Source organism: Streptomyces sp. DSM 110735 (genome assembly GCF_016482685.1).
Taxonomy (GTDB): Bacteria; Actinomycetota; Actinomycetes; order Streptomycetales; family Streptomycetaceae; genus Streptomyces.
On the sequence record NZ_JACYHF010000008.1, the window covers coordinates 170974 to 227836 of the forward strand.

Consider the following 56863-nt stretch of genomic DNA (forward strand, 5'->3'; position numbering starts at 1 on the left):
CTGACCGGGCTCGCCGCCGAGCTGGGCATCGGGGAGCCCGGGGTGAAGGGCGGCACGGAGGAGAACCCGGAGGACGACCGGGTGGCGCTCGTGCTGGCCACCGTCGGCGAGGCGCTCACCGAGCTGGAGGCGGTGCGGCAGCGGCGGCGGATCGAGGAGGACGCCTTCGACAACGTCTGGCGCGCCCCCTGACCGCCGCCGCACCCGCTCTCTCCGGCGCCTACTCGGCCGGTTCCACGCCCGCGCGCAGCAGTCCGTAGGTGTAGGCGTCCTCCAGTGCCTGCCAGGAGGCGGCGATGACGTTCTCCGCGACGCCTACCGTGGACCACTCCCCCGCGCCGTCGCCCGTGGAGATCAGCACGCGGGTCGTGGAGGAGGTGCCGTGCTTGCCCTCCAGGATGCGGACCTTGTAGTCCACCAGCTCCAGCTTGGCGAGCTGCGGGTAGATCTTCTCCAGCGCCACGCGCAGCGCCCGGTCGAGGGCGTTGACCGGGCCGTTGCCCTCGGCGGTGGCGACGATCCGCTCGCCCTTGGCCCACAGCTTCACGGTCGCCTCGTTGGCGTGGGTGCCGTCGGGGCGGTCCTCCACGATGGCCCGCCAGGACTCCACGTCGAAGTACTTCAGCGGACCGCCCTGGACCTCGGCGCGCAGCAGCAGCTCGAAGGAGGCGTCGGCGGCCTCGTAGGTGTAGCCCGCCAGTTCGCGCTCCTTGACCCGCTCGACCACCCGCCCGACCAGCTCGCGGTCGCCGCCGAGGTCGACGCCCAGCTCGCGTCCCTTCAGCTCGATGGAGGCGCGGCCCGCCATGTCGGAGACCAGCATCCGCATGGTGTTGCCGACCCGCTCGGGGTCGATGTGCTGGTAGAGGTCGGGGTCAACCTTGATCGCGGAGGCGTGCAGCCCTGCCTTGTGGGCGAAGGCGGAGACGCCGACGTAGGGCTGGTGGGTGGAGGGGGTGAGGTTGACGACCTCGGCGATGGCGTGCGAGATGCGGGTGGTCTCGCGCAGCGCGCCGTCGGGCAGCACCTTCTTGCCGTACTTCAGCTCCAGCGCGGCCACGACCGGGAACAGGTTGGCGTTGCCGACGCGCTCGCCGTAGCCGTTCGCCGTGCACTGGACGTGGGTCGCGCCCGCGTCGACGGCGGCGAGGGTGTTGGCGACCGCGCAGCCGGTGTCGTCCTGGGCGTGGATGCCGAGCCGGGCGCCGGTGTCGGCGAGCACGGTGGAGACGACGGCGCCGATCTGCGCCGGGAGCATCCCGCCGTTGGTGTCGCAGAGGACGACCACGTCGGCGCCCGCCTCGGCGGCGGTCCGTACGACGGCCTTGGCGTACTCGGGGTTGGCGCGGTAGCCGTCGAAGAAGTGCTCGCAGTCCACGAAGACCCGGCGCCCCTCGGCGCGCAGGTGGGCGACGGTGTCGCGGATCATCTCCAGGTTCTCGTCGAGCGTGGTGCGCAGGGCGAGTTCGACATGCCGGTCGTGTGCCTTGGCGACCAGCGTGACGACGGGGGCGCCGGACTCCAGCAGCGCTCTGACCTGCGGATCGTCGGCGGCTTTGGCGCCGGGGCGGCGGGTGGCGCCGAAGGCGACGAGCACCGCGTGCTTCAGGCGCAGCTCCTCGCGGGCGCGGGCGAAGAACTCGGTGTCGCGCGGGTTGGCGCCGGGCCAGCCGCCCTCGATGAAGCCCACGCCGAAGTCGTCCAGGTGCCGTGCGATGGCCAGCTTGTCCGCGACGGTGAGGTTGATGCCCTCGCGCTGCGCGCCGTCGCGCAGCGTGGTGTCGAAGACGTGGAAGGAATCGTCGAGCTCGCTGGTTGCGGTCATGGTCTCAAGGCTCCTGTTGTGATGTCGGTCTTACCGGATGACCGGCTCCACCGTTCCCCCCAGTTTCCCTCGCGCTCCGTCACCGGCCGTGGGTGGGCCGAAAACGAAAAAACCTCTCGCGGGTGCGAGAGGTCTGCGCGCGGGTCGAGGACGACGGTGCCACCCGCACGTGGTCGTACGAGATGGTCACTGCGGACCGGCGCGCCTGCTGCCCATAATCATGGAGAGCGAGAACACGGGGGAATTCTGGCACAGAACACCCGCCGTCCCACCGGGTGTCTCAATATGCGGGCGGGGGTGTCCAGAACGGCACATGGGGAAGCGCCCCGGACCCGCGGAGGTCCGGGGCGCTTTCCCCGTCGGCTGTCGCCGGGCGTACGGCTCGCGCTACTTGGCCAGCTCGTGCATCCAGCCGTGCTTGTCCTCGGTGACGCCGCGCTGGAGGTCGAGCAGCGCCTCGCGCAGGCGGAGGGTGACCTCGCCGGGCTCGCCGTCGCCCTGCTTCCACTCGGCGCCTTCGCGCTTGACGGTGCCGACCGGGGTGATCACGGCGGCGGTGCCGCAGGCGAAGACCTCGGTCAGGGTGCCGTTCTCCGTGTCGCGCTGCCACTGGTCGACCGAGATACGGCCCTCCTCCGCCTCGTAGCCGAGGTCGCGGGCGACGGTCAGCAGGGAGTCGCGGGTGACGCCCTCCAGGATGGAGCCGGTCAGGGTGGGGGTGACGATCTTGTTCCCGTAGACGAAGAACAGGTTCATGCCGCCCAGTTCCTCGACCCACTTGTGCTCGACGGCGTCGAGGTAGCAGACCTGGTCGCAGCCCTTGGTGGCGGCTTCGGCCTGCGCGAGCAGGGAGGCGGCGTAGTTGCCGCCGGTCTTGGCGTCGCCCATGCCGCCGGGGACGGCGCGGACGCGGTCCTCGGAGGCCCAGATGGAGACGGGCTTCACGCCGCCCTTGAAGTAGGCGCCGGCCGGGGAGGCGATGACGAGGAACAGGTACTCGTTGGACGGCTTCACACCCAGACCGACCTCGGTGCCGATCATGAAGGGGCGCAGGTAGAGGGACTCCTCGCCGCCGTGCGCGGGCACCCACTCCTTGTCCTGGGAGACCAGTGCGTCGCATGCCTCGACGAAGGTCTCCACGGGCAGCTCGGGCATGCCGAGGCGGTGCGCGGAGCGCTGGAAGCGGCGGGCGTTCTGCTCGGGACGGAAGGTGGCGACCGAGCCGTCGGGGCGGCGGTACGCCTTCAGTCCCTCGAAGATCTCCTGCGCGTAGTGCAGGACGTTGGTGGCCGGGTCGAGCGGGATGGCGGCGTACGGGACGAGCTGGCCGTCGTGCCAGCCGCGGCCCTCGGTCCACCGGATGGTCACCATGTGGTCGGTGAAGTGGCGACCGAAACCGGGGTTGGCCAGGATCGCCTCGCGCTCGGCGGCGGCGAGCGGGTGGGCGGAGGGCTTGAGCTCGATCGTGGGCGTCGTCATGAGCGGGAATCCTTCTCTTCCTGGCGGGTCGGGGCGGCTTCCGGTCTTCCGACCGGACCGGGGTCGCCCCCGGCGAAAACGCAGCACCGGTCGTGGCGGGCCGCGCTCACGCCGCCCGCACCGGCCGGGGGCCGGTGTGAGGACGTCCCGAGCATTCCCTCATACCGCGGCTCCGCGTTCGATTATCGCGCGGAGGCGGGGCCGGAAGGAATCGGGGTGAATACGACCCAGGGGTTGATGGTGGCATCGCACGGGCGCATGGCAAAGGGCCGCCGGGCGCTGGACGCGACCCGGCGGCCCTCGAAGGGCCCGGCGGGTCAGCCGGTTACGCCCGCTACGAGCGCGTCGCCGATCTCGGCGGTGGAGCGGGCGGGAGTGCCCACACGGGCGGTGAGGTCGGCGGCTACCGCCGCGTCCACGCGGTCCGCCTCCGCCTCGTAGCCGAGGTGGCGCAGCAGGAGGGCCACGGAGAGGACCGTGGCGGTGGGGTCCGCCTTGCCCTGTCCGGCGATGTCCGGGGCGGAGCCGTGGACGGGCTCGAACATCGACGGGAACTCCCGGCTCGGGTTGATGTTGCCCGAGGCGGCGACCCCGATGCCGCCGGAGACGGCTGCGGCGAGGTCGGTGATGATGTCGCCGAACAGGTTGTCGGTGACGATCACGTCGAAGCGCTCGGGCTGGGTGACCAGGTAGATGGTCGCCGCGTCGACGTGGATGTACTCGGTGGTGACCGCGGGGAACTCCTCGGCCACCTTGTTGAAGATGTTGGTCCACAGGTGCCCGGCGAATGTCAGCACGTTGTTCTTGTGGACCAGGGTGAGCTTCTTGCGCGGGCGTGCCTGGGCGCGGGCGAAGGCGTCGCGGACGACGCGCTCGACGCCGTAGGCGGTGTTCACGGAGACCTCGGTGGCGACCTCGTGCTCGGTGCCGGTGCGGATGGTGCCGCCGTTGCCCGTGTACGGACCCTCGGTGCCCTCGCGGACCACCACGAAGTCGATCTCCGGCTGCCCGGCGAGCGGGGTCTCGACGCCGGGGAGCAGCTTGGAGGGGCGCAGGTTCACATGGTGGTCGAAGGCGAACCGGAGCTTGAGCAGGAAGCCGCGCTCCAGGACGCCCGACGGCACGCCCGGGTCGCCGATCGCGCCGAGCAGGATGGCGTCGTGCCCCTTGAGGGAGGCGAGGTCGGCGTCGGTGAGGGTCTCCCCGGTGGCGTGGTAGCGCCGGGCGCCGAAGTCGTACTCCGTCGTCTCCAGCTTCACGTCCTCCGGGAGGACGGCGGAGAGGACCTTGAGACCTTCGGCCACGACCTCCTGGCCGATGCCGTCACCCGGGATCACTGCGAGATCGATGCTGCGAGACATGTCGGCACCCTACTCCGGCGTCCCAGGTGATGACACGGACTGTCCGCGATACGGACAGGACGGCGTTTCGTACGGCTCAGTGGCCGGTCTCTCCGCCGTTGTCCCGGCGGTCGAGGGCACGCTGGAGCGCGGCTGCGGCCCGGGCGCGGTCGGTCTCGTTCGTACGGGAGGTGTGGCGGACTCGGCGGCGGACGGTCGTCTCGGCCATGGGAAATCGACTCCTTCGGCAGGCTGGGAGCACGGCAACATGAACGGTGAGACGCCGGAAGGGGCGGAGAGCGGGCACCGCAGGGATTGCCTGCACAAGGCGCGGCTCACGACCGCCATTCGCTGATGAAGCGAGTCGTTCGGCTCATCCCAAGCTAAGGGACCGGCCCGCGCCTGTCTGCACCATTACTCGGACTTCCTACTATCTGAGACGGCGCGTCGCGCCCGAGCAGCCTGACCTGCGCTTTCGCGCGCTTCGCCTCAGCCGAGGACGAACGGCAAGCGCTCGGCCAGGGTGCCGAGTTGGGTTCGCTCCGCCGCCGTCGGGGTGCGGCGGCCCGTGCCGAGGAGGAGGGTGTCGGTGTCGGACATCTCGGTGGGGAAGGGTTCGCCCGTGATGCGGTCCAGGAGGGCGCGGGCGGCGGCGAGGGTCTCGGCGGGCGGGGGTGGGGCGGCCGGGAGGTGGGTGATGAGGTCCAGGTGGTGGAGGGTCCATTCCAGGACGTAGGCCGAGAGGTAGTCGGCGGTCGTGAGGATCTGGTTCTGGGTGGTGATCCAGGTCGCCGGGTCCGCCAGTTCCGCCGCGCGGCCCGCCGCGGAGCCCACGTCGTCCAGGTGGAACTTCAGGAGAGCCGGGTCCTCGTACGCCGCCGCCAGGCGGACGGTCAGGGCGTCGAGGGGGTCGTCGCCCGTGGGCGGGGTGGGGGTGACGGTCCAGTAGGTCGCCGCGTCGTGGGTGGGGGGCGCGTCGGCGGGGGTCACCAGGGTGATCAGGACGTCCTGGGCGTCGACGACCAGATGGCACACCAGGTCGCGGACGAGCCAGCCCGCGCAGCCGGAGGGGCGGGCGAAGTCGGCGTCCGGGAGGGCGGCCACCGTCTCGCGCAGCGCCGTCCAGGAGAGGGAGAAGGGGTCCATGGCGCGGACGCTAACAGGGGCCGGACGGACGACGGGCGGGGTACGGGAACGGCCCGGGAGGTCCCGACTCGTGGTCGGGACCTCCCGGGCCGGTTCGCGGGGAGCGTCAGCCCATGTGCGGGTAGCCGTACTCGGTCGGCGGCACCAGGGTCTCCTTGATGGCGCGGGTCAGCGTCCAGCGCATCAGGTTCTGCGGGGCGCCGGCCTTGTCGTCCGTGCCGGAGGCGCGGCCGCCGCCGAAGGGCTGCTGGCCGACGACGGCGCCGGTGGACTTGTCGTTGATGTAGAAGTTGCCCGCCGCGTAGCGGAGCTTCTCCATCGTGTACGCCGCCGCCGCACGGTCGTTGGCGATGACCGAGCCGGTGAGGGCGTAGTCCGAGACCGACTCCATCTGGGTCAGCATCTCGTCGTACTTCTCGTCGTCGTAGACGTACACGCCGAGGATCGGGCCGAAGTACTCGGTGCGGAAGACCTCGTTCTCCGGGTCGGTGCACTCGATGACGGTCGGGCGGACGAAGTAGCCCACCGAGTCGTCGTAGGAGCCGCCCGCGACGATCGTGCAGGTGGGGTCCTCGGCGGCGCGGTCGATGGCGGCCTTGTTCTTGGCGAAGGAGCGCTCGTCGATGACCGCGCCGATGAAGTTCGACAGGTCGGTGACGTCACCCATGGTGATGCCGTCGATCTCGGCCGCGAACTCCTCCTTGAAACCGGAGTTCCAGATGGAGGCGGGGATGTAGGCGCGGGAGGTGGCCGAGCACTTCTGGCCCTGGTACTCGAAGGCACCGCGGGTCAGCGCGGTCTTGAGCACGGCGCGGTCGGCGGAGGGGTGCGCGACCACGAAGTCCTTGCCGCCGGTCTCGCCGACCAGGCGCGGGTAGGCGCGGTACTTCTCGATGTTGTTGCCGACCGTCTTCCACAGGTACTGGAAGGTCTTGGTCGAGCCGGTGAAGTGGATGCCCGCGAGGTCACGGTGCTCAAGGACGACCTCGGAGACCGCGATGCCGTCGCCGGTGACCAGGTTGATGACGCCCTTGGGCAGCCCGGCCTCCTCAAGGAGCTTCATCAGCAGCACGGCGGCGTGGGTCTGCGTCGGGGACGGCTTCCAGACCACCACGTTGCCCATGAGGGCGGGCGCGGTGGGCAGGTTGGCGGCGATGGCCGAGAAGTTGAACGGCGTGATCGCGTAGACGAAGCCCTCCAGCGGGCGGTGGTCCATGCGGTTCCACACGCCCGGGGAGTTGGCCGGGGGCTGCTCGGCCAGGATCTGGCGGGCGTAGTGCACGTTGAAGCGCCAGAAGTCGACCAGCTCGCAGGGGCTGTCGATCTCGGCCTGCTGGGCGGTCTTGGACTGGCCGAGCATGGTGGAGGCGGCGATGGTCTCGCGCCAGGGTCCGGCCAGCAGCTCGGCGGCGCGCAGGATGATCGCGGCGCGGTCGTCGAAGGACATCGCGCGCCAGGCGGGGGCGGCGGCCAGGGCGGCGTCGACGGCGTCCTGGGCGTCCTCGCGGGTGGCGTTGCGCAGGGTGCCGAGGACGGCCTTGTGGTTGTGCGGCTGGACGACCTGGAACGGCTCGCCGCCGCCCATCCGCTTCTCGCCGCCGATGGTCATCGGCAGGTCCACCGGGTTCTCGGCCAGCTCCTTGAGCTTGGCCTCCAGGCGGGCGCGCTCGGGCGAGCCGGGGGCGTAGCCGTGCACCGGCTCGTTGACGGGGGCGGGGACCTGGGTCACAGCGTCCATGTGATCCGTTACTCCTTGGTGTGAGCGGGTGGTGGGGGGCTCGGCCGAGCGGGGTGGGGGGTTTCAGCCCTTGCTGACCATCGAGCGCAGGAAGAAGCGCAGGTTCGCCGGCTTCTCCGCGAGGCGCCGCATGAAGTAGCCGTACCAGTCGGTGCCGTAGGCGGTGTAGACACGCATCCGGTGGCCCTCGGCGGCGAGCCGCAGGTGCTCCTCGCTCCGGATGCCGTAGAGCATCTGGAACTCGTACTCGTCGAGCTTACGACCGGCGCGGTGGGCGAGTTCCTGCGCGATGGCGATGAGGCGCGGGTCGTGCGACCCGATCATCGGGTAGCCCTCGCCCTCCATGAGGATCCGCAGGACGCGCACGTACGCCTTGTCGATCTCGTGCTTCTGCTGGTAGGCGACCTCGGCGGGCTCCTTGTAGGCGCCCTTGACCAGGCGCACCCGGCTGCCCGCGGCGGCGAGGCGGCGGGCGTCGGCCTCGGTGCGGAAGAGGTACGCCTGGATGACGCAGCCGGTCTGCGGGAAGTCCTTCCGCAGCTCCTCGTGGATGGCGAACATCGAGTCGAGGGTGGTGTGGTCCTCGGCGTCCAGCGTCACCGTCGTGCCAATGGCGGCGGCCGCCTCGACGACGGGGCGGACGTTGGCGAGGGCCAGCTCGTGACCGCCGTCCAGCGCTTGGCCGAACATGGAGAGCTTGACCGACATCTCGACCTTCTCGCCCAGCTCCAGGAGCGCGAGGCGGTCGATCAGCGCGAGGTAGGCGTCGCGGGCGGCGTACGCCTGCTCGGGAGTGGTGATGTCCTCGCCCACGACGTCCATCGTGAGCTGGAGACCCCGGGCGGTCAGATCCTCGATGATCGGGACGATGTCGTCCACGCCCTCGCCGGGGATGAAGCGGTCCACGACCTGCTTGGTCACGGGCGCCGCCGTGACGAGACGGCGCATCCGGTCGCTGCGCGACGCGGCGAGAATCACAGGACCCAGCACGGGGCACCTCCAACAGCACAAGCACCAAGCCGGCCGTCGGCCGACGATTTCGGCAACGGCGCGGAGAACCACCGTGAAACCTAAGGATCTCTTCGATCGTCGGCCATCGACACCTGTCACGCATCCGTTCCCCCGATCTCAGACAGATGTATGAAGGGCTCTCGGATATGCGGCAGAATGCCCGGGTGGCGGCGGATACCGGATCGTTTCACCGAGGCGACTACCAGGAGCTGGTGGACGAGATCTCGGAGCTGCTGGACGCCCCGGCGACCCTGGAGAGCCGGGACTTCGAGCTGATCGCCTTCGGGGCGTACGACAGCGAGGGCGACCTCGATCCCACGGCGCTGGACCCGGTGCGCGCCCGCTCGATCCTGACCCGGCGCTCGACGGCGGCGGTGCGGGCGTGGTTCGAGGGCTTCGGCATCACCCGGGCGACGGCGCCGGTGCGCATCCCGCCCACTCCGGAGGCGGGCGTGTACCGGGGAAGGATCTGCCTTCCGGTACGCCATCGGGGTGTCGTCCTCGGCTATGTCTGGCTGCTGGACTACGACCCGGGTCCGACCGACGCGCAGCTCGCCGCCGCCATGCAGGTGACGGGGCGGATCGGCGCGCTGCTCGCGGACGAGGCGCGGGCGGGGGCGGGGCTCGGGCGGGAGCTGCGGGCGGTGCTGACCGCCGAGGAGGGGTGGCAGCGGGACATGGCGGTGACCGAGCTGCGCACGGCGCTCGGTCCGCGCGCGGACGGCCCGCACACCGTGGTCTGTCTGGCTCCCTGGCCCTCGGCCGACCCCGACGACGCCCCCTCGGTGCGGACGGTCCCGCACGCCACCGCGCTGTGCACGGTGCCGTGGGGCGCCACCGGGCAGAGCCTCGCGGTGCTGGTGCGGCTGCGCAGTACGGACGTGACGGCTCCGGCGCTGACGGCGGCGGCGCGGCTGGCGCAGGAGGCGGAGGGCGCGAAGGGCGGGGGTCGCGCGGGCGGGTCCGGCGTCGGTGTGGGGGCGGGGTCCCGTGTCGGTGTCGGTGTCGGTGAACCCCGGAGCGGGATCGCGGAGCTGGGGGCGGTCTGGCGGGAGGCGTCGGCGGCGGCGCGGGCGGCGCTGGCCGAGCCGCGGTTCGGACCGGTCGCGCAGTGGCGCGGGATCGGGCCGTACCGGCTGCTGACCGCGCTGCCGCCGAGCGTGGTGCAGGACCCGGTGGTACTGCCGCTGCTCTCCCCCGCCCAGCACGAACTGGCCCGCACCGCCGAGGTGTATCTCGACTGCGCGGGCCAGGCGGGGCGGGCGGCGGCCGAGCTGGGCATCCACCGGCAGACGCTGTACTACCGGCTCTCCCGGGTGGAGCGGCTGACCGGGCTCGACCTGGACGACGGCGAGGACCGGCTGCTGCTGCACATGGCGCTGAAGCGGGCGCGGCTGGGCTGAGGTCAGCGCTTGTGTGCTCAGTCCTGTCGAGATCAGCCCTTCCGAGATGAGCCCTGCCGAACTCAGCCCTTCCGGTCTCAGCCCTTTCCGGCGGCCTCGATGACCTGGCGCAACCCCTCGGTGAGCGCGTCCCCGTCCGGGGCGGTCTTCGGGTCGAAGGCCCACTGGCCGATGAGACCGGTCATCAGGGTCAGATAGAAGCGCCCGAGGGTGTCGGCGGTCTCGTCGCCCACCTCCTCCTCCGGGACGCCCATGAGCAGGGCGATCAGACCGCGACCGCCCTCCCGCTGTTCGCGCGCCAGGTACTCGCGCACTTCGGGCAGTTCGATGGTCATGACCTCCATGCCGAGCCGGAAGACCGACCCGGGCTCGCGCATGGTGGTGACGATGTTCGACCACACCCAGCGGAAGCGCTCCAGCGAGCCGGGGGCACCTTCGGGCTCGGCTCCTCCGAAGGCGTCCCCGGCGTCGTCCACCAGCGCCACGTACGCCCGTGCCAGCAAGGCGTCCTTGGAGCCGTAGTGGTAGCCGATGGAGGCCAGGTTGGTGCCGGACTCCTTCACGATGTCGCGCGCCGTGGTCCGGGCGAACCCCTTCGCCAGCAGGCAGCGCTTGGCGCCTTCGAGCAGATCCTCACGGTGTCCCATGCCGGTCAGCGTACCCGGAGCCATACAAGCGTCCTAGACGCATGACTTATACAAGCGTTCTAGACAAGCGTTTAATACGTGCGTACATTTCTCGGCATGGTGAATCCGACGAGCACCACCCCGACTCCCGCCCAGGACACGCCCGTTCGCGCCGGACGCCGCGAATGGACCGCGCTGGGCGTGCTAATGCTGCCGCTGCTGCTGGTCTCGATGGACGTCTCGGTGCTGTACTTCGCGACCCCCGCGATCAGCGCCGACCTCCGTCCGAGCGGCACCCAGCAGCTCTGGATCTTCGACATCTACGGCTTCGTCCTGGCCGGGCTGCTGATGACGATGGGCGCGCTCGGCGACCGCTTCGGCAGCCGTCGGCTGCTGCTCACCGGCGCCGCCGCCTTCGGCGCCGCCTCGGTCCTCGCCGCGTACGCCGACAGCGTGGCGACCCTGATCGCGGCCCGCGCGGTGCTCGGCGTCGGCGGCGCGACCCTGATGCCGTCGACCATGGCGCTGCTGCGCACCATGTTCACCGACCCCGCCGAGCGAGCGAAGGCGATCGGGCTGTGGTCCGGGGTGATGACCGGCGGCATCGCGCTGGGCTCGGTGATGAGCGGGGTCCTGGTCGAGCACTTCTGGTGGGGCTCGGTGTTCCTGGTCAACCTGCCCGCGATGCTTCTGCTGCTGGCGCTCGGTCCGGTCCTGCTCCCCGAGTCACGCAGGACGGTCTCCGGTCGCTTCGACTGGCCGAGCGTGCCGCTGTCCCTGGCCGCCGTCCTGCCCGTGGTCTACGGGCTGAAGGAGATCCCCTCCGAGGGCTGGCACCCGCTGTACGTCGTCTCGGTGACGGTCGGTCTGCTCTTCGCCGCGCTCTTCGTCCACCGCCAGCGCACGGTCGCCGCGCCGCTGGTGCCGCTCACCCTGCTGCGGCGGCGCGGGTTCACCCCGGCGCTGGTGCTGACGCTGGTGTCCGCGTTCGGGATGCTGGGCTCGGCCATCTACACCACGCAGTACATCCAGTCGGTGCTCGGCAAGAGCCCGCTCTCGGCGGCGCTGTGGAGCCTGCTGCCCTCGGTGCTCATCGGGGTGGTGGGTCCGGTGACCGCGGCGCTCGTCGCCCGGGGCGCGGACCGGGGCCGGGTGGTCGCCGCCGGGTTCGCGGTCTCCGCCGCCGGATACGTCCTGCTGGCGCTCACGGGGACCGACTCGCTGTGGCTGGTGCTCGCCGGGGCGGGGGTGCTGGCGTCGGGCGCGGTGATGGTGATGTCGCAGCTCACGGACATGGCGATGGGCACCGCACCGGCGGAGCGGGCGGGCACCGCGTCCTCGCTGCTGGAGACGGCCACGGAACTGGGCGGGGCGCTCGGGATGGCGTTCCTGGGCTCGGTCGGCGCCGCCGTCTACCGGCACCAGATGCCCTCGGACGCGCCCGGTCCGGCCCGCGAGACCCTCGGCGGCGCCCTGGCCACCGCCGCCCAACTGCCCGGCCGTACCGGCGAGGCGCTGCTGACCTCGGCACGCGAGGCGTTCACGCACGGGATGTGCGCGGCGGCGGTCACCGGGGCGGTGGTGCTGGTGCTTGCCGCGGTGGGGGCGGTGGTGAGCCTGCGGAGGCCGGCCACGGAGCGGACCGGCACCGGTCAGCCCGGTGAGGAGCGGCGCGACGCGGACAAGCGTCCCGTGGAGCAGCTCGACCCCCGGTAGCGGGAAACGGCGGAGCGCCGGGCGGAACCGATGATCGGTCCGCCCGGCGCTCCGTCACGTACGCGGAGGGTACGTACTCAGACCAGGTTCACCGACCGGGCGGACGTCGCCCCGATCTCCTCGGCCAGCTCGGTCAGCGTGGCCGGGGAGACCGTGTCGTCCACGGTCAGCACGGCCAGCGCCTCGCCGCCCGCCGCCGCGCGGGCGACCTGCATACCGGCGATGTTGATGCCCGCCTCGCCCAGGACCCGGCCGACGGTGCCGACGACACCGGGACGGTCCTCGTAGCGCAGGACGACCATGTGCTCGGCGAGCGCGAGGTCGACGTCGTACTCCCCGACCGCCACGATCTTCTGGACGTGCTTGGGACCGGCCAGCGTGCCGGAGACCGAGACCTCCTCGCCGCCCGCGAGGGTGCCGCGCACGGTGACCACGTTGCGGTGGTCGGCGGACTCGGAGCTGGTGGTCAGGCGGACCTCGACGCCGCGCTCCTGCGCGAACAGCGGCGCGTTGACGTAGGAGACCGTCTCGTCCACCACGTCCTCGAACACGCCCTTGAGCGCGGACAGCTCCAGGACCTTCACGTCGTGCTGGGTGATCTCGCCGTAGACCTCGACGTCGAGGCGGACCGCGACCTCGCCCGCCAGCGCGGTGAAGATGCGGCCGAGGCGCTCGGCGAGCGGCAGTCCGGGCTTGACGTCCTCGGCGATGACACCGCCCTGGACGTTCACCGCGTCCGGGACCAGCTCACCGGCGAGCGCGAGGCGCACCGAGCGGGCCACCGCGATGCCCGCCTTCTCCTGAGCCTCGTCGGTGGAGGCGCCCAGGTGCGGGGTGCAGACGACCTGGTCCAGCTCGAAGAGCGGGGAGTCGGTGCACGGCTCCTTCGCGTACACGTCGAGACCGGCGCCCGCGACGCGTCCCTCCTTGAGCGCCGCGTACAGCGCCGCCTCGTCCACGATGCCGCCGCGCGCGGCGTTGACGATCCGCACGGTCGGCTTGACCTTGCGCAGCGCCTCGTCGCCGATCAGACCGAGGGTCTCGGGGGTCTTCGGCAGGTGGACGGTGATGAAGTCGGAGACCTCGAGGAGTTCGTCCAGCGAGAGCACCTTGACGCCCATCTGCGCGGCCCGGGCGGGCTGCACGTAGGGGTCGTAGGCGACGACCTTCATGCCGAAGGCGGACATGCGCTGCGCGACCAGGGCGCCGATGCGGCCGAGACCGACGACACCGAGGGTCTTCTCGGCCAGCTCGACGCCGGTGTACTTGCTGCGCTTCCACTCGCCGTTCTTCAGCGCGGTGTTGGCCTGCGGGATGTTGCGCGCGCTGGCCACGAGCAGACCGCAGGCCAGCTCGGCGGCGGTGACGATGTTGGAGGTGGGGGCGTTGACGACCATCACGCCGGCCTTGGTGGCGGCGGAGACGTCGACGTTGTCCAGGCCGACGCCGGCTCGTGCGACGACCTTCAGCTTCTTGGCGACGGCGATCGCCTCGGCGTCGACCTTGGTCGCGGAGCGGACGAGGATCGCGTCCACGTCGGCGATGGCGGGGAGCAGTTCGGCGCGGTCGGCTCCGTTGCAGTGCCGGATCTCGAAGTCCGGTCCGAGTGCGTCGACGGTCGCGGGCGACAGCTCTTCAGCGATGAGTACGACGGGTTTCGAGCTCACGTGAGTCCTCACAAGTCCAATGCGGACGGCCGTCCCGACGGCCGCTGGCGGAGGGGAGCGGCGCCGGGGAATTCCCGGTGCGCTCACGCGTCGTTCGGTGCGTGCTCTCGGTGTGCCGGACGAAGGTCCTCGTAGCGGAGCTACTAGGACCTTTGGCCGGTGCGGCGGGAGTGCGTGCCGGGCGGCGCGGGGGTGTGCCGGAAATTTCTCGGTGTCGCTTAGCCGCGTGGAAGACGCACGACACTGTGGGCCTGACGCGTATGTAGTGCTGCAGTGTAGTGGCGCCACGGGCGCCGGAGTCTGCCTCGGTGGAAGGATCACCCGGACGGGAAGCGCCGCTTTGTACGGTGCCCGCGCGCGGCTCCGCGACCGCGCTCCCCGGTGAGCGGGGAGCGCGGCCGCGGGGCCCGTCGGTCACGCCTCTTCGTCGACCCAGGACATCAGCTTGCGGAGCTGCTTGCCCGTGGTCTCCAGCAGGTGCTCGGAGTCCTGCTTCTTGTACTCGTCGTACTTCTTCAGACCGCCGTGGTACTCGTCCATCCAGTTCTTGGCGAAGGTGCCGTCCTGGATCTCGGCGAGGACCTGCTTCATCTCGGCCTTGGTGGCGTCGGTGACGATGCGCGGGCCGGTGACGTAGTCGCCCCACTCGGCGGTCTCGGAGATGGACCAGCGCATCTTCTCCAGACCGCCCTCGTACATGAGGTCGACGATCAGCTTCAGCTCGTGCAGGCACTCGAAGTAGGCGATCTCCGGCTGGTAGCCCGCCTCGGTCAGGGTCTCGAAGCCCGCCTTGACCAGCGCGGCGGTGCCGCCGCACAGCACGGCCTGCTCGCCGAAGAGGTCGGTCTCGGTCTCCTCGGTGAACGTCGTCTTGATGACGCCGGCGCGGGTGCCGCCGATCGCCTTGGCGTACGACAGGGCCAGCGCGAAGCCGTCGCCGGAGGCGTCCTGCTCGACCGCGACGATGCAGGGGACGCCGCGACCCTCCTCGTACTGACGGCGCACCAGGTGGCCCGGGCCCTTGGGGGCGACCATGCAGACGTCGACGCCCGCCGGGGGCTTGATGAAGCCGAAGCGGATGTTGAAGCCGTGGCCGAAGAACAGCGCGTCGCCGTCCTTCAGGTGCGGGGCGATGGACTCCTCGTAGACCTGTCCCTGGATCGGGTCCGGGACCAGGATCATGATGACGTCGGCCTCTTCGGCGGCCTCGGCCGGGGTGACCACGCGCAGCCCCTGCTCCTCGGCCTTGGCGCGGGACTTGGAGGTCTCGGGCAGACCGACGCGGACGTCGACGCCCGAGTCCCGCAGCGACAGGGCGTGGGCGTGGCCCTGGCTGCCGTAGCCGATGACCGCGACCTTGCGGCCCTGGATGATGGACAGGTCTGCGTCGTCGTCGTAGAACAGCTCGGCCACTGGAACTCTCCTTGATGTGCGGATGTGCGTCCCACCGTATTGCGGCGGGGTGAGGGAAGGTCTGGGGGTCTCGGCATCCGGTCGCCGCGCCGGTGCTGCGGCGACCGGGCCGGGGGTCACGCCGAGCGGTCGAGGGCGCGCAGCGAGCGGTCGGTGATGGAGCGGGCGCCGCGTCCGATGGCGATCGTGCCGGACTGGACCAGCTCCTTGATGCCGAAGGGTTCCAGCATCTTGAGCATGGCGGACAGCTTCTCGCCCGAGCCGGTGGCCTCGATGGTGACGGCTTCCGGGGAGACGTCGACGGTCTTGGCGCGGAAGAGCTGGACGATCTCGACGATCTGGGAGCGGGTCTCGTTGTCGGCGCGGACCTTCACCAGGACGAGTTCGCGCTGGACGGCCTGACCGGGCTCCAGCTCGACGATCTTGAGCACGTTGACGAGCTTGTTGAGCTGCTTGGTCACCTGCTCAAGCGGCAGGTCCTCGACGCCGACCACGATGGTGATGCGGGAGATGTCGGGGTGCTCGGTGACGCCCACCGCGAGCGAGTCGATGTTGAAGCCGCGGCGGGAGAAGAGGGCGGCGATGCGGGCGAGGATGCCCGGGGTGTTCTCCACCAGGACGGAGAGCGTGTGCTTGGACATGGTCGTTTACGTCTCTCTCGCTCAGTCGTCCGCGCCGTCGCCGAAGTCGGGGCGGACGTCACGGGCGGCCATGATCTCGTCGTTGGTGGTGCCGGCGGCGACCATCGGCCACACCATGGCGTCCTCGTGGACGATGAAGTCCACGACCACGGGGCGGTCGGTGATGGCGTTGGCCTCCTCGATGACCTTGTCCAGGTCCTCGGGGCGCTCGCAGCGCAGACCCACGCAGCCCATGGCCTCGGACAGCTTCACGAAGTCCGGCACGCGGGTGCCGCGTGCCTCGGGGTTGACGTCCTCGGGGCCGGAGTGCAGGACGGTGTTGGAGTAGCGCTGGTTGTAGAACAGGGTCTGCCACTGGCGGACCATGCCGAGGGCGCCGTTGTTGATGATGGCGACCTTGATCGGGATGTTGTTCAGCGCGCAGGTGGTCAGTTCCTGGTTGGTCATCTGGAAGCAGCCGTCGCCGTCGATGGCCCAGACCGTGCGCCCGGGCTGTCCGGCCTTGGCGCCCATGGCGGCGGGGACCGCGTAGCCCATCGTCCCGGCGCCGCCGGAGTTGAGCCAGGTCGCGGGCTTGTCGTACTGGATGAAGTGGGCGGCCCACATCTGGTGCTGGCCGACGCCCGCCGCGAAGATCGTGTCGTCGGGGGCCAGTTGGCCGATGCGCTCGATGACGGCCTGCGGGGAGAGCGAGCCGTCCTCGGGGCGGTCGTAGCCGAGCGGGTAGGTCTCGCGCCAGCGGGTCAGATCGCGCCACCAGGCGGTGTAGTCGCCCTGGTTGCCCTCGCTGTGCTCCTTCTGCACCGCCTGCACCAGGTCGGCGAGGACCTCGCGGGCGTCGCCCACGATCGGCACGTCGGCCTCGCGGTTCTTGCCGATCTCCGCCGGGTCGATGTCGGCGTGCACGATCTTGGCGTACGGCGCGAAGCCGTCGAGCTTGCCGGTGACGCGGTCGTCGAAGCGGGCGCCGAGGGCGACGATCAGGTCGGCCTTCTGCAGCGCGGTGACGGCGGTGACCGAACCGTGCATGCCCGGCATGCCCACGTGCAGCGGGTGGCTGTCGGGGAACGCGCCGAGCGCCATCAGGGTGGTGGTGACGGGCGCGCCGGTCAGCTCGGCGAGGACCTTCAGCTCGGCGGTGGCGTGTGCCTTGAGGACGCCGCCGCCGACGTAGAGGACGGGCCGCTTGGCGGTGGTGATCAGCTTGGCTGCCTCGCGGATCTGCTTGGCGTGCGGCTTGGTCACCGGGCGGTAGCCGGGCAGGTCCGTGACCGGCGGCCAGGAGAAGGTCGTCCGCGCCTGCAGGATGTCCTTCGGGATGTCGACGAGCACCGGTCCCGGGCGGCCGGTCGAGGCGATGTGGAACGCCTCCGCGATCACCCGGGGGATGTCCTCGGCCTTGGTGACCAGGAAGCTGTGCTTGGTGATCGGCATGGTGATGCCGACGATGTCCGCCTCCTGGAAGGCGTCCGTGCCGATCGCCTTGGAGACGACCTGGCCGGTGATCGCCACCAGCGGGACCGAGTCCATGTTCGCGTCCGCGATCGGGGTGACCAGGTTGGTGGCGCCGGGTCCCGACGTGGCCATGCAGACGCCGACCTTGCCGGTGGCCTGCGCGTAGCCGGTGGCCGCGTGCCCCGCTCCCTGCTCGTGGCGGACCAGTACATGGCGCACCCGCTTGGAGTCCATCAGCGGGTCGTAGGCGGGGAGGATCGTGCCCCCGGGAATGCCGAACACGGTGTCGACCCCGACCTCCTCCAGCGAGCGCACGAGCGACTGGGCGCCCGTCACGTGCTCGACAGGGGCGACGTGCTGCCCTCCGGATCGGGGCCGCGGCTGCGGATGGTGGGCCCCGGTGGCCTGCTCGGTCATCGGCATTCTCTTCTCGATGCTGAGGGTTTTTGCGAGGTTTGAGCGGAGCTGGAGCGCCGCACGAGGGGCACTCGTGCAACAAAAAACCCCTCGTGCCGGGATGGCAAGCGAGGGGAGCGCGTCGGTGAGGGGCGCTGGGGTTTCCGGATCGTCCTCCGGTCGTCCCAGCTCAGCCGACGCGCTGTCCAAGTACGAGAATTCGGGTGCGCATGGCATTGACCCTCCCTCCGGCGCGCACCGCCTGTCAAGTGGGTGGGACGGCCGTCTCATTATGTGAGCGGAGGGTGGTGGTACCGCCGATCACCGTGGACATGCCTCCGGAGTACACCCCGGCACCCGCACTCGCACCCCCGCTCGCCCCCGCGCCCTTGCCCGCCAGCACCGGCTCGCCCGGGGCGTGCGGCACCGGATAGCGCCCGGCGGCGAGCGCGCGGCGCAGCCGGTACTCGTCCACCGGTCCCGCGAACGCCATGCCCTGGCCGTGCGTGCAGCCCATCGCGCGCAGGGCGACGACCTGCTCGGGCAGGTCGACCCCCTCGGCCACGGACTGGAGCCCGAGGTCGCCCGCGATCTTCAGCAGCCCGCTGGTGATCTTGTGCAGCCGCGCGGACTCCACGACGCCCTCGACCAGCCCGCGGTCGAGCTTGAGGATGTCCACGGGGAGCCTGCGCAGCGCGGTGAAGGCCGCGCAGCCGCCCCCGAAGCCGTCCAGGGCGATCCGCACCCCGAGCCGGCTGAGGGCGGTCAGGCGCCGCTCCAGCTCGTCCAGGGAGAGCCGCGGGTCGGTGTCGGACAGTTCGATCACGAGCGCCCCGGGCGGCAGCCCGTGCCGGGTCAGCAGCGCCTCGATGGTGCCGAGCGGGGGCAGCGAGCGGTCCAGGAGCCGCCGGGCGCTCATCCGGACCGCGACCGGGACGACCAGTCCCCCGGCGGCCCGCTCGGCAGCCTGCTCCACGGCTTCGCGGAGTATCCAGCGCTCCAGCTCGGCCGTCTTGTCGCCGTCGTCCGCGACCCGCAGGAACTCGGCGGGGGTGAACAGCACGCCCTGCGAGGAGCGCCAGCGGGCGTGTGTGGAGACCGACGCGATCCGGCCGTTCTCCAGACAGACCACCGGCTGGTGCAGCAGCGCGAACTCGCCGTCGTGCAGCGCGGCGCGCAGCCGTCCGGCCAGCTCGGCCTTGCGGACCACGTCCTGCTGCATCTGCGGGCGGTACAGCTCGACGCGTCCCTTGCCGCCCGCCTTGGCGCGGTACATCGCGAGGTCCGCGTTGCGCAGCAGCTCGCCCGCGCCGAGACCGGGCTCGGCGAAGGCGACGCCGATGGAGGCGTTGACCCGGACATCGTTGCCGTCGATGGGGTAGGGCTGGGAGAGGGTCATCCTGAGGCGGTCGGCGAGCTCCAGGATGTTCCGCTCCCGGGCGGCGCGGTCGCGGGTGCCGTCGCCGGTGATCAGGGCGGCGAACTCGTCGCCGCCGAGCCGGGAGGCGGTGTCCGACTGGCGCACCGCCTCGTGCAGCCTGCGGGCGGCCTGGACGAGGAGCTGGTCCCCTGCCTGGTGCCCGATGGTGTCGTTGACGGCCTTGAAGCCGTCCAGGTCGATGAAGAGCACGGCGGTGCCGCGCAGGGCGGCGCCCCGGTCGCTCGCCCGGCGCCCGGACAGTGCCTGCTGGACGCGTCTGGTGAACAGGGCCCGGTTGGGCAGGTCGGTGAGCGGGTCGTGCTCGGCGTTGTGCTGCAACTGGGCCTGAAGCCGGACGCGTTCGGTCACGTCGCGGCTGTTGAAGATCAGCCCGCCGTGGTGCCGGTTGACGGTGGACTCGACGTTGAGCCAGCCGCCCGTGCCGGAGCGGAAGCGGCACTCGATGCGGGTGGTGGGTTCGTCCGCGGGGCTGGCGGCGAGGAAGCGGCGCACCTCGTGCAGGACGCAGCCCAGGTCCTCGGGGTGGATCAGCTTGGCCAGTTCGGTGCCGACGAGTTCCTCGGCGGGGCGGCCGTAGACCCCGGCGGCGGCCGGGGAGACGTACCGCAGGATGCCGCTCGGCGCGGCGATCATGATGACGTCGCTGGAGCCCTGCACCAGGGAGCGGAAGTGGTTCTCCTTGTGGGCCAGTTCCTGGGCGAGGGTGATGTTGTCGAGCAGCATGATGCCCTGGCGGACGACGAGGGCGAGGACCACGGCACCGGCCGTGATCAGCACGACGTGGTCGGGCCTGCGGCCGTTGAGCACGTTGTACAGGATGCCGAGCGTGCACACGGCGGCGGCGAGGTACGGCGTCAGCGCGGCGAGCGAGCCGGTGATCGGGCGGCCCGCCGGGTACCTGACCTGTTCGGTGTCGGGTGCGGGCGGGCAGCCGGAGCCCCCGCTGCGCGGGCCGGGGACGCGCTCGCGGGCGGCGCGGGGCGGTCCGTCGTGCGTGTGCTGCTTCGGGGCGGCCCAGGGGGCGTACGCGAGCAGCAGCGAACCGGCGAACCAGCCCGCGTCGAGCAGTTGCCCCGAGCGGTAGTGGCTGTGCAGCAGCGGGGAGGTGAACAGCGCGTCGCACATCACCGTGAGGGCGAGGGCGCCGATCGCGGTGTTCACCGCCGTGCGGTTGCCGGGGCTGCGCCGGAAGTGCAGCGCGAGCACCATGCTGACCAGCGCGATGTCGAGCAGTGGGTACGCCAGCGAGAGCGCGGTGTGCGCGACGCTCGGGCCGTCGAAGCGGGCGGCCTGGGCGAGGGCGAGGCTCCACGACAGGGTGAGCAGCGAGCCGCCGATCAGCCAGGCGTCCAGGGTGAGACAGATCCAGCCCGCCCGGTTGAGGGGGCGTTTGGCGAGGACCAGCAGTCCCACGATGGCGGGCGGCGCGAAGCAGAGGAAGAACAGGTCCGCGTAGCTCGGGCTGGGCACGTCGCGGCCGAGGACGACCTCGTACCATCCCCAGACCGCGTTGCCGAGGGCGGCCATCGCGGAGGAGAGCGCGAAGAGCAGCCAGGCGGGGCGGAAGCGCACCCCGGGGCTGCGGGCGTAGAGGAAGCAGGAGACCGCGGCGGTGCCCGCGGCGGCGGCGAGACCGAAGTCGCCCATGAACAGCGCGACTTGCTTGCTGCCCCAGTCCAGCGCGGCTCCGATGCCGTACGCCCCGCAGATCAGGGCGAGGACGAGCTGCTGGGCCAGGCGGGAGTTCTCGGTGGCGGGGCGCGGGTCCGGCTTCGGGGCCTGGGGCGGCTCCGGCGCGCGCAGCGCCCCGTCGAGCGCGGTGGGTGTGAGCGAGGGAAGCGCGTTCACCGGGGCCTCCCGCTCCGTGCTGCCGGTCCCCGGTCGGCGGGGGGACGGTGGACGGGCCTCCTGCGGGCGCCCGGCCTGTGGTGCGGGCCGGGACTCGCGCCGTGCTGCGAGCCGTGGTGCCTGTGATGGCTCGTGTGATGGCCGCGACCGCGCGCGGTCGTGCGCCAGGGTCGCCGTCGGCGGCTTCGCCGCGTCGGATCGTTCGTCCATAGGCCGTGCATCGCCCGTCGCCCCCCTCACCATTTCCGAAGTGTCCATCCCCGGCGCCGAACGGTCGGCGGCGCTGCCCCTGTCGGGACGATACACCAGTATCGTCACTCAGGGACATAGCTTCTCTACTCTCCGTGACGACCAGCGGCGATGCGGGCACGGACCGCGCCCGAAGGGTCGCGGAGGGTGCCCGGACCGGTCAACCGCCGGTGGTACCGGGGCCGGTGGTGAGGATCACGTTGCGCAGCGGCTCATGGTTCACGAACCGGCTCAATTGGTCCACGAGCAGTCGCTCGGCACGCGGCGGGAACGCGGAACTCATTCCGCCCACGTGCGGACTGATCAGCACACCGGGTGCCCGCCACAACGGGTGCCCCGGCGGCAGCGGTTCGGGATCGGTCACGTCGAGCGCGGCGGTGATCCGCCCGCGCTCCAGCTCCGTGAGCAGGGCGTCGGTGTCGACGACGGGTCCGCGCGCGACGTTGACCAGCAGGGCGCCGTCCTTCATCCGGGCGAGGAAGGCGGCGTCGGCGAGATGCCGGGTCTCCTCGGTCAGCGGCGTGGAGAGGATCACCACGTCGGCCTCGGGGAGCAGCGCGGGCAGTTCGGTGAGCGGGTGCACGAGACCGCGCTCGGTGGTGCGCCGGGAGCGCGCGACGCGCAGCACGCGCGCCGGTTCGAACGGTACGAGCCGGTCCTCGATCGCCTCCCCGATCGCGCCGTAGCCGACGACGAGCACGGTCCGGTCGGCCAGCGACGGCCTCGGCTCGGGCCGCCAGCGCTCCTCGTCCTGGGCCCGCACGAAGCCGGGGACGCCGCGCAGCGTGGCCAGCACGAGGGTGAGCGTCAGTTCGGCGGTGCTGGTCTCGTGCACCCCGCGCGCGTTGCAGAGGTGAACGCCGGGGGCGGTCTCCGAGAGCGCCGGGATCATGTCGTCCACCCCGGCGGTGAGGGTCTGGACCAGCCGCAGCCGGGTCATCTCCTTCAGCGGGCGGTGCTTGATCGCGGCGCTGCGCAGATACGGCACGACGTACACCGCGCAGTCGGCCGGGTCGCCGGGGAACTCCTGCTCGCCGTTCTCGCCCCCGTCCCAGAAGAGATAACGGAACCCGTCGGGGAGTCCGCGGATCTTCTCGGGCGGAATGGGCAGCCAGACGTCGTCGGTCATGTGCGGGAGGCTAATTCACCTCGCCGTGGCGCGGGGCGTTTCGGGTGGTCGCGGGCGGGAGGGCGATTCCTGCGGGGCGGGCGGCAGAGGTTAGGTTGGGGCGCGAGGGGCGAGGGAGGTTCGCGGGCAGGTGGAGCGCAGGACGATCGGCGCGGGGATCCTCGCCGCGGGGGCCGTCGGGCTCGGATGCATGCCGATGAGCTGGGCCTACACCGCCTCGCGGCGGCGGGGCGAGGAGTCGCTCCGTACCGTGCACCGGGCGCTGGACCTGGGCGCGGACTTCCTGGACACCGCGGACATGTACGGCCCGTTCACCAACGAGCTGCTGCTCGGGCGGGTGCTCAAGGAGCGGCGCGCGGACGCCTTCGTGGCGACCAAGGCGGGGCTGCTGGTGGGCGGCGACCGGCACATCGTGGCCAACGGCCGCCCCGGCTACGTGAAGCGCGCCTGCGACGCCTCTTTGCGGCGCCTGCAGACCGATGTGATCGACCTCTACCAGTTGCACCGCGCCGATCCCGAGGTCCCCGTCGAGGAGACCTGGGGCGCGATGTCCGAGCTGGTACGGGCCGGCAAGGTGCGGGCGCTCGGGCTCTGCGCGCTGGACCCACGCGCCACCCGCCGCTCCGGCGCCGGGCCCTACGACGCCACACTGGACCAACTCCGGCGCGTGCAGCAGGTGTTCCCGGTGGCCTCGGTGCAGGCGGAGCTGTCGGTGTGGTCGCAGCGGGCGCTTCGTTCCCTGCTGCCGTGGTGCGAGGCGCGGGGGGTCACCTTCCTCGCGGCGATGCCGCTGGGCAGCGGCTTCCTGACGGGCACCCTGACCCCGGGGCAGGGCTTCGAGCCGGACGACGCCCGCGCCCGTCATCCCCGCTTCACCGCCGACATGATGGCCGCCCACCAGCCGATCGTGGCCGACCTGCGCCGGGTGGCCCGCCGCCACGGTCCCGGCGTCACCCCGGCCCAGGTGGCTCTGGCGTGGGTCCTGTCCCGGGGGTGCCATGTGATCGCCCTGCCCGGTACCAAGCACGCCCACTGGGCGGAGGAGAACGCGGGGGCGGCGGAGCTGCGGCTGACGGCGCAGGACGTGGCGGAGCTTTCGGCGGCGCCGGGCGTGCGGGGGGCGTGGGACTGATCCGCGGGGTCCTGGGGCCGGTCCGGGAGGGAATCCCGTGCTCCGGATGTGGGGCTTCGGGAACGGGAGGGGTGGCCCGGTACGTTTTCGTCCTGGACGGGTAGCTGTTCCACGCCCGGCGCTCCGAGAGGACCTTGATCGTGCGAAGCCGAATCCTGCCGGCGGTGCTGGCGACGACGGCGCTGCTCCTTGTGGCGGGCTGTTCCGGCGACGGTGGCGGGGCGGTCGACGGCGGGCGGAGCACCACGCCCGGCGGAGTGGCCACGGACACCGCGTCCCCGTCCGCTCCCGCCGCCAAGGGCTCGGTGAAGGTGCTGCGGACGGTGGCGGACGGGCTGCACACCCCGTGGGGGCTCGCGCCGCTGCCCGGCGGGGATCTGCTGGTGTCCTCGCGGGACGACGCCACGCTCACCCGGATCGACCCGAAGACGGGGAAGAAGACCGGGCTGGGCCGGATCTCCGGGGTCTCCCCGGACGGCGAGGGCGGTCTGCTGGGCATCGCGCTGTCCCCGGACTTCGCCTCGGACCACATGGTGTACGCCTACTTCACCTCCGCCTCCGACAACCGCATCGTCCGCGTGCGCTACGACGAGAACAAGCCGTCCGGCGAGCAACTGGGCGCCCCGGACACGGTGTTCAAGGGCATCCCCAAGGGCCGCATCCACAACGGCGGCCGCATCGCCTTCGGCCCGGACGGGATGCTCTACGCGGGCACCGGCGAGAGCGGCAGCGGCGACCTCGCCCAGAAGCGCACCTCGCTCGGCGGCAAGATCCTCCGCCTCTCCCCGGAGGGCGACCCGGCACCCGGCAACCCCTTCCCGCACTCCCCCGTGTACTCCTACGGCCACCGCAATGTGCAGGGTCTCGCCTGGGACTCCCAGCAGCGGCTCTTCGCCTCGGAGTTCGGGCAGGACACCTGGGACGAGCTGAACGCGATCGCCCCGGGCGGCAATTACGGCTGGCCCGACGCCGAGGGCAGGTCCGGCGACAAGCGGTTCACCAGCCCGCTCGCCCAGTGGCACACCGACCAGGCGTCCCCCAGCGGCATCGCCTATGCGGACGGCGTGATCTGGATGGCGGGGCTCAGGGGCGAGCGGCTGTGGCGCGTTCCGCTGCGCGGCACCGCCGCCTCCGCGCCGCCCCAGGCGTTCCTCGACGGGACGTACGGCCGCCTGCGCACGGTGGTCCCGGCGGGCGGCGACCGCCTCTGGCTGCTCACCAGCAACACCGACGGACGCGGCGACCCGAAGAAGGGCGACGACCGGCTCCTGGAGCTGCGCGTGAGCTGACGGGCGCTCACCAGGGCGACAGCAGGCACCGCGCGAGCCGCCCGCTACCCCGCCACCAGCCGCTCCTCCCCCGGCGGGAACAGCTCCAGCCGGTGGGCCAGCGCCGCCGCCTCGCCCCGGCTCGCGACCCCCAGCTTCGCGAGGATGTTGGAGACGTGCACGCTCGCCGTCTTCGGGGAGATGAACAGCTCCTCGGCTATCTGCCGGTTGGTGCGCCCGGCCGAGACCAGGCGCAGCACGTCCCGCTCCCGCCCGGTGAGACCGAGGGCGGCGGCGGGGTCCGCGACGGCGAGGGTCTGCTTCGGGACGCGGGCCAGGGTGAGCCGGGCGCGCCGGACGAGCCGGGCGACCGCCTCGGCCAGCGGACGGGCGCCCAGATGGTCGGCGACCGCCGCGCACAGCCGCAGCAGCTCCACCGCCCGGTCCCGCTCGTCCTCCCCGCCCTCCGCGAGCAGCGCCTCGGCCAGTTGGTACCGGACCCGGGCGAGGTCGTAGGGCCGGTCCAGGCACTCGAAGGCGCAGGCCACCGGCGACCAGTCGGCTGCCGTGTCCCGGTCCTCGGCGCGCAGCAGCTCGGCGCGGGTCCACTCCTCGTACGCCCGCCAGAGCGGGACACCGGTCGGCAGGGTGCGCACGGTCTCGCGGAGCAGGGCGAGCTGCGCGGCGCGACCGGGCTCGGCGGCGGCCAGGGTGCGCAGGTCGGCCTCGGCGGTGGCGGCGGCCCGCAGCAGCGGCCAGGCGTCCCGGTGGGCGCCGGTGGGCACCCCGCGCTCCAGTGCCGTCCGCAGTTCGGCGCGGGCGTCCTCGAACCTGCCCTCCGCGGCGGCGACCCCGAGGGCGACCCGGGCGAGGGGCAGCCACTGCTGGGGCATCGGGTCCTGCGTGCCGTAGCGCTCGCGGGCTACGGCCAGGTGCCGGGACGCCTCCGCGCTGTCGCCCCGGGACAGCGCGAACCGGGCGAGGCTCAGCGCGCCGCCGCCCTGCGGCCGGGCACTGGTGCCGGTGCGCAGGGCTCGCTCGGCCGCTTCGGCCGCCTCGGTCCAGCTACCGAGGGCGTAGAGCGTGTCGGCGAGGTTGCCCCACATCCACGCCTGCGGGTCGCGCGGTCCGGAGCGGCGGGCGAACTCGAGTCCCTCGCGCAGCAGGGGTTCGGCCTCCCGCTGGCGCCCGAGGTTCAGCAGGACGGAGGGCAGGTTGATGTAGGCGCGGCGGGCCACCTCGGTCACGCCCTCCGCGAGCGCGTCGGCGCTGACCTGGCGCAGCTCGGCGAGCCCGGCGTCGATACCGCCCGCGTCGATCATGAGGCTGCCGAGGGTGAGCCGGGCGTTCAGCTCGATCTCGCGGGCGCCGACCATGCGCGCGTACTCCACGGCACGTTCGGCGGCGGCGAAGGCGTCCGGACCCGGCCGGTGCAGCATGGACCACCCGGCGACGAGGGTCAGCACCTCGGCGTGCACCTCGGAGGGCGGCAGTCCGCGCACCAGGTCCTGGGCGGTGGCCAGTTCGCGCCAGCCGTCGCCCCGGGCCAGCGCCTGGACCAGACACGAGCGCTGCACCCAGAACCAGGCGGCGCGATAGCGGTCCCCGCTCGAACGCGGTGGAGAGCCCGGGGAAGGGTCGGACTCGTCGTCCAGGAGCCGCAGCGCGCGTTTGCAGATTTTCAGCGCGCGTTCGCGCTCGCCGCCGAAGCTGCCCGCCACCACCGCCTCCGCGAGCAGGTCGACGTAGCGCAGCGGGGCGGCCGGGCGGTCCGCCTCCCCGGGCGGGAGCGCGGCGGCCGGGTAGACGTCCATGCAGTCGAGGGGGCGCAGGGCCGCGCGGGTCTCCTCCGGCGCGGTGTCCCACAGAGCCGTCGCCCGCTCCAGGAGGCGCAGTTGCTCGGTGTAGGCGTGTCTGCGGCGGGCGACCACGGCGGCGTCGAGGACGGCGGGCAGCGCCTTGGCCGGATCCTGGGCGTGGTACCAGTACCCCGCCAGGCGCAGCACCCGGGCGTCGGCGGGGACGAGCCCGGGGTCGGCCTCCAGGGCTTGCGCGTAGCGGCGGTTGAGCCGGGAACGCTCGCCGGGCAGCAGGTCGTCGGCGACGGCTTCGCGGACCAGGGAGTGCCGGAAGCGGTAGCCGTCACCGTCCGGGTCGGGGATGAGGATGTGGGCGCCGACGGCGGCGCGCAGGGCTTCGATGAGGTCGTCCTCGGCGAGCCGGGCGACGGCGGCGATGAGCCGGTGCTCCACCGTGGAGCCGCCTTCGGCGACGATCCGGACGACCCGCTGGGCGCTCTCGGGCAGCGCCTCGACCCGGACGAGGAGCAGGTCGCGCAGCGAACCGGTGAGCCCCGTGCCGCAGCCCTCGCAGTCCGCGACGGCCAGCTCCTCCACGAAGAAGGCGTTGCCGTCGGAGCGTTCGAAGATGGCGTCGACCTGGCGCGGGTCGGGTTCGGTGGCGAGGATGCCGGCGATCTGGCGGCCGACCTCCTCGCGGGTGAAACGGGCGAGTTCGATCCGGCGGACGGTGCGCAGCCGGTCCAGCTCGGCGAGCAGGGGGCGCATCGGGTGACGGCGGTGGATGTCGTCGGAGCGGTAGGTGGCCAGGAGCAGGACGCGGCCGGTGCGCAGGGTGCGGAAGAGGTAGGCGAGGAGATGGCGGGTGGCGGTGTCGGCCCAGTGCAGATCCTCCAGGACCAGCACCACGGTCCGCTCGGCGGAGGTCCGCTCCAGGAGCCGGGCGGTCAGCTCGAACAGCCGGGCGGTGCCCTGCTCGTCGGGCCGGTGTGCTGCCGCGCTCTCGCCCAACTCGGGCAGCAGTCCGGCCAGTTCCGCCTCCTGCCCGCTCGCCGCGTCCGCGAACGGCTCGGGCAGCGCCGCGCGCAGGGTGCGCAGCGCGCCGGAGAAGGGGGCGAACGGCAGCCCGTCCGCGCCGATCTCCACGCAGCCGCCCCGCGCGACGACCGCGCCCCGGGTGACCGCGAGGGCGCCGAACTCCTCGGTGAGGCGGGTCTTGCCGACCCCTGCCTCGCCGCCGAGCAGCAGCGCCTGCGGCTCCCCCTGGGCGGCGCGGGCGAGCGCGTCTTTCAAGGTGTCCAACTCGTCGGCACGGCCGACGAACACGGGACTGACGGACCTGGTTTCCACGTGCCCGAGCATCGCACGGGTCGGGGACGAGACGGCAGGACTTTTCCACAGGGCCGGTGCGATCATCAGCTCACCGGCCCGCCTCTCACGCCGCACGCGAGAACCGATGCCGGTCAGGACCGCCGGAGCCACCCGAGCGGCCCGGACCGCCGGTATGCGACTCCGCCTCCGTGCCGTCCCGCCCCGCCTGCCGGGCACCCGCACCCCGCGCCCCGGCCCGCCGCGCCTCGCGTGCCGTACGCGTCGCCTCGCGGACCAGCCGGGCCTGTTCCGCCTCGCGGCGCAGTTCGGCGGAGCGCAGCCGGTGGTAGTCGTCGTAAGCGAACATGACATCTCCTCCTGGGTTTTCGGGTCGAGCCGCTCGCTTCTCGCGAGGACTCCACCCTCCGCTCCCAGGGGACCGCCCCGCATCGGGCGAGTTCCGCATCTTGCGGGTGCCGCCGCAGCCCCGGACATGCGTAAGGGGGCCTCAGAGAGGTCTCGGAGGACCCTAAGGACACTCCGGGAACTCTCTGAGGCCCCCTGTGAGGAGGCGCCGGGGTCAGCTCGCCGAGGGCAGACCGAGCAGGGCGTCGGAGTACTTCAGCACCGCGAGCAGCAGGCCGATGACGCCGAGCGAGACACCCGCCCAGGCGACCGACTTGATCCAGGGAGCCTGCGGGCGGCCGGGGGCGCCGAAGGCGGGGCGGATCAGGACGACCGCGCCGGTGACCAGCGCGACGATCGCGAACAGACCTGCCCACAGCGCGGTGGCGTGCCAGGAGTCGCCGTAGACCGCCTTGATCTGCTGGGAGACGCTCGCGGTGGACGAGGTCTTGAGCTGGCCGATGAGCTGCGCGCGGGCCGAGGCCAGCGTGCCGATCCAGCCGCCGTTGAGCGAGACCAGACCGAGCGCGGCGGAGACCACGGCGGCGGCGCCCTGACCGACCCCGGACTTCTCACGGGGAGCGGCGGTCTCGTCGTCCTCGGCGAGGATCTCGTCGTGCTCCTCGTGCTCCTCGGCCGACGGCTCGGTCCGCTCGGTGCCGGTCTCGGCCTCGGGTGCCTCCTTCTCGGGGGCCTCGGCCACCGGTACCTCCTCCGGTGCCCGCTCGTCGTCGGTCTTGGTGACGTCTGTCTTCGTAGCCATGCCCGGCACCGTACGGACGGAGTCTGAGAGTCTTCTTAACGATCGCTGTGGCCGGTACGCGCGCGTGCCGCGCGCCACTCCGGGGCGAGCACCGACCAGATCTCGGTGTCCTGGCGAACCCCCCGGTAAGGAAAGTTCTCGCGGAGCACGCCCTCGCGGCTCATGCCCAGGCGCCGGGCCACGTTGACGCTCGGCTGGTTCGCGGGCGCGACCTGCCACTCCACGCGGTGCATCCCGCGCTCGTCGAACGCCCAGTCGAGCAGCACCCGCATCCCGCGCGTGACCAGCCCGCGCCCGGCCACCTCCGGCACCAGCCAGCAGCCTGCCTCGCAGGTGCCCGTCTCCGTGTCCCAGATGCGGAAGAGCAGGCCACCGACCAGTCGGCCGTCCAGCCATATGCCGTGCAGGCTGCCGCTGTCGGTGGCGCGCTTGTCGGCGTACCGCTTGAGATAGGCACGGGCGGCGTCCAGGTCGGGCACCGCGTCCGGCAGACCGACGTACTGCCCGATGAAGTCCCGCGCGCCGTCGATGGCGGCGAACATGGCCTCCGCGTGCCAGACCTCCATGGGGCGCAGTTCGGCGCCGTCGTCACCGAGGGATGTCGCGTACATCGTGCTCCGCTTCCTTCCGCAGTCCCCGGCGTTCCTCCGTCCCGGGCCGCGACGAGCTTTTCACACCGCGCGTTCACACCCCGCCGAACCGTTCCGCCCCCTGCCGAACCGGCGACCTCGGCCGCCTCAGTCGAACTGGTCCCCGAGCGCCATGATCATCGTCCCGGCCACCAGGAGCCACAGCGCGCGGCGGGTACGCCCCCGGGAGCCGAGGAAGCCCGCGAGGGCGCACACGGCGGCACCGAGGGCGTAGGCGGCGGGCACCAGCGCGGGCTCGCCCCCGGTCAGCCGGAACAGCGCGGCCCCGGCACCGGCGGCGCACAGCACGACACCGGTGAGGACGGAGGCCCAGCGAGCACGCCGGGCGTCGTCGTACTCGTCGTCATCACCGTCGTCGTCCGGGTCGGCGGCATCCGAGTCACCCGCGTCGTCGGAGCCGTCCGCCTCGTCCGAACCGGCCACGTCACCCGCGTCGTCCCCGTCCCCCTCGAAGTCGGCGTCCGCACCCGCCGTCTCCTCGTCGCTGTCCCCGGTGCCCTGCGCGAGGTCGTCCCGTTCGGCGGTGACGGGTGCGGTGCCGGAATCGGTACGTCCACTCATGCCGCGCGAGCGTAGCGCCTCGCCCGGATCAATCCGGGTGCGGGGCTGCCCGTAAGGGTGCTATCCCTGGTCGTTCGTGACCGGAAATCCGCAGAGCTACGACGAACTCACCCGCCGTCTCACCCTCCCCCGCTGTCCGCGCTCCGCCCGCTACGACGCCCGCTGGACCATCGAGAACCAGATGGGTCCGCACGCCCTGTGGCTGCTGGAGTGGCTGGCGCCCGCGCTGGGTCTGGACCGACTGCCGCCCGGCGCCCGCGTGCTCGACCTCGGCTGCGGGCGCGCGATGACCTCCGTCTTCCTCGCCCGCGAGTACGGCGTCCAGGTCGTCGCCGCCGATCTGTGGGTACGGCCCGAGGAGAACGCCGTACGGATCGCGGAGGCGGGCGTGGCCGACCGGGTGCTGCCCGTGCACGCCGAGGCGCATGAACTGCCCTTCGGGGACGGCTCGTTCGACGCGATCGTGTCCGTCGACGCGTACCAGTACTTCGGCACCGACGACCTCTGTCTCCCGCAGCTCACCCGGTTGTTGAAGCCGGGCGGCCGGATCGGCGTCGTCGTGCCGTCCCTGCGCGAGGAGCTGGAGGGCACCGAGCCGCCCGCCCCGCTGGCGCCGTACTGGGAGCCCGGGTACTGGTGCTTCCACTCCCCCGCCTGGTGGCGCCGGAACTGGACGCGCACCGGTGCCGTGACCGTGGAGACGGCCGACTGGCTGGAGGACGGCGCGCGCGAGTGGCTGCTGTGGAGCGAGGTGTGCGCCGAGGAGAGCCCGAGTGAGTTCATGCGGGGTCTCGCGCGCGACTGCGTGGACCTGCTGAAGGCCGATGAGGACGAACTGCTGGGCTTCGCCCGGATCGTGGGGCGGCGCACGTAAAACAGCGCCCGCGCGCCCCCGTACACAAGAGCGTGGCCCCGCCGGACGCGAAGTCCTGCGGGGCCACGACCGGTGTGTGCGGGGATCAGCCCTCGCTCACGCCCAGCCTCTGAAGGATCAGCTCCTTGACGCGGGCGGCGTCGGCCTGGCCACGGGTGGCCTTCATGACCGCGCCGACCAGCGCGCCGGCCGCCGCCACCTTGCCGCCGCGGATCTTGTCCGCGATGCCCGGGTTACCGGCGATGGCGTCGTCCACGGCCGTGCCGAGCGCGGAGTCGTCGGAGACGACCTTCAGACCGCGCTTGTCGACGACCTCGTCCGGGGTGCCCTCACCCGCGAGGACGCCCTCGATGACCTGGCGGGCCAGCTTGTCGTTCAGATCACCGGAGTTGACCAGCGCGGTCACCCGGGCGACCTGCTCCGGGGTGATCGCCAGCTCGTCCAGGGACGTGCCCGACTCGTTGGCGCTGCGCGCCAGTTCACCCATCCACCACTTGCGCGCGGAGGCGGCGTCGGCACCGGCGTCGATGGTGGCGACGATCAGGTCCAGCGCACCGGCGTTGGTGATCGACTGCATGTCGGTGGCCGAGATGCCCCACTCCGCAAGGAGGCGGGTACGGCGGGCCAGCGGCAGCTCGGGCAGCGCGGCGCGGATCTTCTCGACCCACTCGCGCGAGGGCGCCACCGGGACGAGGTCGGGCTCCGGGAAGTACCGGTAGTCCTCGGCCTCCTCCTTCACGCGGCCCGAGGTCGTCGACCCGGTGTCCTCGTGGAAGTGGCGGGTCTCCTGGACGATCGTGCCGCCGCCGTCGAGCACGGCCGCGTGGCGCATGATCTCGAAGCGGGCGGCACGCTCGACCGAGCGCAGCGAGTTGACGTTCTTCGTCTCGGAGCGCGTGCCGAACTTCTCGCGGCCGTGCGGGCGCAGCGACAGGTTCACGTCGCAGCGCATCTGGCCCATCTCCATCCGCGCCTCGGACACGCCGAGGGCACGGATGACCTCACGCAGCTCGCGGACGTAGGCGCGCGCGACCTCGGGGGCCCGCTCGCCCGCGCCCACGATGGGCTTGGTGACGATCTCGATGAGCGGGATGCCCGCGCGGTTGTAGTCGAGCAGGGAGTGGGACGCGCCGTGGATACGGCCGGTGGCGCCGCCGACGTGCGTCGACTTGCCGGTGTCCTCCTCCATGTGGGCGCGCTCGATCTCCACGCGGAAGGTCTCTCCGTCCTCCAACTGCACGTCGAGGTAACCGTCGAAGGCGATCGGCTCGTCGTACTGGGAGGTCTGGAAGTTCTTCGGCATGTCCGGATAGAAGTAGTTCTTCCGGGCGAAGCGGCACCACTCGGCGATCGAGCAGTTCAGCGCGAGGCCGATCTTGATGGCGGACTCGACGCCGGTCGCGTTGACGACCGGGAGCGCGCCGGGCAGGCCGAGGCACACGGGGCACGTCTGCGAGTTGGGGTCGGCCCCCAGCTCGGTCGAACACCCGCAGAACATCTTGGTGTTGGTGCCGAGTTCGACATGGACCTCAAGGCCCATGACGGGGTCGTACGACGCCAGAGCGTCCTCGTACGACACCAGGTCGGTCGTGGTGGTCACGGTGAAAACTTCCCTCTCAGCCCAGCAGGACGTCGTCGTCGCCCAGCCGCTTCAGCTCGCGGTAGAGGATGGCGAGTCCGGTGACGATGGCGACGGCGGACGCGGCGGCGTCGATCAGGCGCAGCGTGTCGTGCTCCGCGCGGGCCTTCCTGATCTGCTTGGCGACACCGACCGCGCTGAACGCGGTCCCGGCCATGGACAGGTACGTGCCGGACCTCGACTGCTTGAAGCCCTTGGCCTTGTTCAGTGCACTCACAGCGACGGTGCCTCCTCGATGAGCGGGTGCCCCCACTTTTCCACGAAGGCGGCCTCGACGGCGGCGCCGACCTTGTACAGCCTGTCGTCCTTCATCGCCGGGGCGATGATCTGCAGACCCACCGGGAGGTTGTCCTCCGGGGCGAGACCGCAGGGCAGCGACATGGCGGCGTTGCCCGCGAGGTTCGTCGGGATGGTGCACAGGTCCGCGAGGTACATCGCCATCGGGTCGTCGGCGCGCTCGCCGATCGCGAAGGCGGTGGTCGGGGTGGTCGGGGAGACGATCACGTCGACCTGCTCGAACGCCTTCTCGAAGTCCCGCGTGATGAGGGTGCGGACCTTCTGCGCGGAGCCGTAGTAGGCGTCGTAGTAGCCGCTGGAGAGGGCGTACGTGCCGAGCATGATGCGGCGCTTGACCTCGTCGCCGAAGCCCGCCTCACGGGTGAGGGAGGTGACCTCCTCGGCGGAGTGGGTGCCGTCGTCGCCGGTACGGCGGCCGTAGCGCAGGCCGTCGAAGCGGGCGAGGTTGGAGGAGCACTCGGACGGCGCGATCAGGTAGTACGCCGACAGGGCGAGGTCGAAGGACGGGCAGTCCAGCTCGACGATCTCGGCGCCCAGCTCCTTGAGCAGCTCGACGGACTCGTCGAAGCGCTGCAGGACACCGGCCTGGTAGCCCTCGCCGCGGAACTGCTTGACGACGCCGACCCGCATCCCCGCGACCGAGCCGTTGCGCGCGGCCTCGACGACCGGCGGGACCGGGGCGTCGACGGAGGTGGAGTCCAGCGGGTCGTGCCCGGCGATGACCTCGTGCAGCAGAGCCGCGTCCAGGACCGTACGGGCGCAGGGACCGCCCTGGTCGAGGGAGGAGGAGAAGGCGACCATGCCGTAGCGCGAGACCGAGCCGTACGTCGGCTTGACGCCGACGGTGCCGGTGACGGCGGCGGGCTGGCGGATGGAGCCGCCGGTGTCGGTGCCGATGGCGAGCGGCGCCTCGAAGGAGGCGAGCGCGGCGGAGGAGCCGCCGCCGGAGCCGCCGGGGATCTTGGTGAGGTCCCAGGGGTTGCCGGTCGGGCCGTAGGCGCTGTTCTCGGTGGAGGACCCCATGGCGAACTCGTCCATGTTGGTCTTGCCGAGGATGACGACGTCGGCGTCCTTGAGGCGCTTGGTGAGCGTCGCGTCGTACGGCGGGATCCAGCCCTCGAGGATCTTGGAGCCGACGGTGGTCGGCACGCCCTCGGTGGTGAAGATGTCCTTCAGCGCGAGCGGGACGCCGGCCAGCGGGCCGAGCTTCTCGCCACGGGCGCGCTTGGCGTCCACGGCACGCGCCTGGGCGAGGGCGCCCTCGCGGTCGACGTGCAGGAAGGCGTGCACCTTCTCGTCGACGGCGCCGATGCGGGCGAGGTGGGCCTCGGTGACCTCGACGGCCGTCAGCTCGCCGGAGGCGATCTTGTCGGCGATCTCGGCGGCCGTGAGCTTGATGATGTCGGTCATGACTTCTTAGTCCTCCCCCAGGATCTGCGGCACCTTGAAACGCTGCTGCTCCTGGGCGGGGGCGCCGGAGAGCGCCTGCTCGGGGGTGAGCGAGGGACGGACCTCGTCCGCGCGCATGACGTTCGTCAGCGGGAGCGGGTGCGAGGTCGGCGGTACGTCTTGGTCGGCGACCTCACTGACGCGGGCGACCGCGCCGATGATGTCGTCGAGCTGGCCCGCGAAGTGGTCGAGCTCTTCGGGCTTCAGCTCCAGACGCGCCAGCCGGGCGAGGTGGGCGACCTCCTCGCGCGTGATGCCAGGCATTCAGCGATCCTCTGGGGTGAGTGTGTGTGCTTTGGCCCAATCCTATGGGGCGGGCCCGGGTGCCCGTGAAACGGTTTCCCCGGGCCCGCCCCACAGGACGACGGCCGTCTCGCTCAACCGCGCCGGTCCTCCCACGCCTGGCTCCGCAGGAAGTGGTTGTCGTACCGCTCCTGGACCTCAAGGAGGCTCTCCGGGGTCAGCTCGCCGAGGCGGACGCGCTGGAGGTGGCGGAAGTAGTCGAAGCGCTCGACGCCGGGGGTGATGACGATCAGGAGATCGGCACCGGAGCCGGGGACGGCGGCGAAGGCATGGGGGCGGTCCGGCGGGACGATGATCAGGTCGCCGCGCTCGGCGGTCACGATGTCGTCGCCGGAGAGGACCTCGGCGGCGCCGTCGAGCAGATAGAACATCTCGGCGGAGTGATGGTGGACGTGCGGGTGGGCTCCGTCGGCCCCCTCCGCGAGGGTGACGCGCACGGTGGACAGCGCGCCCCCGCTCGCGCTGCTGTCGGCCAGCAGCCGGACCCCGACCGGGTCCCCGCCGACCACCTCGGCGTCGGCGCCCCGGACGAGCACGGTGTCGTCGAACTTCGGCACGAACAGTGACATGACTTCCCCCTGTGACGGCGGTGGCGACGGTGACGGTCAGACGGCGAAGAGCAGGGCGGCGCTGATCAGGACGACGACGGCGGTGGCGAAGTGGATTCCGAAGGCGACGGCCCGCGTACCCCCGTTGCGCAGGACGATCAGCGTGTCGCCGAGCGGAATGACGGCGACGCAGAGCATGAACCACGCCTCGGCCCGCACGCCGACGAGGAAGAGCAGCGCGAGACCGACGAGACCGAGCGTGCCGTCCCTCAGCCCCTTGACCGAGAGATAGGCACCGGCGTCGCCCTCGGGACGGGCGGGCACGCCGTAACCGGCGGCGGCGGAGGCGGGCTGGAACAGGAAGCGGTAGCCGAGGAACAGGCAGAACAGGTCGAGTACGACGGCCAGGGTGTACGCGGTGACGAGCATGTCTTCTCCCCCTGATTTCTAGCAGCGCTAGCAGTTATAGCGAAGCTAGCAGAGCAGGAGCAGAAATGCTAGCGCTGCTAGAATCCCGACCATGTCGATCCAGACGCGCCGGGAGCGCGAACGAGCGGAACGCGAGCGGCTGATCGTCACCGCCGCACGGGAACTGGCCGAGACCGAGGGCTGGGACGCGGTCACCACCCGCCGCCTGGCCGCCGAGATCGAGTACAGCCAGCCGGTCCTCTACAGCCACTTCAAGGGCAAGGACGCGATCATGGCCGCGGTCGCGGTCGAGGGCTGCGTGGAACTGGCGGCGGAACTGCGCGCCGCCCGCACCGGGGCGGCGGACTCAAGGGAGGCGCTGGCGTCCGTGGGCAGGGCGTACACCGACTTCGCCCACCGCCGACCCGCCCTCTACGACGCGATGTTCACCCACCACGTGGACCTGCCCTTCGCCACACCGGAAGCCCCGGAGCCACTGAAGGAGGCGTTCGGCGAGCTGTTCCAGGCGGTGGAGCCGATCACAGCCGAGGGCGAGAACCCCGACCTGCTCACGGAGACGTACTGGGCAGCCCTGCACGGCTTGGTGACGCTGATGCGAAGCGGCCGTCTGCCGGAAGAAGCCCATGAGACAAGGCTGGCTCTACTGATCAACCACTTCACGACAACTCCCTAAGGGGGCGCGGGGAACTGCGCGATCAGCCACGACGATCCCGCACCCGCCAACGGCGAGGACGAGCCACGGCAAACGTCCACCACTCGACCAAGTCGAAACGGGCGGGCGGGTGGGAGAACTACTCCCCTGCCGGAAGCGCCGCAGGCGACCGCCACCCCCGAGACCCCCGAGCCCGCAGCCAGGCGGTCGTCTCCTCGGGAGGCATGGCGGCAGCGACCAGCCACCCCTGCACCGCGTCACACCCCAGATCCCGCAACCGCTCCCACGTCTCGTCGTCCTCCACGCCCTCGGCGACGACCACGAGCCCCAGGGAATGCGCGAGATCGACCGTGCACCGCACGATCTCCGCGTCCTCGGCGTCCACCGCGAGCCGTGCCACGAAGGACCGGTCGATCTTCAGCTCGCTGACGGGCAGCCGTCGCAGATGAACGAGCGAGGAGTACCCGGTGCCGAAGTCGTCGAGGGACATCTTGACGCCGTGCCCGGTGAGCGCGGCGAGCGTGTCGGCGGCCCGGGTCGGGTCCTCCAGCAGCACGTGCTCGGTGATCTCCAGTTGGAGCGCTCCCGCGGGGACACCGTGCCGGGCGAGCCGGGCGGCGACCGACCCGGCGAAGCCGGGCGAATGGACGTCGCGCGGCGAGACGTTGACGGCGACCGGCACCCGCAGCCCCTGCTCGCGCCAGCGGGCGACCTGTGCGAGGGCGGTCTCCAGGACGTACTCGGTGAGCAGCGGCATCAGCCCGGAGGTCTCGGCGATGGCGATGAACTCGTCCGGCGGAACCTTTCCGCGCTCCGGGTGCACCCAGCGCACCAGCGCCTCGAGACCGGCGACCTGCCCGTCGAAGCGGACCTTGGGCTGGTAGTGCAACTGGACCTCGTGGGCGTCCAGGGCGCGGCGCAGATCGCCGAGGAGGGCGAGCCGGTCGGGGGTGTTGGAGTCCCGCTTGGACTCGTACGCCTCGACGCCGGAGCGGTCCCGCTTCGCCTGGTACATCGCCACGTCGGCGCGGCGCAGCATCCCCTCGGCGTCCAGGGCGTGGTCGGGGAAGAGGGCGACGCCCGCGCTGGCCTCCAGGACGAGGGTGAGCCCGTCGAGGTCGAGCGGGGAGCCGAGCGTGGTGACCAGACCGCGGGCGATCCGGGTGGCCGAGGTGGTGGAGTCGGCCACGGGCAGCAGGACGGCGAACTCGTCCCCGCCCAGCCGCGCGGCCTCCGCCCCGCGCGGCAGGGCGTGCCGCAGCCGTTCCGCGATCTGCAGCAGTAACCGGTCCCCGGCGAGATGTCCGAGGGTGTCGTTGACGGACCGGAAGCGGTCGAGGTCGATCAGGAGGAGCGCGGAACGCGCCCCGATGCGTTCGGCGTCGTCCAGGGCGGTCCAGATGCGCTCAAGGAGCCACTGCCGGTTGGGCAGTCCGGTCAGCGGGTCGCGCAACTGCTCCTCGGCGCGCGCCCGGGCCATCCACAGCGCGGAGTCGAGCGCGATCAGCGGGACGGCGAACAGCGGCAGCAGCACCGGCTGGGCGTCCGCGACCACGCACACCAGCGGGGCGATGCCGAGCAGCGCCACCGCGACGAGCCCCTGTCTGACCAGGGCGCTGCGGGCGATGGTCGGCAGCCCGCGCCCGCGCGGGGCGCGCAGGTACCAGAGCAGTCCTCTGCCGACGACGAGATAGGCGGCGGCAGCGAGGACGGTCTCGGGGACGGTGCCGATGCCCCAGCCGCCCATGCCCCAGGGCCGTTCGACGGTGGGCACCCGGCCGAACGCGCCGAGCACCAGGGCGCCCGCCCCGATGCCGAGGATGTCCACCGCGCCGTGCAGCAGGCCCTGGCGCAGCCGCTGCCGCCGGGCGATGCCGACCAGGACGACGACGGTGAGGCTGACCAGGGCCGCGGGTATCCAGCCGTAGAGCAGCAGGACGGCGAGAGTGAGGGCGGCGCCGGAGCCGGTGCCGCCCCACCAGCGGGCGCGGCCCAGCATGACGAGGTGTCCGACGATGACGCCGGTGAGCAGGGCGAGCGCCCAGCCTGCCGTGCCGCTCGGGAAGAGGGCGTGGCCCTCGGCGAAGGCGGCGGCGAGACCGCCGATGAGGGTCAGCGCGGCGGCGGCGACCACGAGCGCGGGCAGCGACCGCAGTTGCCGCAGCCGGGAGGGGACCGGTGCGCCGAGGGGCGCGGGGAGTGCGGGAGTTCGGGTCTGGGCGGGGAGGGGTGCCGGGGTGCGGGGACCGGCGCGGTCGCCGCTCTGTCCCGTCCACCGGTTCCCCCGCCACGCGCCCGGACGGCGGCGCGGCCGCCGTGAGTCCGGGGCAACGCTCTCGGTCGGTTCCATTCCCGTCCCTCTCACAGCCGGCGGTGCCCACGCCACGCGGCTCGATGGCCGTCGGCCATCGGCGGCCCGGCGGTGTACAGCCCTCCCCCGGGCCGGCCGACGGCCTCGGGGATGCCCCGGCCGCGGCTGGGCACGGCGGGCGCACACCTCAACAGTAGGCCGCCAAGGGCTTCCTCGGGCAGCGGTCGTGGACGGTTGCCCGAATGCGGCCGGGCCACCCGTATGCATCTGATATGCGCCGATCGGGTGGCCTTCAACCGCTACTCCTCGGTCGCCAGGGCGACTTCGGCCGCCGCGTCGGGTCCGCGCTCCAGCAGGACGGTGAAGCCGTCCTCGTCCAGGACGGGCACCTTGAGCTGCATCGCCTTGTCGTACTTGGAACCGGGGTTGTCACCGACGACCACGAACGAGGTCTTCTTGGACACCGATCCGGTCACCTTCGCGCCCCGGGTCTGGAGGGCGTCCTTGGCGCCGTCGCGGGTGAAGTTCTCCAGGGTGCCGGTGACGACGACGGTGAGTCCTTCGAGCGGGCGCGGACCCTGCTCCTCGTCGCCCGCCTCCTCCTCAAGGGGGACTCCGGCTTCCTTCCACTTGCGCACGATCTCGCGGTGCCAGTCCTCGGCGAACCACTCCTTGAGCGCGGCGGCGATGATGGGACCGACGCCGTCGGTGGCGGCCAGTTCCTCCTCCGTGGCCGCCTCGATGCGGTCGATGGAGCGGAACTCGCGGGCGAGCGCCTGGGCGGCGACGGGTCCGACGTGACGGATCGACAGACCGTTGATGAAGCGGGCGAGCGGGCGCTGCTTGGCCGCCTCGATGTGCTCCAGCAGGGAGAGGGTGTTCTTCTTCGGCTCGCCCTTCTGGTTGGCGAAGACGGTGACGACCTTCTCCTCGCCGGTCTTCGGGTCGCGCTTGGGCAGCCCGCTGTCGGGGTCGAGGACGTACGCCTTGATGGGGAGCAGCTTCTCCACCGTCAGGTCGAACAGGTCGCCCTCGTCCACCAGCGGCGGCTCGGCGGGTTCGAGGGGGCGGGTGAGGGCTGCGGCGGCGACGCCCCCGAAGTGCTCGATGTCCAGGCACTCGCGCCCCGCGAGATAGGCGACGCGCTCTCTCAACTGGGCGGGGCAGGTGCGCGCGTTGGGGCAGCGGAGGTCGATGTCGCCCTCCTTCATGGCGCGCAGCGGGGTGCCGCACTCGGGGCAGTTCGCGGGCATCACGAACTCCCGCTCGCTGCCGTCGCGTAGGTCGACCACCGGACCGAGGATCTCGGGGATGACGTCACCCGCCTTGCGCAGCACCACGGTGTCGCCGATGAGCACGCCCTTGGCCTTGACGACCTCCTGGTTGTGCAGGGTGGCGAACTCGACCTCGCTGCCCGCGACCTTGACCGGCTCGACCTGGGCGTAGGGGGTGACGCGTCCGGTGCGGCCGACGCCGACCTTGATGTCGACCAGCTTGGTGTTGACCTCCTCCGGCGCGTACTTGTACGCGATGGCCCAGCGCGGGGCGCGCGCGGTGGAGCCGAGGCGCCCCTGGAGGCGGATCTCGTCGAGCTTGACGACGACGCCGTCGATCTCGTGCTCCACGGAGTGGCGGTTCTCGCCGTAGTAGGCGATGAACTCCCGTACGCCGTCGAGGTCGTCCACCACGCGGTTGTGCGAGGAGGTGGGCAGACCCCAGGTCCCCAGCAGGTCGTACGCCTCGGACAGCCGGGTCAGTCCGCTGAAGCCCTCCAGGGCGCCGATGCCGTGGACGACCATGTGCAGCGGGCGGGTGGCGGTGACGCGGGGGTCCTTCTGGCGCAGCGAACCCGCCGCCGCGTTGCGGGGGTTGGCGAAGGGCTTGTCCCCTGCGGCGACGAGGCGCTCGTTGAGCTCCAGGAACCGGTTCATCGGGAAGTAGACCTCGCCGCGGATCTCCACGAGGTCGGGCACCTTGTCGCCGTGCAGGCGGTCGGGGATGTCGGCGATGGTGCGGACGTTGGGCGTGATGTCCTCGCCGGTGCGGCCGTCGCCCCGGGTGGCGGCGCGGGTGAGACGGCCGTGCTCGTAGGTGAGGTTGACGGCGAGTCCGTCGACCTTCAGCTCGCACAGGAAGTGGTAGTCCTGGTCGCCCAGTTCGCGCTGGACGCGGTCGGCCCAGGTGGCCAGCTCCTCGTCGTCGAAGGCGTTGTCCAGGGAGAGCATCCGCTCGCGGTGGGCGACCGCGGTGAACTCGGTCTCGTAGGACCCGGCGACCTTCTGGGTGGGCGAGTCCGGGGTGCGCAGCTCCGGGTACTCCTCCTCCAGTGCCTCCAGGCTCTTCAGGAGCTGGTCGAACTCCGCGTCGCTGACGACGGGAGCGTCCTTCACGTAGTACCGGAAGCGGTGCTCCTCGACCTGCTCCGCGAGCCGCCCGTGCCGCTCGCGCGCCTCGGCGGGCACCGTTGTCGTCGCCGCTTGCTTGTCGCCGGCCACCGTGTGGTCCTCCCGTTACTCAGGGTTGTCCGCGAGGGATCTCGCCGCCCGGACGCAGTGGGCGAGCGCGGTGCGGGCGTAGGCGGGGGAAGCACCCGCCAGACCGCACGTGGGCGTGACCGTGACCGCCTCCGCGAGCAGCCCCGGACGCAGCCCCAGCCTGCGCCACAGCGTCCTGACACCCATGACGCTACCGGCAGGGTCTGACAATGCCGTGTCCGTCCCCGGCACGACACCGGCGAAGAGCCGGGTGCCCGCCTCGACAGCTTCGCCGATCGTGTCGTCGTCACGTTCGGTGAGGAGCGCGAAGTCGAAGGAGACGGCGTCCACGCCCGCGCGGCGCAGCAGCGCGAAGGGCACGTCGGGGGCGCAGGAGTGGACGAGGGTGGGACCTTCGCCGTTGGCGCCGAGCACGTCGCGCAGGGCGGACTCCACGACCTGCCGGTCGACGGCGCGGTGGGTGCGGTAGCCGCTGGCGGTACGGATCTGCCCGCGCAGTACGGCGGTGAGGGAGGGCTCGTCGAGCTGGAGGACGACGCGGGCGCCTGGGACGCGACGGCGCACGTCGGCGAGGTGGAGCCGCAGTCCCTCGGCGAGGGAGGCGGTGAGGTCGCGGCAAGCGCCGGGGTCGGAGAGCACCGCCTCGCCGCCTCGCAGCTCCAGGGCGGCGGCCAGCGTCCAGGGACCGACCGCCTGCACCTTGAGGTCGCCCTCGTAGCCCTGGGTGAACTCCTCCAGGGCGTCGAGGTCCTGGCGCAGCCAGGCGTGCGCGCGCCGGGTGTCGCGCCCGGGGTGGTCCGACAGGCGCCAGCCGCTGGGCTCCACGCGCGCGTACAGCTCGACGAGCATCCCGGCGGTGCGGCCGATCATGTCGGCGCCGGGACCGCGCGCGGGCAGCTCGGCCAGGTACGGGAAGTCCTCCAGGCTGCCGGTGACCGTCTTGGCGGTCTCGCGCGCGTCCTCGCCGGGCATGGAACCGACGCCGGTGGCGGCCGGGAAGGTGAACTCAGCTCTCTCACTCACCCCGGCAGGGTATGCCGTACGGCACCGGCGCCGCAGGTCAGCGGCCGGGACGGACCGTCAGGTCGTTGATCTCGGCGTCCCTGGGCAGATCCAGGGCGAGCAGGATGGTGTCCGCGACCGACTCGGGGTCGATGAACTTCCCCGCGTCGTACTCCTTGCCCTCCTGCTGGTGCACCTTCGCCTGCATGGGGCTGGCGGTGCGCCCGGGGTAGACGGAGGTGACCCGCACGCCGTTGCCGTGCTCCTCCTGGCGCAGGGAGTCCGCGAGAGCCTTGAGACCGTGCTTGGAGGCGGCGTACGCGGACCAGTTGGCGTGGGCGTTCAGACCCGCGCCGGAGTTGACGAAGACGACCTGACCGCGGGCGGTGCGCAACTGGGGCAGGAAGTGCCGGGTCAGCTCGGCGGGGGCGATCAGGTTGACGTTGAGCTGGTGGCGCCAGGACTTGGGGGTGAGGTCCCCGACCTCACCGAGGTCCACGACACCGGCGATGTGCAGCAGCGAGTCGACGCGCTCCGGCAGGCTCTGGTGGGAGAAGGCCCAGGACAGCTTGTCCGGGTCGGCGAGGTCGCCGACCAAGGTGCGGGCGCCGGGGAACTCGGCGGCGAGCTCCTTGGCGCGGCCCGCGTCGCGCGCGTGCAGGACGAGTTCGTCCCCGCGCGCGTGCAGACGGCGGGCGACGGCGGCGCCGATGCCGGAACCGGCGCCGGTGATCACATGAGTAGCCATGTCCGCCATGCTCGCATCAGCGGGCGGCGAGGGACTCCTCCAGGTGGGCGAGCGCGGCGGCGGGCTCGGCGGCGAAGTGGACCAGCTCGGAGAGCGGGCGGGGCAGGAAGCCCTCCTCCTCCATGCGCTGGAACTGCTGCTGGAGTCCGTCGTAGAAGCCCGCCGTGTTGAGCAGGACCACCGGCTTGTCGGTGTGGCCGTGCTTCTTCAGCTCCAGGATCTCGGTGGCCTCGTCCAGGGTGCCGGTGCCGCCGACCATGATGACCACGGCGTCCGCCTTCTCCAGGAGCAGCTTCTTGCGCTCGGCGAGGGTGCTCGCGACCACCATCTCGTCGGCGCCGGGGCGCGCCACCGCCGAGAGGAACTCCACGGAGACGCCCACGAGCCTGCCTCCGGCGTCCTGCACACCGTCCGCGACGACCTTCATCAGACCGGAGTCGGAGCCGCCCCAGACGAGGGTGTGGCCGCCCTTTCCGAGCAGCTTCCCGAACTCCCGGGCGGGGCGCGTGTAGCGCTCGTCGAGGTCGGCGGCGGAGAGGAAGACACAGATATTCATGCCGCCCACGGTACGCGGGAACATAGGCGGCGCCGCCGGTGCTCTTCCGGTATGGCCGATGGACACACGATCACGATCGAAAAGGGCGAGCAGCATGTGCGCGTCGTACACGACGGCCAGGTGCTCGCGGAGACCGACCGACCGCTGGTGCTGCGCGAGACGGGCTGTCCGCCGCGCTACTACCTGCCTGCCGAGGACGTCCGCCTGGATCTGCTGACGCCCTCGGAGACCCACACCGTCTGCCCGTTCAAGGGCACCGCGTCCTACTGGTCGCTGCCGGACGCGCCCGACCTGGTGTGGGCGTACCCCGATCCCAAGCCGGAGGTGGCGGAGATCCTGGACCACTACTGCTTCTACGCGCCCGAAGTGTCCTGACCTCGGGTGTGACCTAGGGCGCCGCCGCCGTGTCGTGACCGACGAGTACGGCGCGGTACGGCAGTCTCCACGGGCATGGACAAGAAGACGACTTCCGCCGACGGCACCTCGCTCGCCTTCCAGGTGACCGGCGAGGGACCCACGGTGATCCTGGTGAGCGGCGCGATGTCCACCGGGGGCACGCTGGCGCCCTTGGCGCTGTCCCTCTCGGACCGGTGCAGGACCGTCGTCTACGACCGCCGGGGGCGCGGCGCGAGCGGTGACACCCCGCCGTACGCGGTGGAGCGCGAGGTGGAGGACCTGGCGGCGCTGCTGGCGGCGGTGGGCGGCGAGGCGGCGCTGTTCGGGGTGTCCTCGGGCGGTGCGCTGGTCCTTCAGGCGGCGGCGAGCGGGCTGCCGGTGACCCGGGCGGCGGTGTACGAGGTGCCGTTCGCGGACTTCCTGGCGGGCGGCGCCGAGCAGCAGGCGGTCTACGCGGCCGACCTGTCGCGTCTGCTGGAGGCGGGGCGCCTCGGGGACGCGGTGGAGCTGTTCCTGCGGCTGACCGGGCTCGCGGAGCAGATGATCCAGCGGGCCCGGCAGTCCCCGATGTGGCCCGGCATGGAGGCGGTCGCGCCGAGCCTCGCCCATGACGCGGCGGTGCTGGGCGACGGGCTGCTGCCCCTCGCGCGGCTGGCGGCGATCCCGGTGCCGGTCCTGTCGGTGGCGGGCGGGATGAGCCCTGCCTGGATGCGGGAGGCTGCCCTCGCGGTCGCGGAGGCGGCGGCGGACGGCACGTATCTGGAGCTGGCGGGCCAGACCCACATGATCGAACCGGCCGCCCTGGCACCGGTGCTGGCGGCTTTCTTCACGGACTTCGCGGAGTGACGCGGGCCGCCCGGACACGGCCCGCTCCGGACGCGGTCAGACCGTCGCGGCCGCCGCCCGCGTCGTCGCGGCGATGGTCGCCGAGCCCACCACGCGCGTGCCGTCGTACAGCACGATCGCCTGGCCGGGGGCGACGCCGCGCACCGGCTCGGTGAAGGTGACGCGCAGCTCGCCGTCCACCAGTTCGGCGGCGACCTCGGTCTCGCCGCCGTGGGCGCGCAACTGGGCGGTGTAGGTGCCGGGACCCTCGGGGGCGGCGCCGCACCAGCGGGGCTTGATCGCGGTGAGCGCGGTGACGTCCAGGGCGGCGGCAGGACCGACCGTGACGGTGTTGGTCACCGGGGAGATGTCCAGGACGTAGCGCGGCTTGCCGTCGGGGGCGGGGGTGCCGAGGCGCAGTCCCTTGCGCTGGCCGATGGTGTAGCCGTAGGCGCCCTCGTGGGTGCCGAGGCGGTTGCCGTCCTCGTCCACGATGTCGCCCTCGGCCTTGCCGAGCCGCTGGGCGAGGAAGCCCTGGGTGTCGCCGTCGGCGATGAAGCAGATGTCGTGCGAGTCGGGCTTCTTGGCGACGGCGAGTCCCCGGCGCTCCGCCTCGGCGCGGATCTCGTCCTTGGTGGTGACGGTGTCGCCGAGCGGGAAGAGGGCGTGCGCGAGCTGGCGGTCGTCCAGGACGCCGAGGACGTACGACTGGTCCTTGGCCATGTCGGAGGCGCGGTGCAGCTCGCGGGTGCCGTCCTCGCGGACGATCACCTGGGCGTAGTGGCCGGTGCAGACCGCGTCGAAGCCGAGCGCGAGCGCCTTGTCGAGGAGCGCGGCGAACTTGATCTTCTCGTTGCAGCGCAGGCAGGGGTTGGGGGTGCGTCCCGCCTCGTACTCCGCGATGAAGTCCTCGACCACGTCCTCGCGGAAGCGGTCGGCGAGGTCCCAGACGTAGAAGGGGATGCCGATGACGTCGGCGGCGCGGCGGGCGTCGCGGGAGTCTTCGATGGTGCAGCAGCCCCGCGCTCCGGTCCGGAAGGACTGCGGGTTCGCGGAGAGCGCGAGGTGGACGCCGGTCACGTCGTGCCCGGCTTCCGCGGCGCGCGCGGCGGCGACGGCGGAGTCGACACCGCCGGACATGGCGGCGAGGACGCGGAGGGGGCGCTGCGGGGTCTCAGTCATAACGGTTCCAGGGTACGGGGGCGCGGTTCAGTGGTCGCGCACGTTTCGTTCGCGCAGCTCCGTGACCACACGGGCCACGGTGGTGAAGTCCTCGTCCAGATGCAGGACGGTCAGGTCGTGGTGCACGGCGGTGGCGCAGACCAGCAGGTCAGGTGCGTTTCGACGCGGGTGCGACAGAAAGCGGAGCGGGTCACCGAGCGGTCTCCCGACGGGCACGTTTCGCCATCGCGCGGATCTGAGCGGCAGCGTCGACCTCCCCGCGCCTACCGCGTTCGGCCAGGGACTCGGCCGCCTTGAGGCGCTCCGCGCGCTGCACGTACTCGCGCAAAGCCCTGTTGACGGTTTCCTTCTTCGTCGTGGTTCCCATCAACCTCATGGCCTCGGCCAGTGCCTTGTCGTCCAGGTCGATCCGCGTGACGGTAATAACCCACCTCGCTGGGATGTGCGGTCATCTGTACGGGGGAAGCATGCCTCACTGACATCGTGGGGTGCCCGCTCGGCCGAGCACCCCGGAGATCCCTCAGGTCAGCCCCGCCGCCCGCGCCCGCTCCACCGCCGGTCCGATCGCCTTGGCGACCGCCTCCACGTCCTCGTCGGTGGAGGTGTGGCCGAGCGAGAAGCGCAGGGTGCCGCGGGCGAGGTCGGGGTCGGTGCCGGTGGCGAGGAGGACGTGGCTGGGCTGGGCGACGCCCGCCGTGCAGGCGGAGCCGGTGGAGCACTCGATGCCCTGCGCGTCGAGCAGCAGGAGCAGGGAGTCGCCCTCGCAGCCGGGGAAGGTGAAGTGGGCGTTGGCGGGCAGCCTGCCGCCGGGCGCGGGGTCGCCGCCGAGGATCGCGTCGGGGACGGCGGTGAGGACGGCGTCCACGAGCCGGTCGCGCAGGGCGCCGATCTCGCGGGCGAACCGCTCCTGGTGCTCGGCGGCGAGACGTCCGGCGACCGCGAAGGAGGCGACGGCGGGCACGTCGAGCGTGCCGGAGCGGACATGGCGCTCCTGCCCACCGCCGTGCAGCACGGGGACGGGGCTGTGCTCGCGCCCGAGGACCAGCGCGCCGATGCCGTAAGGACCACCGATCTTGTGCCCGGAGACGGTCATCGCGGCGAGCCCGGAGGCGGCGAAGTCGACCGGTACCTGTCCGAACGCCTGGACCGCGTCGGCGTGCAGCGGGATGCCGAACTCGGCGGCGACGTCGGCCAGTTCGCGGACCGGCATGATCGTGCCGATCTCGTTGTTGGCCCACATCACGGTGGCCAGGGCGACGTCGGCGGGGTTGCGGGCGATGGCAGCGCGCAGCGCCTCGGGGCTCACCCGGCCGTAGCGGTCCACGGGGAGGTACTCGACGACGGCGCCCTCGTGCTCGCCCAGCCAGTGCACGGCGTCGAGGACGGCGTGGTGCTCGACGGGACTGGACAGGACGCGGACACGCGCGGGGTCGGCGGCGCGGCGGGACCAGTACAGGCCCTTGACCGCGAGGTTGTCGGCCTCGGTGCCGCCGGAGGTGAGGACGATCTCGCTCGGGCGGGCGCCCAGCGCCTCGGCGAGGGTTTCGCGGGACTCCTCGACCGTGCGGCGGGCCCGGCGGCCGGAGGCGTGCAGCGAGGACGCGTTGCCGGTGACGCCCAGGCGGGCGGTCAGCGCCTCCGCGGCCTCGGGGAGCATCGGGGTCGTGGCGGCGTGGTCGAGGTAAGCCATGGTGACGCCGATTCTACGGCGGCCGGGACCCCGCCCTTCGGGCGGCGGGCCCGCGGGCACCGGCCGGGGTTCCCGGACCGGTGCCACCGGCTCCCGGATGCCGGGCGCCACAGGCTCACGCCGGGCGTCACAGGCTCCAGGACACCGTGTGGGACATCTGCATGGCGACGACCAGGACCACCAGGTCGGCCACGCCCAGCGCCATGCCGAGCCAGGCGCGCCCCGGGCGGGAGGTGCCGCGCCACAGGGCCACGGCGGCCAGCACGACGGAGACCGGGCCGAGGACGAGGTTGAGGGCGAGCAGCCCGAGAAGGCCGAGGACGAAGGAGGCCACCGCCATGCCGTCGGCGTCCCGGGTGCGCGGGGCTGCCTCGGCGGGTCGGACGGCCGGTGCGGTGAGTCGCATGGTGCTCAGCTCCTACGGATCGTGACGGACGGTCAGTCGGCGGAGTGGTGGCGCCTGCGGCCGTGGTACTCGCGGAGCGCGAAGACGCCGAGCCAGGCGGCGATGAGGACGGCGACGGCCGCGGTGACGGGCAGCGGCGCGTGGGCGACGGTGCCGAGGACGACACCGAGCAGCATCAGCGCGGCGACGAGGAACAGCATGGGATCAGATCCCCCCTCCGAGTCTGGGTGAACAGTTGTAGTAACAGTTGTTCACTGACACCGAGTCTAGCGCGCCGTACGACTTTTCAAATAGAGAGAACAGTTGTTAACTGGATGACATGAGTCACACGCTCGGCGCCCGGCAGGCCCAGAAGCAGCGGACCCGTCAGGCGTTCCTGGACGCGGCGCTCACCCTGCTGGAGGAGCAGAGCCTGAGCAGTCTGGGGCTGCGCGAGGTGACCCGGGCCGTCGGTGTGGCGCCGACCGCCTTCTACCGGCACTTCCGCTCCACCGCCGACCTCGGTGTCGCCCTGGTCGGCGAGGCGCTCGGCAGCCTGCACCCGATGGTGCGCCCGACGGTCGCCGCCGGGGACGACAGCGAGGAACGCATCCGCCGCGCCGTCGAGTTGATCGCCCACCACGTGGACACCTATCCCGCGCACGTCCGCTTCATCGCACGCGAGCGGCACGGCGGGGTGAAGGCGGTGCGCGAGGCGATCCAGGCCGAACTGGCGCGGTTCGCCGAGGAGGTGGGCGCCGAACTGGCCACCGACGAGCAGACGGAGGGCTGGGCCGACGCCGATGTGCTGATGCTCGCCCACCTCTATGTGGACCAGATGCTCATCACCGCCTCCCTGTTCCTGGAGTCCCAGGACGGACCGCCCGGCGAGCGCGAGCGCGTGGCACGGCTCGCCACCCAGCAGTTGCGGCTCATCTCCCGGGGCAGCAGGCACTGGCTGGACTGAAGAGGCTCAACTCCTCCTACAGCGAGACCTGTTCGCCGTACAGCTCCAGCACGGAGCGCGCGCCGCGCAGGAGTTCGTCCCGCGCCTCGGGCGGGTCCAGGATCTGCACCTGGTCGGAGAAGCCCAGGAGTTGGCGCACCGCACGCAGCACCGGATAGGTCAGCCGGGCGGTGACCCACTCCTCCTCCCCCGCGTCCGGCGGGAGTTCGGCGAGCTGCGCTCCCGCGATGCGCCGGAAGAGGTCCAGGCGTTCACGGCGCACCCGCACGGTCACGTCGATCGCGCCGTCCGGACGGTCCTCCACCTGACGGCGCAACACCTCCCAGACATCGGCCAGTTCGACGCCCGTCCGGCGCCGCACGGGGTCGTCGAGGAGGCGGGCGGCGGCCACCCGGTCCGCGCGGAAGAGCCGCGGGGTGGCACGCCGGTCCGCGACCAGGTACCAGACGCCCGCCTTGGCGACCAGCCCGTAGGGGTCCACCGTGTAGGTGCGCGGCTCCCGCTGCCCGCTGTGCCGGTAGCGCAGCCGCAGCCGCCGGTCGCGGAACACCGCCTCGCGCAGCACCTCCAGATCGAGCGCCGCCCGCGGTCCGCCGCGCCAGCGCGTGGCGTCGACCAGGACGCGGCGGCTGGCCAGTTCGGCGGCGGGGCGGTGCGGTTCGGGCAGCGCGGCCATCACCTTGCGCAGCGCCGAGCCGAGGGCGGCGTCCAGACCGAGCGCCGCGTGCGCGCCCTCGGCGGCCAGGATGAACAGCGCGCGGGACTCGTCGGCGGTGAGCCCGGTGACGTCCGTACGGAAGCCCGCGAGCAGCGCGATGCCGCCGTGCCGCCCGCGCTCGGCGTACACCGGGACCCCGGCGGCGGACAGCGCCTCCACGTCCCGGTACACCGTGCGCACCGACACCTCCAGACGGGCGGCGAGTTCCCGCGCGGGCACCCGCCCCCGGGTCTGGAGGAGCAGCAGGATCGACAGCAGCCGGTCGGACTTCACGTGCCCAGGATTGCGCCGACCGGGGGACGCGCACAAATGTTGACGGAATCTGTCAGGTTTTCCGCCGATGCTCGCTCCACCGGCTCACGCGCCCCCGATCCAGGGGCCGATCAACGGAGAGGCACCACCATGACCACCACCGACTTCACCGACCCGCGCCCCGTCTACCACCGCGCCAGCGAGCAGGCGGCGCGCCTGATCTCGGCGGTACGGCCCGATCAGCTCGCCCTGCCCACGGCGTGTACCGAGTTCGACGTGCGCGGGCTGCTGGAGCACGTCGTCAACGGCACCCGGGGCATCGCGGCGATCCCCGGCGGCGCGGCACCCGCACCCGGCGGACGCGCCGCCGGAGAGGTCTCCGACGACGGCTGGGGCGCCGCCTACGACGAGGTCCGCACCCTCATGCTGAAGGCGTGGGACGACGACGAACTCATGACGCGGGCGGTCCGGGTGCCGTGGGGCGAGGTCCCCGGTCACGCGGCTCTCGCGGGCTATGTGATGGAGATCGTCGCCCACACCTGGGACCTGTCCGACGCGCTCGGCCACCCCTTCCCGCTCGACCCGGAGGTGGGCGCGTTCGCGCTCGCGGTGGCCGAGCGGCAGCTCCCGGAGTCGCGCCCGCGCGAGGTGCTGCCGTTCGGTGAGCGCCGCGACGCCCCGGAGGGCGCCGACGCCTACGGGCGGCTCGCGGCGTGGCTGGGGCGTACGCCGGTCAGCCGAGCCTGACGCGGGCGAGCTGGCGGGACTGGGCGACGAGCCGGTCCTCGCTGTCCCAGACCTCGGCGTCCTCCTCCAGGAAGCCTCCGGCCAGGTTGCGGGTGGTGATCGACACCCGCAGCGGGCCGGAGGCGGGGCGCCTGCGGACGTGGACCGTCAGCTCCACGGTGGGCACCCAGCCGGTCAGCCCGATCTCGAACGCGGTCGGCGGCAGGGCGTCCACCGTGAGCAGCAGCGACAGCGGGTCGGCGTCGCGTCCGTCGGCGAGCCCGAACCAGGCGCGCATCTCGCCCTTGCCGGAGGGCGCGCCGAGCGCCCAGCCGAGGGTCGAGGGGTCCAGCTTGAGCATGAGCCGGTCGGTGATGGCCGAGCTGCCCTCGACCGGCGCCGGACCGTCCTCGGGACCGAGGCACCGCTCCAGCGGCGGGATCACGGGCGGGACGGCGGTGGTGCGCACGTCGTCGGGGAGGGCGCCGAGGTCGCCGTAGGAGGCGAGGACGCGGATGCGCTCCACCTCGTTGCCGTCGGCGTCGTACTGGAAGAGCGACGCCTGGCCGGTGGAGAGCGTGCGGCCGGTGCGCACGGTCTCGGTGCGCACGACGGCGGGACCCGGCTGGGACGCCGTCAGATAGTGCGCGGAGACCGTGAACGGGTCGGGGTGCGGCAGGGTGTCCGCGAGGGCCCGGCCGAGGACGGCCAGCAGATAGCCGCCGTTCACGGCGTTGATGATGGTCCAGCCCGCCGAGAGGTCGATGTCGTAGACCCCGGGCTCGCGCCGGACGACCGCGGTGTCGCGGTCGAACTCGCTGTCGCCGATCAGGGCCGCTGCGGCGGGTACGGAAGCTGCGTCTGGCATGGGTGAACCGTACAACAACACATTACTAAGCAGTAGCTTTTGGTGTTGCGGGGAGATGACAAGATCTTCGCGCGCACGGCTCCGCTACTCCTCCATGACCGTCGAGCGCCGGTTCCAGGCGCGCGGTGCCCGCCAGTGGTACTTCATCGCAAGCAGTCGCAGCACGAAGGCGGTGACGACGGCGACGCCGCTGGTGAGCGGGGTGAGCGCGTCGTAGCGGATGCAGAGGACCACCAGGGCGGCGCCCACCATCGCCGGGACCGCGTACAGGTCGCGGTCCCAGCGCAGCAGCGAGGGCACCTCGTTGGCGAGCACGTCGCGCAGCACACCGCCGCCGACGGCGGTGGCCAGACCCAGGGTCGCGGAGGCGGTGAGACCGAGCCCGTAGCTGTACGCCTTGGTCGTGCCGGTGACGCAGAAGAGACCGAGCCCCGCCGCGTCGAAGACGAGCACCGCGGACTGGATGCGCTCGACGTGCGGATGCAGGAAGAAGACCACCACGGCGGCGAGCAGCGGGGTCACGAAGTAGCCGAGGTCCGTGAAGGCGGCGGGCGGCACCGCCCCGATGATCAGATCGCGGATCAGCCCGCCGCCCAGCGCGGTCACCTCGGCGAGGACGGCGATGCCGAAGACGTCGAAGTTCTTCCGTACGGCCAGCAGGGCGCCGGAGATCGCGAACACGAAGATGCCGATGACATCCAGGGTGTGCTGTACGGAGGGACTGAAGAGTTGCTGGATCTGCACCCTGCCATTCTCACCTGACGCGGGGTGCGCGCCTTGCAAAGCCAGGCCCGGGCCGGAAACGCGAACGGCCGCCGCGAGTGCGGCGGCCGTCCGGTGTCACCGGTCGGAGCGGGTCACTTCCCGCTCTGCTCGGGGCTCCCGGGCTCGGACTCCGTCTCGGGTTCCGCCTTGGCGGCGGGCTTCTCGGCGGTCTTCGCCGGCGTCTCCGCCACGGTCTCGGCCGGGGTCTCCGTCTCGGTCGCCGACTCCGCCGCGACCTCCGCCGCCACCGCCGCCGACGTCTCCGCCGACTCCTCCAGGACCGTCTCCGGCACCAGCTCCGAGGCCGCCTTCGCCGCGGTCAGCAGGACCACGTCCTGCGGCGCCTGGTCGGCGAAGTTCTCCGGGTGGTGGCAGGCGACCCGCTGACCGGGACGCAGCTCCTTGAGCAGCGGCTCGGTCGTCTTGCAGATCTGCGTGGCCTTCCAGCACCGGGTGTGGAACCGGCAGCCCGACGGCGGCGCGATCGGCGAGGGCACGTCGCCGCGCAGCAGGATGCGCTCGCTCTTCTGCCCCCGGCGCTGGGTGTCCGGCACCGGCACCGCCGACATCAGCGCCTTGGTGTACGGGTGCATCGGCGACTCGTACAGCGAGTTGCGGTCCGCCAGCTCGACCATCTTGCCGAGGTACATCACCGCGATCCGGTCCGAGACGTGCCGGACGACGGACAGGTCGTGCGCGATGATCACGTACGTCAGACCCAGTTCCTGCTGGAGGTCGTCCATGAGGTTGACGACCTGGGCCTGGATCGACACGTCCAGCGCGGAGACCGGCTCGTCGGCGACGACCAGCTTCGGCTTGAGCGCGAGCGCGCGGGCGATGCCGATGCGCTGGCGCTGACCGCCGGAGAACTCGTGCGGGTAGCGGTTGTAGTGCTCGGGGCTCAGACCGACCAGCTCCAGGAGGCGCTGGACCTCCTTCTTCACCCCGCCCTCGGGCGTGACGTTCTGGAGCCGGAAGGGCGCCGAGACGATCGAGCCGATGGTGTGACGCGGGTTCAGGGAGCCGTACGGGTCCTGGAAGATCATCTGGATGTCGCGCCGCAGCGGCCGCATCCGTCCCGTGCTGAGCCGGGTGATGTCCTGGCCCTCGAAGGTGATCTTTCCGCCGGTCGGGTCCTGGAGCCGGGTGATGACCCGCCCCATGGTCGACTTGCCGCAGCCCGACTCGCCGACGACGCCCAGGGTCTCGCCCTTGCGCACCTCGAAGTCGATCCCGTCGACGGCCTTCACCGCGCCGACCTGGCGCTGGAGGATGCCCTTCTTGATCGGGAAGTGCTTGGTCAGGCCCTCGACCCGGAGCAGCACGTCGCTGTCCGCCGCCCCGTCCTCGGAGCCCGCCGGACGCGGGATCGCGGCCCCGCCGATTTTCTTGGTCTCAGTCACAGCTTCGGCGCAATCTCTTCGGTCCAGATCCGCTCGCGGTCCTCGGCCGAGAGGTGGCAGGCGGTCCAGTGCCGCCCGGCGTCCACCAGCTCCAGCTCGGGGCGCACGGTACGGGTGACGTTCCCCTTGGGGATGTCCGCGTACGGGCAGCGCGGGTTGAAGGCGCAGCCCGAGGGGATGTTGATGAGGCTCGGCGGCTGGCCCTTGACGGGGATGAGCCGCTCCTCGGTCACCCGGTCGATGCGCGGCATCGAGCCGAGCAGACCCCAGGTGTAGGGGTGCTGCGGCCGCTGGAAGATCTCGTCGACCGGACCGCGCTCCACGCACCGGCCGCCGTACATCACCAGCACGTCGTCCGCGATCTCCGCGACGACACCCAGGTCGTGGGTGATCATCATGACCGCGGAGCCGAACTCCTTCTGCAGGTCCCGGATCAGGTCCAGGATCTGCGCCTGCACGGTCACGTCGAGCGCGGTGGTCGGCTCGTCCGCGATGAGCAGCTCGGGGTTGTTGACCAGGGCCATGGCGATCATGGCGCGCTGGCGCATACCGCCGGAGAACTCGTGCGGGTAGCTGTCGACGCGCTTGCCGGGCTCGGGGATGCCCACGCGGTCCAGCATCTCGATGGCGCGGGTGCGGGCCACCTTCTTGCTGACCTTGTGGTGGACCCGGTACGCCTCCACGATCTGGTTGCCGATCGTGTAGTACGGGTGCATCGCGGACAGCGGGTCCTGGAAGATCATCGCCATCTCGCGGCCGCGGAGCTTGCGCACCTCGTCCGGGGAGGCGGAGACCAGTTCCTTGCCGGCGAGACGGATCTCGCCGGACATCTGGACGTTCTTGCCGCGCGCGCCGAGCCGGTGCAGACCCATGATCGCCAGCGAGGTCACCGACTTGCCGGAGCCGGACTCACCCACGACGGCGAGGGTCTTGCCCTTCTCCAGCGAGAAGGTGAGCCCGTCGACGGACTTGACGAGGCCGTCGTCGGTCGGGAAGTGCACCTTGAGGTCACGGACCTCCAGGAACGCCTGGGAGGTCTTGCCGGAGGAGCCGGAGGGCTCCTCCACGGCGGCGCCGGTCTTGGAAAGTTCGGTCACGAGAGCCTCACGCGCGGGTCGGCGGCCGCGTACACCACGTCCACCAGGAGATTTGCGATCACGACGAAGAAGGCGGCGAGCATGGTGACGCCGAGGATCTTGGGCAGGTCGTTGTCGGTGATGCCCTGCACCGCGTACTCGCCGATGCCGTGCAGCGAGAACACGTACTCGGTGATCACCGCACCGCCCAGGAGCAGACCGATGTCCATGCCGAACACGGTGATGATCGGCGTCAGGGCGGCCCGCAGACCGTGCCGGAAGACGACGCGCTGCTCACGCAGACCCTTGGCGCGCGCCGTGCGGATGAAGTCCTCGTTCATCGTCTCCAGCATGCCCGAACGGGTCAGGCGCGCGTAGATGGCCGAGTACAGCAGGGCCAGCGAACACCACGCCGGGAAGAGGGTGTTGGCCCACTGGCTGGGGTTCTCGGTGAACGGCACGTAGGTGTCACCGAAGATCGGCCAGGTGTCGACGAAGAGCAGGATCGCCAGGTTGCCCGTGAAGAACATGGGCAGGGAGACACCGGCGAGGGCGACGCCCATGAAGGTGCGGTCGAGGACTGAGCGGGGCTTCAGGGCGGAGACGACACCGGCGATCACACCGGAGACGAGCCACAGCACGGCCGCGCCGACGGCCAGCGAGAAGGTCACCGGAAGGCGGTCGACCAGCTCCGGCCAGACCGCCTGGTGGGTCTTGAAGGAGTAGCCGAAGCACGGTGCCGCACAGAGCACCGTGGTGGGACCGAGGTCGTAGGTCGCGCCGGACACGATCCCCTTGATGAAGTGCCAGTACTGGATGTAGACAGGCTGATCCAGACCGAGGTTGTGCTTGACCGCGGCGATGTCCGCCTTCGACGGGCTCTTGCCGATGTACTGCTGCGCCAGTTGGTCCGCTGTCTGGCCGGCGAGCCGTGGCAGCAGGAAGAAGATGGCGAAGGTGACCGCGGAGACGACCAGCAGCAGGATCACTGCCGCGAACGTCCGGCGGAGGATGTACGAGATCACGGGGACCGGCGCTGGTGCCCGCGGGCTGTAGACCCGCGGGCACCAATGCCTTCACCTGCCTTCCGGGGCTGCTACTTCTGGTTGGAGCCGATGTTGAGGTAGTCGTACTGACCGCTGAAGGCAGCAGTGGAGACCAGGTTGGTGTTGTTGTACGGGCGGGCCAGCAGGACCTTGAAGTACGTCAGCGGAACCAGGGCCGCGTCGTCCATGACCTTCTTGTCGATCTGCGCGTACAGGGCGTTGCGCGCGGAGTCGCCCTGGGTCGCGATGGACTGGCCGAGGAGCTTGTTGACGTCCTTGTTGTCGTACTGCGACAGGTTGGTGTTACCCGACTGGCTGATCGCCTTGCCGTTCAGGATCTGCTGCAGGAAGCCGTAGCCGGAGGGCCAGTCGGCACCCCACTGCATCATCATCAGGCCGATGTTCTGCTTCTTGGTGAACTTCGGCACGCCCGCGTAGTCGGTGAAGTACTTGCCCGACGGGTACTGCTTCAGGGAGGCGTTGATGCCCACCTTCTTCAGCGAGTTGATGATCGCGGTGGCCGCGTCCACCTCCTGCTGGCGGTCGGAACGCGCGGAGATGTTGGTGCTGATCTTCGTCTTGCCGCAGGCCTTGAGCTGCTCCTTGGCCTTGGCGGCGTCACCCTTGCTGCCGGTCGTCGCGTAGGCGTCGGCCTTCTGGTAGCCGGTGATGTCCGGGGGCAGGACGGTGGAGGCGATGTCACCGCGGATCGGGCCGCCCTCGGCGGTCTGCACCGACGCCTTGTCGACCGCGTACTCGACCGCCTTGCGGCACTCGAGCTTGTCGAACGGGGCGACCTTGGTGTTGATCGCCATGTAGACGAGACGGCCACCGTAGGTGTTGTCCGTG

At 71.7% G+C, this 56863-nt stretch carries 53 protein-coding genes and 1 pseudogene (2 of these 54 running past the window's edge); 11 read left to right on the top strand and 43 right to left on the bottom strand.

What is annotated here, in order from left to right; all coding sequences use genetic code 11:
* On the top strand, nt 1-192 hold the 3' portion of the coding sequence (locus IF655_RS15630; protein WP_199585392.1) for a GPP34 family phosphoprotein. Its footprint begins 399 nt before the window's first position; only the last 192 of its 591 coding nucleotides appear in the window; the start codon falls outside the window, past its left edge; it ends in the stop codon at nt 190-192.
* Nucleotides 193-220: 28 nt separating this feature from the next.
* On the opposite strand, the gene cimA is transcribed toward IF655_RS15630, so the two are convergent.
* The 7 genes from cimA to IF655_RS15660 form a co-directional block, all read right to left on the bottom strand.
* The gene (gene cimA / locus IF655_RS15635) at nt 221-1825 is read right to left on the bottom strand and encodes a citramalate synthase (RefSeq protein WP_199585393.1); all 1605 of its coding nucleotides are present in this window, start codon (nt 1823-1825) and stop codon (nt 221-223) included.
* Nucleotides 1826-2212: 387 nt separating this feature from the next.
* Nucleotides 2213-3304 carry a branched-chain amino acid aminotransferase gene (locus IF655_RS15640; protein ID WP_199585394.1) on the bottom strand — a complete coding sequence of 364 codons (1092 nt, stop codon included), beginning with the start codon at nt 3302-3304 and terminating at the stop codon, nt 2213-2215.
* A gap of 317 nt (nt 3305-3621) precedes the next feature.
* Nucleotides 3622-4665 (bottom strand): 3-isopropylmalate dehydrogenase, encoded by a 1044-nt coding sequence (locus tag IF655_RS15645; protein WP_199585395.1) that lies wholly within the window; start codon nt 4663-4665, stop codon nt 3622-3624.
* A gap of 76 nt (nt 4666-4741) precedes the next feature.
* Nucleotides 4742-4873 carry a hypothetical protein gene (locus tag IF655_RS31495; protein WP_277952686.1) on the bottom strand — a complete coding sequence of 44 codons (132 nt, stop codon included), beginning with the start codon at nt 4871-4873 and terminating at the stop codon, nt 4742-4744.
* Nucleotides 4874-5133: 260 nt separating this feature from the next.
* Nucleotides 5134-5790 carry a maleylpyruvate isomerase N-terminal domain-containing protein gene (locus IF655_RS15650; RefSeq protein WP_199585396.1) on the bottom strand — a complete coding sequence of 219 codons (657 nt, stop codon included), beginning with the start codon at nt 5788-5790 and terminating at the stop codon, nt 5134-5136.
* Nucleotides 5791-5896: 106 nt separating this feature from the next.
* Entirely contained in the window at nt 5897-7528 is a 1632-nt protein-coding gene (gene pruA, locus IF655_RS15655) for an L-glutamate gamma-semialdehyde dehydrogenase (protein ID WP_199585397.1), read from the bottom strand.
* A gap of 63 nt (nt 7529-7591) precedes the next feature.
* Nucleotides 7592-8518, bottom strand: coding sequence for a proline dehydrogenase family protein (locus IF655_RS15660; RefSeq protein WP_199585398.1), 927 nt, complete (start codon nt 8516-8518; stop codon nt 7592-7594).
* Nucleotides 8519-8685: 167 nt separating this feature from the next.
* On the opposite strand from IF655_RS15660, the gene IF655_RS15665 reads away from it, so the two are divergent.
* Nucleotides 8686-9942, top strand: coding sequence for a CdaR family transcriptional regulator (locus IF655_RS15665; RefSeq protein WP_199585399.1), 1257 nt, complete (start codon nt 8686-8688; stop codon nt 9940-9942).
* Nucleotides 9943-10019: 77 nt separating this feature from the next.
* Here IF655_RS15665 and IF655_RS15670 read toward each other — a convergent pair whose 3' ends face one another.
* Complete coding sequence (locus IF655_RS15670) at nt 10020-10589, bottom strand: TetR/AcrR family transcriptional regulator (protein WP_199585400.1); 570 nt, start codon at nt 10587-10589, stop codon at nt 10020-10022.
* 96 nt (nt 10590-10685) lie between these two features.
* Between IF655_RS15670 and IF655_RS15675 the strand changes: the two genes are divergently transcribed.
* Entirely contained in the window at nt 10686-12284 is a 1599-nt protein-coding gene (locus tag IF655_RS15675) for an MFS transporter (protein ID WP_242488744.1), read from the top strand.
* A 77-nt stretch (nt 12285-12361) separates the two neighbouring features.
* On the opposite strand, the gene serA is transcribed toward IF655_RS15675, so the two are convergent.
* From serA to IF655_RS15705, 6 genes are all read right to left on the bottom strand, one after another.
* Nucleotides 12362-13951, bottom strand: a complete 1590-nt coding sequence (gene serA / locus IF655_RS15680; RefSeq protein ID WP_199585401.1) for a phosphoglycerate dehydrogenase — start codon at nt 13949-13951, stop codon at nt 12362-12364.
* 414 nt (nt 13952-14365) lie between these two features.
* The gene (gene ilvC, locus IF655_RS15685) at nt 14366-15364 is read right to left on the bottom strand and encodes a ketol-acid reductoisomerase (protein WP_199585402.1); all 999 of its coding nucleotides are present in this window, start codon (nt 15362-15364) and stop codon (nt 14366-14368) included.
* A 116-nt stretch (nt 15365-15480) separates the two neighbouring features.
* Nucleotides 15481-16005, bottom strand: a complete 525-nt coding sequence (gene ilvN / locus IF655_RS15690; protein WP_018544678.1) for an acetolactate synthase small subunit — start codon at nt 16003-16005, stop codon at nt 15481-15483.
* 21 nt (nt 16006-16026) lie between these two features.
* A complete protein-coding gene (locus IF655_RS15695; protein ID WP_199585403.1) occupies nt 16027-17877 on the bottom strand; it encodes an acetolactate synthase large subunit in 1851 nt (616 codons plus the stop codon).
* 244 nt (nt 17878-18121) lie between these two features.
* Complete coding sequence (locus IF655_RS15700) at nt 18122-21145, bottom strand: bifunctional diguanylate cyclase/phosphodiesterase (RefSeq protein WP_199585404.1); 3024 nt, start codon at nt 21143-21145, stop codon at nt 18122-18124.
* Between the two features lie 409 nt (nt 21146-21554).
* The gene (locus IF655_RS15705) at nt 21555-22523 is read right to left on the bottom strand and encodes a 2-hydroxyacid dehydrogenase (RefSeq protein ID WP_199585405.1); all 969 of its coding nucleotides are present in this window, start codon (nt 22521-22523) and stop codon (nt 21555-21557) included.
* 130 nt (nt 22524-22653) lie between these two features.
* On the opposite strand from IF655_RS15705, the gene IF655_RS15710 reads away from it, so the two are divergent.
* Together IF655_RS15710 and IF655_RS15715 are read left to right on the top strand one after the other, a co-directional pair.
* A complete protein-coding gene (locus IF655_RS15710; RefSeq protein ID WP_199585406.1) occupies nt 22654-23655 on the top strand; it encodes an aldo/keto reductase in 1002 nt (333 codons plus the stop codon).
* A gap of 155 nt (nt 23656-23810) precedes the next feature.
* On the top strand, nt 23811-24944 hold the full coding sequence (locus tag IF655_RS15715; protein WP_199585481.1) for a sorbosone dehydrogenase family protein: 1134 nt from the start codon (nt 23811-23813) through the stop codon (nt 24942-24944).
* A gap of 44 nt (nt 24945-24988) precedes the next feature.
* On the opposite strand, the gene IF655_RS15720 is transcribed toward IF655_RS15715, so the two are convergent.
* The 5 genes from IF655_RS15720 to IF655_RS15740 all read right to left on the bottom strand — a co-directional run bounded on the left by IF655_RS15720 (nt 24989) and on the right by IF655_RS15740 (nt 30412).
* On the bottom strand, nt 24989-28084 hold the full coding sequence (locus IF655_RS15720; RefSeq protein ID WP_206775934.1) for a helix-turn-helix transcriptional regulator: 3096 nt from the start codon (nt 28082-28084) through the stop codon (nt 24989-24991).
* A 73-nt stretch (nt 28085-28157) separates the two neighbouring features.
* Nucleotides 28158-28400 carry a hypothetical protein gene (locus tag IF655_RS15725; protein WP_199585407.1) on the bottom strand — a complete coding sequence of 81 codons (243 nt, stop codon included), beginning with the start codon at nt 28398-28400 and terminating at the stop codon, nt 28158-28160.
* Between the two features lie 213 nt (nt 28401-28613).
* Nucleotides 28614-29201, bottom strand: coding sequence for a hypothetical protein (locus IF655_RS15730; protein ID WP_199585408.1), 588 nt, complete (start codon nt 29199-29201; stop codon nt 28614-28616).
* A 35-nt stretch (nt 29202-29236) separates the two neighbouring features.
* A complete protein-coding gene (locus IF655_RS15735) occupies nt 29237-29812 on the bottom strand; it encodes a GNAT family N-acetyltransferase (protein WP_199585409.1) in 576 nt (191 codons plus the stop codon).
* Nucleotides 29813-29938: 126 nt separating this feature from the next.
* Nucleotides 29939-30412 (bottom strand): hypothetical protein, encoded by a 474-nt coding sequence (locus tag IF655_RS15740; protein ID WP_199585410.1) that lies wholly within the window; start codon nt 30410-30412, stop codon nt 29939-29941.
* Nucleotides 30413-30488: 76 nt separating this feature from the next.
* On the opposite strand from IF655_RS15740, the gene IF655_RS15745 reads away from it, so the two are divergent.
* Entirely contained in the window at nt 30489-31286 is a 798-nt protein-coding gene (locus IF655_RS15745; protein WP_199585411.1) for a methyltransferase domain-containing protein, read from the top strand.
* 85 nt (nt 31287-31371) lie between these two features.
* Here IF655_RS15745 and gatB read toward each other — a convergent pair whose 3' ends face one another.
* From gatB to IF655_RS15775, 6 genes are all read right to left on the bottom strand, one after another.
* A complete protein-coding gene (gatB, locus tag IF655_RS15750) occupies nt 31372-32886 on the bottom strand; it encodes an Asp-tRNA(Asn)/Glu-tRNA(Gln) amidotransferase subunit GatB (protein ID WP_199585412.1) in 1515 nt (504 codons plus the stop codon).
* 16 nt (nt 32887-32902) lie between these two features.
* Nucleotides 32903-33142, bottom strand: coding sequence for a hypothetical protein (locus IF655_RS15755; RefSeq protein WP_199585413.1), 240 nt, complete (start codon nt 33140-33142; stop codon nt 32903-32905).
* Nucleotides 33139-34632 (bottom strand): Asp-tRNA(Asn)/Glu-tRNA(Gln) amidotransferase subunit GatA, encoded by a 1494-nt coding sequence (gene gatA, locus IF655_RS15760; RefSeq protein ID WP_199585414.1) that lies wholly within the window; start codon nt 34630-34632, stop codon nt 33139-33141. Before gatA ends, IF655_RS15755 begins: the two co-directional genes overlap by 4 nt.
* 6 nt (nt 34633-34638) lie before the next feature.
* Nucleotides 34639-34935, bottom strand: coding sequence for an Asp-tRNA(Asn)/Glu-tRNA(Gln) amidotransferase subunit GatC (gene gatC / locus IF655_RS15765; protein WP_018531282.1), 297 nt, complete (start codon nt 34933-34935; stop codon nt 34639-34641).
* A gap of 113 nt (nt 34936-35048) precedes the next feature.
* Nucleotides 35049-35543, bottom strand: coding sequence for a cupin domain-containing protein (locus tag IF655_RS15770; RefSeq protein ID WP_199585415.1), 495 nt, complete (start codon nt 35541-35543; stop codon nt 35049-35051).
* A gap of 36 nt (nt 35544-35579) precedes the next feature.
* Nucleotides 35580-35951: a DUF4267 domain-containing protein gene (locus IF655_RS15775; protein ID WP_199585416.1), complete on the bottom strand. Its 372-nt coding sequence runs from the start codon at nt 35949-35951 to the stop codon at nt 35580-35582.
* 91 nt (nt 35952-36042) lie between these two features.
* Here IF655_RS15775 and IF655_RS15780 point away from each other — a divergent pair, with 91 nt between their 5' ends.
* The gene (locus tag IF655_RS15780; RefSeq protein WP_199585417.1) at nt 36043-36624 is read left to right on the top strand and encodes a TetR/AcrR family transcriptional regulator; all 582 of its coding nucleotides are present in this window, start codon (nt 36043-36045) and stop codon (nt 36622-36624) included.
* Nucleotides 36625-36742: 118 nt separating this feature from the next.
* Here IF655_RS15780 and IF655_RS15785 read toward each other — a convergent pair whose 3' ends face one another.
* The 5 genes from IF655_RS15785 to IF655_RS15805 form a co-directional block, all read right to left on the bottom strand.
* Nucleotides 36743-38953 carry a bifunctional diguanylate cyclase/phosphodiesterase gene (locus IF655_RS15785; RefSeq protein ID WP_199585418.1) on the bottom strand — a complete coding sequence of 737 codons (2211 nt, stop codon included), beginning with the start codon at nt 38951-38953 and terminating at the stop codon, nt 36743-36745.
* Between the two features lie 260 nt (nt 38954-39213).
* Nucleotides 39214-41409 (bottom strand): NAD-dependent DNA ligase LigA, encoded by a 2196-nt coding sequence (gene ligA, locus IF655_RS15790; RefSeq protein WP_199585419.1) that lies wholly within the window; start codon nt 41407-41409, stop codon nt 39214-39216.
* 15 nt (nt 41410-41424) lie between these two features.
* Nucleotides 41425-42432 (bottom strand): methionine synthase, encoded by a 1008-nt coding sequence (locus tag IF655_RS15795; RefSeq protein WP_199585420.1) that lies wholly within the window; start codon nt 42430-42432, stop codon nt 41425-41427.
* A gap of 37 nt (nt 42433-42469) precedes the next feature.
* The gene (locus IF655_RS15800) at nt 42470-43168 is read right to left on the bottom strand and encodes an SDR family oxidoreductase (protein ID WP_199585421.1); all 699 of its coding nucleotides are present in this window, start codon (nt 43166-43168) and stop codon (nt 42470-42472) included.
* 7 nt (nt 43169-43175) lie between these two features.
* A complete protein-coding gene (locus tag IF655_RS15805) occupies nt 43176-43715 on the bottom strand; it encodes a TIGR00730 family Rossman fold protein (protein WP_199585422.1) in 540 nt (179 codons plus the stop codon).
* Nucleotides 43716-43766: 51 nt separating this feature from the next.
* On the opposite strand from IF655_RS15805, the gene IF655_RS15810 reads away from it, so the two are divergent.
* Entirely contained in the window at nt 43767-44090 is a 324-nt protein-coding gene (locus IF655_RS15810) for a DUF427 domain-containing protein (RefSeq protein WP_199585423.1), read from the top strand.
* A 75-nt stretch (nt 44091-44165) separates the two neighbouring features.
* Entirely contained in the window at nt 44166-44957 is a 792-nt protein-coding gene (locus tag IF655_RS15815) for an alpha/beta fold hydrolase (protein ID WP_199585424.1), read from the top strand.
* Nucleotides 44958-44993: 36 nt separating this feature from the next.
* Here the strand turns inward: IF655_RS15815 and mnmA are convergent, their stop codons facing one another.
* The 6 genes and pseudogenes from mnmA to IF655_RS15845 form a co-directional block, all read right to left on the bottom strand.
* On the bottom strand, nt 44994-46118 hold the full coding sequence (gene mnmA, locus IF655_RS15820; RefSeq protein WP_199585425.1) for a tRNA 2-thiouridine(34) synthase MnmA: 1125 nt from the start codon (nt 46116-46118) through the stop codon (nt 44994-44996).
* Between the two features lie 27 nt (nt 46119-46145).
* Nucleotides 46146-46274: pseudogene (locus IF655_RS15825) on the bottom strand (VapC toxin family PIN domain ribonuclease); the annotation flags it as partial.
* 34 nt (nt 46275-46308) lie between these two features.
* Nucleotides 46309-46542, bottom strand: a complete 234-nt coding sequence (locus IF655_RS15830) for a type II toxin-antitoxin system VapB family antitoxin (protein ID WP_199585483.1) — start codon at nt 46540-46542, stop codon at nt 46309-46311.
* Between the two features lie 96 nt (nt 46543-46638).
* A complete protein-coding gene (locus IF655_RS15835; RefSeq protein WP_199585426.1) occupies nt 46639-47808 on the bottom strand; it encodes a cysteine desulfurase family protein in 1170 nt (389 codons plus the stop codon).
* A gap of 127 nt (nt 47809-47935) precedes the next feature.
* Entirely contained in the window at nt 47936-48214 is a 279-nt protein-coding gene (locus IF655_RS15840; protein WP_199585427.1) for a DUF4190 domain-containing protein, read from the bottom strand.
* A gap of 32 nt (nt 48215-48246) precedes the next feature.
* Entirely contained in the window at nt 48247-48414 is a 168-nt protein-coding gene (locus IF655_RS15845; RefSeq protein WP_199585428.1) for a hypothetical protein, read from the bottom strand.
* Nucleotides 48415-48533: 119 nt separating this feature from the next.
* On the opposite strand from IF655_RS15845, the gene IF655_RS15850 reads away from it, so the two are divergent.
* Entirely contained in the window at nt 48534-49160 is a 627-nt protein-coding gene (locus IF655_RS15850; RefSeq protein WP_199585429.1) for a TetR family transcriptional regulator, read from the top strand.
* Between the two features lie 16 nt (nt 49161-49176).
* On the opposite strand, the gene IF655_RS15855 is transcribed toward IF655_RS15850, so the two are convergent.
* Entirely contained in the window at nt 49177-50151 is a 975-nt protein-coding gene (locus tag IF655_RS15855; RefSeq protein ID WP_199585430.1) for a YafY family protein, read from the bottom strand.
* 129 nt (nt 50152-50280) lie between these two features.
* Here IF655_RS15855 and IF655_RS15860 point away from each other — a divergent pair, with 129 nt between their 5' ends.
* Nucleotides 50281-50877, top strand: a complete 597-nt coding sequence (locus IF655_RS15860; RefSeq protein ID WP_199585431.1) for a TIGR03086 family metal-binding protein — start codon at nt 50281-50283, stop codon at nt 50875-50877.
* Here the strand turns inward: IF655_RS15860 and IF655_RS15865 are convergent.
* The 6 genes from IF655_RS15865 to IF655_RS15890 form a co-directional block, all read right to left on the bottom strand.
* Complete coding sequence (locus IF655_RS15865) at nt 50864-51724, bottom strand: thioesterase family protein (RefSeq protein ID WP_199585432.1); 861 nt, start codon at nt 51722-51724, stop codon at nt 50864-50866. The two genes, IF655_RS15860 and IF655_RS15865, sit on opposite strands and share 14 nt — an antisense overlap.
* Nucleotides 51725-51808: 84 nt before the next feature.
* Nucleotides 51809-52468 (bottom strand): trimeric intracellular cation channel family protein, encoded by a 660-nt coding sequence (locus IF655_RS15870; protein WP_199585433.1) that lies wholly within the window; start codon nt 52466-52468, stop codon nt 51809-51811.
* Between the two features lie 113 nt (nt 52469-52581).
* Nucleotides 52582-53892, bottom strand: a complete 1311-nt coding sequence (locus IF655_RS15875) for a dipeptide ABC transporter ATP-binding protein (RefSeq protein WP_307814935.1) — start codon at nt 53890-53892, stop codon at nt 52582-52584.
* Complete coding sequence (locus IF655_RS15880) at nt 53889-54989, bottom strand: ABC transporter ATP-binding protein (protein ID WP_199585434.1); 1101 nt, start codon at nt 54987-54989, stop codon at nt 53889-53891. Before IF655_RS15880 ends, IF655_RS15875 begins: the two co-directional genes overlap by 4 nt.
* The gene (locus IF655_RS15885) at nt 54986-55993 is read right to left on the bottom strand and encodes an ABC transporter permease (protein WP_199585435.1); all 1008 of its coding nucleotides are present in this window, start codon (nt 55991-55993) and stop codon (nt 54986-54988) included. The genes IF655_RS15880 and IF655_RS15885 overlap by 4 nt, the downstream gene beginning before the upstream one ends.
* A gap of 71 nt (nt 55994-56064) precedes the next feature.
* Nucleotides 56065-56863: the final stretch of an ABC transporter substrate-binding protein gene (locus IF655_RS15890; RefSeq protein WP_199585436.1), read on the bottom strand. Its footprint extends 947 nt past the window's final position; 799 of the gene's 1746 nt are visible here — the last part of the coding sequence; its start codon lies off the right edge, out of view — the gene reads right to left on this strand; the stop codon is at nt 56065-56067.

Coding starts and splice junctions, on each gene's coding strand:
- IF655_RS15800 (WP_199585421.1), bottom strand. CDS start 43,168: ATGGCGGACATGGCTACTCATGTGATCACCGGCGCCGGTTCCGGCATC.
- IF655_RS15695 (WP_199585403.1), bottom strand. CDS start 17,877: ATGACCGAGCAGGCCACCGGGGCCCACCATCCGCAGCCGCGGCCCCGA.
- pruA (WP_199585397.1), bottom strand. CDS start 7,528: ATGGACGCTGTGACCCAGGTCCCCGCCCCCGTCAACGAGCCGGTGCAC.
- IF655_RS15720 (WP_206775934.1), bottom strand. CDS start 28,084: ATGCTCGGGCACGTGGAAACCAGGTCCGTCAGTCCCGTGTTCGTCGGC.
- IF655_RS15865 (WP_199585432.1), bottom strand. CDS start 51,724: ATGCCAGACGCAGCTTCCGTACCCGCCGCAGCGGCCCTGATCGGCGAC.
- ilvN (WP_018544678.1), bottom strand. CDS start 16,005: ATGTCCAAGCACACGCTCTCCGTCCTGGTGGAGAACACCCCGGGCATC.
- IF655_RS15705 (WP_199585405.1), bottom strand. CDS start 22,523: ATGACCGACGACGTCTGGCTGCCCATTCCGCCCGAGAAGATCCGCGGA.
- IF655_RS15805 (WP_199585422.1), bottom strand. CDS start 43,715: ATGAATATCTGTGTCTTCCTCTCCGCCGCCGACCTCGACGAGCGCTAC.
- IF655_RS15835 (WP_199585426.1), bottom strand. CDS start 47,808: ATGGCTTACCTCGACCACGCCGCCACGACCCCGATGCTCCCCGAGGCC.
- IF655_RS15775 (WP_199585416.1), bottom strand. CDS start 35,951: ATGCTCGTCACCGCGTACACCCTGGCCGTCGTACTCGACCTGTTCTGC.
- IF655_RS15730 (WP_199585408.1), bottom strand. CDS start 29,201: ATGGCTACGAAGACAGACGTCACCAAGACCGACGACGAGCGGGCACCG.
- IF655_RS15650 (WP_199585396.1), bottom strand. CDS start 5,790: ATGGACCCCTTCTCCCTCTCCTGGACGGCGCTGCGCGAGACGGTGGCC.
- IF655_RS15675 (WP_242488744.1), top strand. CDS start 10,686: ATGGTGAATCCGACGAGCACCACCCCGACTCCCGCCCAGGACACGCCC.
- IF655_RS15840 (WP_199585427.1), bottom strand. CDS start 48,214: ATGCGACTCACCGCACCGGCCGTCCGACCCGCCGAGGCAGCCCCGCGC.
- gatC (WP_018531282.1), bottom strand. CDS start 34,935: ATGCCTGGCATCACGCGCGAGGAGGTCGCCCACCTCGCCCGGCTGGCG.
- IF655_RS31495 (WP_277952686.1), bottom strand. CDS start 4,873: ATGGCCGAGACGACCGTCCGCCGCCGAGTCCGCCACACCTCCCGTACG.
- IF655_RS15665 (WP_199585399.1), top strand. CDS start 8,686: ATGCGGCAGAATGCCCGGGTGGCGGCGGATACCGGATCGTTTCACCGA.
- cimA (WP_199585393.1), bottom strand. CDS start 1,825: ATGACCGCAACCAGCGAGCTCGACGATTCCTTCCACGTCTTCGACACC.
- gatA (WP_199585414.1), bottom strand. CDS start 34,632: ATGACCGACATCATCAAGCTCACGGCCGCCGAGATCGCCGACAAGATC.
- IF655_RS15860 (WP_199585431.1), top strand. CDS start 50,281: ATGACCACCACCGACTTCACCGACCCGCGCCCCGTCTACCACCGCGCC.
- IF655_RS15845 (WP_199585428.1), bottom strand. CDS start 48,414: ATGCTGTTCCTCGTCGCCGCGCTGATGCTGCTCGGTGTCGTCCTCGGC.
- IF655_RS15740 (WP_199585410.1), bottom strand. CDS start 30,412: ATGAGTGGACGTACCGATTCCGGCACCGCACCCGTCACCGCCGAACGG.
- IF655_RS15640 (WP_199585394.1), bottom strand. CDS start 3,304: ATGACGACGCCCACGATCGAGCTCAAGCCCTCCGCCCACCCGCTCGCC.
- IF655_RS15850 (WP_199585429.1), top strand. CDS start 48,534: ATGAGTCACACGCTCGGCGCCCGGCAGGCCCAGAAGCAGCGGACCCGT.
- IF655_RS15645 (WP_199585395.1), bottom strand. CDS start 4,665: ATGTCTCGCAGCATCGATCTCGCAGTGATCCCGGGTGACGGCATCGGC.
- IF655_RS15670 (WP_199585400.1), bottom strand. CDS start 10,589: ATGGGACACCGTGAGGATCTGCTCGAAGGCGCCAAGCGCTGCCTGCTG.
- mnmA (WP_199585425.1), bottom strand. CDS start 46,118: ATGACTGAGACCCCGCAGCGCCCCCTCCGCGTCCTCGCCGCCATGTCC.
- IF655_RS15725 (WP_199585407.1), bottom strand. CDS start 28,400: ATGTTCGCTTACGACGACTACCACCGGCTGCGCTCCGCCGAACTGCGC.
- IF655_RS15815 (WP_199585424.1), top strand. CDS start 44,166: ATGGACAAGAAGACGACTTCCGCCGACGGCACCTCGCTCGCCTTCCAG.
- IF655_RS15770 (WP_199585415.1), bottom strand. CDS start 35,543: ATGTCACTGTTCGTGCCGAAGTTCGACGACACCGTGCTCGTCCGGGGC.
- IF655_RS15810 (WP_199585423.1), top strand. CDS start 43,767: ATGGCCGATGGACACACGATCACGATCGAAAAGGGCGAGCAGCATGTG.
- IF655_RS15785 (WP_199585418.1), bottom strand. CDS start 38,953: ATGGAACCGACCGAGAGCGTTGCCCCGGACTCACGGCGGCCGCGCCGC.
- IF655_RS15735 (WP_199585409.1), bottom strand. CDS start 29,812: ATGTACGCGACATCCCTCGGTGACGACGGCGCCGAACTGCGCCCCATG.
- IF655_RS15780 (WP_199585417.1), top strand. CDS start 36,043: ATGTCGATCCAGACGCGCCGGGAGCGCGAACGAGCGGAACGCGAGCGG.